The sequence below is a fragment of the Polaromonas sp. genome (assembly GCF_010365105.1).
GTDB lineage: Bacteria > Pseudomonadota > Gammaproteobacteria > Burkholderiales > Burkholderiaceae_C > Polaromonas.
Genome location: NZ_JAAFGZ010000010.1, coordinates 115,344 through 170,714 on the forward strand (window position 1 = coordinate 115,344; position 55,371 = coordinate 170,714).

Below are 55,371 nucleotides of genomic sequence, written 5' to 3' on the forward strand. Positions count from 1 at the left end.
GCCGTGAATCTCGACGCTGCCGCCGCTGTAGCTTTCCAGCCCGTTGATGCAGCGCAGGATGGTTGATTTGCCCGAGCCTGAAGGCCCGATGATGCACACCACCTCGCCTTTGGAAACGCTGGCATTGATGCCCTTGAGAACCTGGTGCGTTCCATAGAATTTTTGCAGCTCGCGTATTTCAATCATTTCCTGTTCTTCTTTTCAAGATGGCGCACCAGCAGGATCAGTGGGACGCACATGACCAGGTAAATCAGCGCGACCAGCGTGAACACGGTCGCGTTCTGGAAAGTGGAGGTGGCGATCAGTTTGCCCTGCAGCGCCAGTTCAGCCACGGTAATCGTCGAGGCTTGCGACGAGTCCTTGAGCATCATGATCATGATGTTGCCGTAGGGCGGGAGCACGATCTTGACGGCCTGGGGCAATACCACCCGCCGCATCATCAGCCCCCAGCCCATGCCCATGGCCCTGGCCGCTTCCAGCTGGCCGGGATCCACTGCTTCAATGCCTGCGCGGAAGTTCTCGGCCTGGTAAGCCGAGTAGGCGATGCCCAGTCCAAGAATGCCGGCCTGCAGCGCCGAGAGCGAGATGCCTACGTCAGGCATGACGAAGTACAGGAAAAACAAAATCACGATGATCGGAATACCGCGCAGCAGATTGATGATGGCGGCGCTCAGATTGGCCAGCAAAGGAATACCGGACACCCGCATGATGGCCCACACCAGGCCCAGGACGGTCGACAGCAGCAGGGAGCCCAGCGTTACCAAAATGGTAAGCCAGGCACCCTGTAGCAAGATGGGCATGAACTCCAGGGCATGGTGCAGGAACTGAAGCATAGGTAGTCTTTTTCGGTAAGTAGCGCTTTAGGGTTCAGCCGGGACTCACAGGCCCCACTTTTTCAGGATGCCGTCGATCACGCCATTGGCCTTGAGTTTGGTCAGCGCTGCATTGATCTTGCCCATCAGTTCGGTGTCACCTTTGCGGGTGGCCATGCCGATGCTGTTCACCATGGTCGGCTTGAAGGTCGTGACCATGCGCAGGTTGGGAAACTGGCCCTTGGCGACGGCAAAGGCAGCGATGGGGTAGTCCAGAACGCCCGCGTCGATACGGCCTGCATTGGCATCGCGCATCAGGTCAGAGGTTGTTTCGTAGAGCTTGACCTCGGAAAACAGGCCGCTTTTTTGCAGCGGATCGACGAAAGCGGTCCCAACCTGCACCCCCACCCGTTTGCCCTTGAGATCGGCCATGTTCTGATAGGCGACTGTGTCCTGCTTCAGCACGACGACACCCTCGCCGTAGCTGTAGATGGGCAAGGAAAAGTCCACCACCTCCTGGCGTGTGGGCGTGATGAACATCGCTGCGGAGATCATGTCGATGCGCTTGGACGTCAGCGAGGAGATCAAGGCTGAAAACTGCATGGGCTCGATCTGCACCCCGAAGCCGGCTTCCTTGCCTACCGCATTGACGATGTCAACCATCACACCGTCAATGGTGTTGGTCTTGGTGTCCAGGAAGGTGAACGGCGTGCCTGTTGGCGTGGAGCCGACCTTCAAAACCGTCTGAGCCGAGGCGGTGCCGGCCATGGACAGCGTAAAGGTCACAAAAAGAGCCGATGCAAGCGTTGCGAGTTTCATGGTGCGTTTCCTTTTTTCAGTCAGATAAAAAATCATGCCGCTGTTGCAAGGGGGCCAGACCTGGCGGCGTTTCATGGGGTGGCCGTAAGAGTTGTCGGCTACTTCAGCGCGCGGGAAATAGCCCAGAGCACTGTGGTGACCGAGGGACCTGGGTTGCGCCACCGGCGCGGTGTTACGCCGTCATAGCAAAAGCTGTCGCCGCCCCGCAGACGGTAAAGGTGGTCCTGGATGAACAGTTCAAGCTGGCCTTCGACCACATAGCCGACCTGCTCGCCTTTGTGGGTGAAAAACAGCGCATCGCCTGTTGAGCCGCCCGGTTCAATCACGGCCCGGTAGAGTTCAACGCCACCGGTCGAACCCGGCGGCGTCAGCTTTTCCTTGTGGATGCCCTTGTCGCCCAAATCAATGCGCTGGTGCTTGCCGGCGCGTACCACTGCACGCTCCGATGCGCCTTCGTTCTGGTCGTGCTGGGTGTTTCGGATGAGTGTTTCCAGCGGCAATTGCAACTCGTTGGACAGCGCTTCAAGCGTTCGCAGCGAAATCGAGCGCAATCCGCGTTCAATCTGGCTGAGCAGGCTGACTGAAATGCCGCAACCCTGGGCGACCTGTTGCAGGGGCCGTCCCAGCGCTTTTCTGCGGTGGCGCACCTGCTCTCCCAGCCAGAGGTCAATCACGGAATTGATCCGCTGCGCAGGAAACGCAGGAGATACAGGCGTAGCTTTCCATGGCTCGATTTGTTCGGCTGGGGCTTCGGCAGTGGGGGAAGGGGGCTGACTCATGTCTATGGGCGTAGCGTGTTAAATTTTCACTTATGTGTAATTTTTACATAGCAATTGTTGCGCCAGTCTAGACAGGAGTGACTCGACTTCCATTAGGGCGAACCCTTGCCATGCATTGGGATGGCCTTGTCTTGTCGAAATTTCCCAAGTAAAGGGAAGATTTTTTCCAGCTACCTGCCCGGAAGGAAGTGCATGCAGTTGCGGATGAGTTTTTTTGGGCGGAACCTCAGTGAAACGATCAGGCTTGTTGCTATGCACACTGATGGTGCAGGCTGAACGGGATGTGCCCCTTTTTTGCCACAGGTATCTTGTGATGGACTTCCAAGCCCTTATGGTCGGGCTGCACGTTTTCTGTTGTACACGACCGGCCAGCGCCAGTTCATTCCAGCGGTCATGATGCAGAAAGAGATCCGGATTTTTGTTCCATGAGACGGCAAGGCAAGGCAATGCACGGCGTTGCGCCCATGTGCGGATCGGATCACCAGTTCTGCCGGACATATGCCGGCCGAATCCGCATTTTTTTCACGATCCCGGACGGTGCGAACAGAATGACGAATTCGGCATTCTTCGGCTCGCTCCTCAGTGGATTGCTTCGGTAAACCCAGACCTCATAGGCGCTGTCGAACCGGACCACTGTGGCCGGGCCAAGCGCCGCCACCACATCTGCTTTGCGGGACTGGCCAATCACGACTGCCCCGCTCGCGGCCTGCATCGACAGGCCGGAATCACGAAACGGGCCGGTCGTGCCCGCAGGGCCGAACGGCCCGGCGCAACCGGCCAGCCACAGGCACACGGTCAACAGCCAAGGCAGCACGGAGCCAACCCTCATTCATCCTCCATGTACTCAAATTCGACCCGCGTGTCGTCAGGCCAGCTGCGGTCGCCCAGCGGAAGCACATAGGTACGGTCCACCAGCACCTCGCAATCGCAATAGGGCAGTTCGTCCTTTAGCTTCGGATCGTCGCTGGCGGCCGCGTAGAGCATGTCGATAGGCAGGATTTCGCGCCGCTGGCCGGCGACCAGCGTGACGCTGAACAGCGGCCGGTCGGCAAAGAACAGGTAGAGCGGCGCCTGCCGGTCGCAGTAGGCCGGCGTGTCCAGCAAGGCCTTGACCATCCGGCCCACGATGTTGCTCCGGTTGGAAATCAGGCCGGCTTCCATGCCCACCCGGCATTCCATCCGCAGGTCGCCCAGGCGCCGCGTGTAGGGCGGCAGACCGGGCGTTTTGATCTCGCTGCGCCAGGTCATGCTTTGCGCCCTGCGGTTGGGCGACACCTGGGCATTTTCGTCGTAGGCCTGCTGGCTGCGCGCCAGCGTGAAGGTCTGGTCCGGCGCAATCGGCACCACAAAATCCACCGTGGTGCCAACCACTTCCATTTCGATGCGCTGCATGTCGGTGTCCGGCCGGCGCGGCAGCAGTTTGAAGCGCAGCGATGCGTCGGGGGAGTGCAGGCCGCGCTCCTGCTCGAACAGGTCCATTCCCCTGATCATTTTTCGATATGATTTTTCGACAGGGTCTGGGTTCGCCTTGGCGGAGATCGTGACCGTTGGGAGATTCCCGCCGGTTTTATCCTGCGCCGCCGCGTTCAGACAAGCGGATGCGGCAAGGCATGTCCAGGCCATCGGCTTGAACAAGCGCAGAAAAAACAAGCCGTTGGCGGGCACTTCAACAGTCGGCATGGCATTTTTCGTGACGGAAGATGACATGCTCCGCTGCGCTTATTGGTGCGACGCCAGATACTCGCGCACGGCCGTGACGTGTTCGCCGACCTGGGTCACCGCTTGTGCCAGTTCGGGCTCGGTGCAGTGCAATTCCTTGCTCCAGTACGCAAGTTCCTCCCGGTCGATGATGTCGATGCGACCGGGGTCCAGGGGTTTGAAGGGGATTGGATGGTCGGGCATGTCGGGCTCCTCTGAGTTGGTTGCACCCTCAACGATACTGGCGTCCCTGTCGCGAGGCAATACCTTCAAGCCGCCCGACCGCCGGTTCAGCCCCTGTCTGCCCGGCGCGGACGCACCTCGGTTCCGCCCCTGCCTGCGGTCCGGCCAGTAACGGTGTCCGACACGCCGGCCAGCGTGCCCACTCCTGGGCAGCCCTGGTCATCGTTGACGTACACCAGCGTCGCGCCCCGGCCAAAGCGCTGAGGCACGGTCCGGTGGTATTCATACCGTGTGTCCACCGGTGCGTCGCTGGACTGGTGGATCAGGCTGCCGGCAGGGTTGTACACGCTGTAGCAGCCGGCATGGGCCGACATCGTCAGGCAGCAGGCCGCAAGCATGGCAAAAACGTTTTTCAAGATCAGTCTCCAGTCATTGGGTTTGATCATACGCAGTCCCCCGGCCCTGCACTGTAGGACGTGCGAGCATTTCGCACGCTTCGGCAAGCCTGAGATTTCGACGCACCGGCGCCTGTCTTACATGCTGGAGGAAGGCGTAAATTCAGTATGAAGTCGTTGCAATGGCTGAACGTCTCCCGCCTGACCGTCCGGGGTCTGCATCCGGAATGCATCCAGATGGCTGACTGCGTGGCCTTTTCCTGGCGGGGGGATTTGACGGCGCTTTGCAATCCGCATGAAAAACGATCACGGCCTTGTTTCACCTTGCCGTGATGCCGTAATAAGTGGCATTTACTATTTATTTGATAGCTGCTTGCGACCGGCCGCATTGCGTAAAAGCCACTTTTTACTTGAATTTCAGGTCATCGCCCCGCGCGCATCCACCCGGATGATGCGTTCGACGGTGCCGCTTTTCAGCCCGCCGCTGACACCGATCATCGCGTCGTGCAGGTTCACCGTCGGGTCGCAATGGCCGGGAATCAGCCAGAGCGGCTGGCCCAGGTCGGGCAGGCGGTCGTGGCCGGCCGAGGGCCGCAAGATGCCGTGTTCGTCGCCGCCGTTGAAGTAGTCCAGCCCGCCCTGGCCATCGAAATCATGCACCCGGGGCAGGCCCGAATCAATGGCGTGGCTTTTGTGGCCGGCGTCGCATACCGCGTGGCTGGCGTTGCGGCTGATGACCTGCGTCCGGACGAACAGCGAATGCTCGAAATAGGGCTGCACCGGGTCGCGCTGGTTCTGCGCATAGTCGGCATCCATGAAGATGAAGGAGCCGGCCTGTAGCTCGCCGTAAATGCCGCTGGCGGCCTCCAGCGCGAAGCTGCCGGTTCCGGCGCCTGTCACCAGCCCGGGCGCAATGCCCTGGGCCTTGAGCAACTGGCAGGTCAGCTCGACCGCCTTCATGGCACTGGCCGAGGCCATGCGCCGCTCCTGCACATTGCGCAGATGCTGGGCCTTGCCGTGGTAGGCCTGCAGTCCGGCAAAACGCAATGCCGGATGCTTGCGGATTTCCAGAGCCAGCATGACCGCGTCCGGTCCGGGCTGGACGCCGCAGCGGCCCTGGCCGACGTCGATCTCGACAAACACGTCAATTACCGTGGCCGCGCTGGGCGTGCCGTTGTGCGCGCCCGTCCGGGCGTCGGTCATCGCCTGAGCCAGCCGGACCACGCCTTCCCGGCTGTCCACGGCAATGGCGATCTGTCCGCCATGCGCGGCGACTGCCTGCGTCAGGGCCGCCACCCGCGCGAGCTTGGCCGGCGCGATCACCTCGTTGCTGATGTACACGTCGTGTACCCCGCCGGCAACCATGATCTCGGCTTCGGCGGTCTTCTGCACGCACACGCCGACGGCGCCGGCCTTGACCTGCATCTTCGCCAGCAGCACGCTTTTGTGCAGCTTGGCATGCGGGCGCCAGCGGACCTGGTGCTTTCGCGCAAATTCTGCCATTCGGCCCAGGTTGCGTTTCATGGCGTCCAGGTCTATCACCAGCGCCGGGGTGTCGATGTCCTGGACGGATTTGCCGATCAATCCGGACAGGTGCACAGTGAGTTTGCCCATCAGGTGCCTGCGCCCGCAACAGCCGGTCCGGCGGCGAACAGACCATCGTCCAGCGATTCGTCGTCCAGGTGCTGGGTGTCTGCCCAGCCGACCAGGCTGAAGCCCTGCGGCGTCCACAGCAGGCGGTTGATGGCCGCGTTGCCCAGCGTCCAGGTGCGCGGCGCCTGGATGTGCAGGCGCGTGGCCGCTCGGTAGAGCACATCCATCACGCCGCCGTGGCCGACCACCGCGATCAGCTCGCCCGGATGCCTGGCGGCCAGCCGCTCGACGGCCTCGACCACCCGGCGGTTCAGGTCCACCAGCGACTCGCCGCCGGCGGGGGCGAATTCCGGATCGCGCTTGCGCCAGCGCATCGACTGGTCGGGCAGCAGGGCTTCGATCTCGGCAAAGGTCTTGCCTTCAAAGTCGCCAAAACCGCGTTCGCGCAGGCCGGTTTCAGCGTTGACCGGCAGCCCGTGTGCGCGCCCCAGGTACTCCGCCGTCTCCCAGGCGCGCACCAGGTCGCTGGCGTACACCGCCGCGATCGGCTCATGCCTGAGCGCCCGCGCCATGCGGGCTGCCTGCACCCGGCCGGTGGCGTTCAGGGGAATGTCAAGGCGGCCCTGGATGCGGGTGTCCACATTCCAGGTGGTTTCGCCATGGCGGATGGCAATGATGCGGGTCGGTTCAATCATGGGGTGAGGGTACGTTCACAAAACATGCGAAGAAAAAAAGTGCAGTGCGCAAAGCGTGGGCGCTCCAACCCAGCCAGGGCCGCGGAACCGGCTTCGCCGGGCCGCAGGCGCAACGGCCCCCTCGGGGGGCAGCGAACCACACGAAGTGGGGAGCGTGGGGGCCACATTCATCTGGGTATTTGGACGCTGATGCGGCGTGGCCCCGGCGGCGGTTGCGGAAAGCCCTGCAGCGCCGCGTCCAGCATGGCCGACAGCACCGCAGGCGACTCGTTCTGAATGCCGTCGTTGGTGACACGGGTTTCAAAAACAACCTGGCTGTTGCCCAGGTCGCGCACCAGCAGCGTCAGGTCGCGGTGAAAGTAGGGGCTGGGCGCTGAATAACCCAGCGGGAAGGAGAGGCCGAAGGCCGCGCCCCGGTTGCCGCCGCCCAGAAAAACGCCGGGCATGCCAAATCCGAAGCCGTCATAACCGGGGCCATAGGGCAGGGCTTCGATCACCTGGGTGCTGACGCGCACCTGCACGCTGAAGCGCGCCGCTGCCGGGTTCAGTTCCATCCCGACCCTGGCCAGCGCGACGCGTGCGGTTTCCTCGACGCGGTCCTGGTAGGCGGCGCTCACCTGCTGCGACGGCAGGCGCTCGAAGCGGTAGGGCGTGCCGGGCCCGGGCGGCGGCGCGTTCCAGCTGTGGAATGCGGTGACATTGTTTTCAACCAGCTGCAGTCCGGAACAGCCGACCATGAAAAACCCCAGCATGGCAATTGAAAAAATGGCGGCAATTGCTCGTTTCATAAGGCCTCCTGTAGGAATCAGTGAAAAAAACGGTCAGCTGGACGTTCGCGGGCTGATGCCGATCACGGCCCGGCCCGGAGGGACGACTTCCGTGAACTCCTCGGCGTCGAAGGCCTTGTCGCCTTCGGGGTCGGCCACGCCGGTCGTCCTGATGCCCTTGAAATCGTGGCGCTTGCTGTCCATCAGGTGCGACGGCACGATGTTCTGCAGCGCGGAAAACATGTTCTCGATGCGACCGGGATACTGCTTTTGCCAGTCGCGCAGCATATTGCCGACCTGCTTGCGTTGCAGGTTTTCCTGGCTGCCGCACAGCGTGCACGGAATGATCGGGAAGTCCTGCACTTCGGCCCAGCGCGTCAGGTCTTTCTCGGTCACGTAGGCCATCGGCCGGATGACGATATTCTTGCCGTCGTCGCTGACCAATTTTGGCGGCATGCCCTTGAGCTTGGCGGCAAAGAACATGTTCAAAAAGAAGGTCTGCAGCATGTCGTCCCGGTGGTGGCCGAGCGCTATTTTTGTGCAACCGAGTTCGCCCGCCACCCGGTACAAAATGCCGCGCCGCAGCCGCGAGCACAGCGAGCACAGCGTCTTGCCCTCGGGAATCACGCGCGTGACGATGCTGTAGGTGTCCTGGTTTTCGATGTGGTACGGCACGCCCAGCCTGGCCAGGTACTCGGGCAGCACATGCTCGGGAAAGCCGGGCTGCTTCTGGTCGAGGTTGACGGCGACCAGCTCAAAGTTGATGGGCGCGCGCTTTTGCAATTTCAGCAAAATGTCCAGCATGGCGTAGCTGTCCTTGCCGCCCGACACGCAGACCATGACCTTGTCGCCTTCCTCGATCATGTTGAAATCGACAATCGCCCGCCCGACCTCGCGGCACAGGCGCTTTTCCAGCTTGTGGTCCTCGCGCTCGATCTTCATCGAGTTCTGCACGCGGGCTGAAGTCTCAAGTTGTTCGTCTATCCAGAGTGCATTCATGCCGTTCACCACTGTCCTGTCTCGACGCGAATGGCCACTTCGCAGTCGTCAAAGATTTCAAGTTTTGCAATTTTCACGCGCACGCCCAGCACGCCGGGCAGTTGCATCAGCCGGTGCGCCAGCTTGCCGATCAGGCTTTCCAGCAGGTTGGCATGCTCGGCGGTGCATTCGGTGATGATGATCTGGCGTACCTTGCGGTAGTCGAGCACATGGTGAATGTCATCGTCGTGGGGCAGCAGCGGCTGCGTGCCCAGGTTGAGTTCGGCATCGACCTGGATCGGTTGTGGCGCGTTTTTTTCGTGCTCCAGGATGCCCAGGTTGGCGTCAAAGCGCAAGCCGGTGAGGTTCAGGATCTGGGTGCCCCGGGTGGTGAACATGTTGACAGTCTGTAATAGGTAATGAAAGGGGTCTGTCAGCCATTGCCGACGCTTGTGACGTGGCAAGGCTCACATCAGCGAAAAATCGCGTTCGAAGCGCATCAGGTGCTGGCCGCCATCGACCAGCAGCGTGGTGCCGGTGATTGAAGAATTCTCCAGCGCAAATTTCACCGCATTGGCCACATCGGCCGGCGTGGACGAGCGGCCCAGCGGCGAAAGCTTGTGGCGCGCGGCGAACTCCGCGTCGCTCAAAAGATGGCTGGTCAGCGTCAGGCCGGGCGCGACGCCGACCACCCGCACCTGCGGCGCCAGCGCCATCGCCAGCATGGTTCCGGCCGCTTCCAGTGCGGCCTTTGACAGCGTGTAGCTGAAGAAATCGGGATTCTGGTTCCACAGCTTCTGGTCCAGCAGGTTGACGACCGCGCACTGGCCGGCATGGTCGGGTGTGGCGCGCGACACGACATGCGCATGCAGCGCCTGGGCCAGCAAAATGGGCGCGCCGGCGTTGCTGTGCAGGTGCTTGTCCAGCGCGGCAAAGCCAAAGCTTGCGGCGCTGTCGTGCTCGAAGGTCGAGGCGCTGTTGACCACCGCATCGATGCGGCCAAAATGCCGGACGACGCGGGGCAGCAGGCCGCGCACGGCGGCTTCGTTTGACAAATCAGCATCAAAAGCGGCCGATCCGCTCGTCAGGCGGTCACAGTCAGCTACGGTTTTAAGAGCGTCTTCTGCAGAGCTGCGGTAATGCACCCCCACCTGCCAGCCAGCGGCTGCCAGTGTCAGCGCGATTTCGCGGCCCAGCCGCAAGGCAGCGCCGGTCACAAGGACCACGGGTCGGGGCAGAGAAGGTGTCATCGGATGGCGCAAAAGGTGAGGTCAGGAGGGCGGCCAAAGGGCAGGGGGAATCGCAGACAATCAGGTTTGGTGACAAACATGACGAACCCCTCTATTTTAACGACCACCCTGCAAACCCTGATAGCCAAGGCGATTGACGAGGCTGGCGGCTGGCTGGGTTTTGATGTCTTCATGGCGCTGGCGCTCTACCAGCCGGGCCTGGGCTACTACGCCAACGACTCGCAGAAATTCGGACGGATGCCTGCGGAAACCCGTGCGATCGATGGCGCGCAGGCCGGCGGTAGCGATTTCGTGACTGCGCCCGAGCTGTCGCCGCATTTCGGCCGCACGCTGGCGCGGCAGCTGGCCGAGGCGCTGCAAGCGTCAGGAACCCACGAAATCTGGGAATTCGGCGCCGGTTCGGGTGCGCTGGCGCAGCAGCTGCTCGACACGCTGGGCGACCAGGTCGCGCGTTACACGATTGTCGATCTCTCCAGCGCCTTGCGCGAACGCCAGCGCACGCGGCTGGCGGCGCACGCCGGCAAGGTGGCGTGGGCAACCGGGTTGCCTGCCCGGATGCGCGGCGTGGTGCTGGGCAACGAAGTGCTCGATGCCATGCCGGTCAAGCTGCTGGCGCGCCTGAACGGTGTCTGGCACGAGCGCGGGGTGGCGCTGCACCAGGGCCGTTTCACCCCCGCCGACATGCCAACCGAATTGCGCCCGCCGCTGGAAATTCCCGGCACGCACGACTACCTCACCGAGATCCATCCGCAGGGCGAAGGTTTCATGGGCACGCTGGCCGACCGGCTGGAGGCGGGCGCCGTGTTTTTGCTCGACTACGGCTTCCCCGAACACGAGTATTACCACCCGCAGCGCAGCATGGGCACGGTGATGTGCCACCGTGCGCATTTGGCTGACGGCGACGCGCTGGCCGATGTTGGCGAAAAGGACATCACCGCCCACGTCAACTTCACCGGCATTGCGCTGGCCGGGCAGGACGCCGGGCTCGAAGTGCTGGGCTACACCAGCCAGGGGCGGTTCTTGCTGAACTGCGGTTTGCTGGACGGACTGCAGGACGCTTCGCTGGCCGAGCGCGCCATGGCGCAAAAGCTGGTCAACGAGCACGAGATGGGCGAGTTGTTCAAGGTGATAGCCTTTGGCGCCAAGGGCCAGCCGGTCTGGACGCCACTGGGTTTCGCGGCGGGCGACCGGCTGCATACGCTGTAAGCTGTACCGATGATCCGCTGGTTCATCGTCATCTTTCTCGCGCTGATGCTCATCAGCTGGGTTTCACCGCTGCTGCAAAAACTCGGCTTTGGCAAGCTGCCGGGCGATTTGCGCTTTCGCCTGTTTGGCCGCGAATGGTTCATTCCGGTCACCACCACCATTTTGCTGAGCTTTGTCGCCAGCCTGGTCAGCCAGCTGATCTGATCTGATCTGATCTGACACCAAGGACCCGCCTGCCATGAATGCTCCGTCACTTTCCCTGGCCATGCCACCCGAACTTCGCCTGCCTGACGGCGCGGCGCCCGTGGCCTGCGTCGATATCGGCGGCACCAAGGTCGCGGTCAACGTGGTTGATGTGCGCGGGGCGCTGGGCCGGCGCGTCGAGCCGACGGTCAAGGAAGGCGCGCCCGATTCGCTGGCGCGGCAGGTGCTGCGCATGATTGGCGCGAGCTGCGATGACGCACACATCAGCCCGCGCGACATCGCGGCGGTCGGCGTGGCGTCTTGCGGGCCGTTCGTGATGCGCCAGGGCCTGGTCGAGTTGGCCACGCCCAATATCTGCGGCGGCCTGGCAGGCAGCGGGCGCGGGCTGCCCAACGACTGGACCACGGCGCTGCTCGAAGCGCCGTTGCGCGAGGTTTTTGCCAATGTGGTGGTCGAGAACGACGGCGTGGCCGCGCTGCAGGCCGAACGCCGCTGGGGCGCGCTGCAGGGCATCGCCAACTGCGCCTACGTGACCTGGAGCACCGGCATCGGCACCGGCCTGTGCGTCGATGGCCGGGTGCTGCGCGGCAAGAACGGCAACGCCGGCCACGCGGGCCACATCTTTGTCAGCGACAACGATGACGCGCTGTGCGGCTGCGGCAATGTCGGCGATGTCGAGGCGCTGGTGGCCGGCAACGCCTTGCCGCGCCGGTTTTCGGCTTATCCCGATGCTGCTAGTATTTTGATAGCTGCCAAGGCAGGCGATACAAGCGCAAACACCATTATTGATGAGATATGCCGGGTCATGGGCCGGGCGCTGTACAACCTCATCGTGCTGCTCGACCTGGAGCGCATCAGCCTGGGCGGCAGCGTGTTCTGGCACCACCGCGACTTCCTGTTGCCACGCCTGCAGGCGAACATCCAGGGCAAGCTGCCCGCGCTGACCGACGGCTGCACGCTGGTGCCTGCGGGCCTGGGCGACAAGGTGGGCGACTACGCCGCGCTGGCACTGGTGGCCTGAAGCGGTGTGAGCTGCGCCGGCGCTAATCCGGCTCGCAGGCGGCCAGCGCGTCCAGATAGGTCTTTCGCCACCAGTGCACGTCCTGGTTGCGCACCCGCTCCAGCAACTGCTGGTGTCGCCGCTGGCGTTCAATCAGCGGCATCTGCAGCGCCAGCTGGATGCTTTCGGCCGTGCCGTGCACGTCGTAGGGGTTGACCAGGATGGCTTCCTTGAGCTGCTCGGCCGCGCCGGCAAAGCGCGACAGCACCAGCACGCCGGGGTCGGCCGGGTCCTGCGCGACGATGAATTCCTTGGCCACCAGGTTCATGCCGTCGCGCAGCGGCGTGACCAGCGCCACGTCGGCGACGCGGTACAGCCCCGGCAACCGCTTTCGGGCGACGTTGCGGTGGATGTAGCGCACCGGCATCCAGTCCAGCTCGCCGTAGTCGCCGTTGATGGCACCGCACAGGCTTTCCAGTTCCTGGCGCAGGTCGGCATAGGTGTCCAGCGCTTCGCGGCTGGGCGAAGCGATCTGGATCAGGGTGGCGCTGTTGATGTTTTCCGGATAGTTTTTCAGCAGTTCTCGAAACGCCTTCACGCGCTGCGGCAGGCCTTTGGAATAGTCCAGCCGCTCGACGCCCAGCAAAATGCGGCGGCGCGAATATTCGTTTTTCATGCGCTCGTACATGTCGCGGCCTTCCTTGGCATGCGTCAGCGCGGCGAATTCGTCCACGTCGATGCCGATGGGAAAGGCCTGCGCCTGCACCTTGCGGCCGAAGGCGCGGAACTGGTGCTCGTCAAGCGTCTCGGCGCCGACTTCCTTGCCGACGTAGCGGGAGAAATGCTCGACATCCGCCTGGGCCTGGAAGCCGACCAGGTCATAGGCAAACAGCGAGCGGATCAGCCATTCATGCTGCGGCACGGCGGCCAGGATCAGCGGCGGCGGCAGCGGAATATGCAGGAAAAAACCGATGCGGTTCTTGCAGCCCATGGCGCGCAGCTCGGCCGCCATCGGGATCAGGTGGTAGTCGTGCACCCAGATGAGGTCGTCGGGCTTGAGCAGCGGCATCAGCTTGCGCGCCAGCAGCTTGTTCACGCGCCGGTAGCCGCCGATGTAGCCGGCGTCAAAGTCGGCCAGGTCCAGCCGGTAATGGAACACCGGCCACAGCACGCCGTTGCTGTAGCCCAGGTAGTAGCTGTCGTGGTCTTCCTTGCACAGGTCCACCGTGGTCAGCGTGACATTGCCCGAATGGTGGGTATGCACCTCGCCTTCGCCCGGCGTGCCGTTTTCGACCACCGTGCCGCTCCAGCCAAACCACAGCCCGCCATTGGCCGACAGCGCATCACCCAGCGCCACCGCCAGGCCACCGGCACCCGCCGACTTGCGCGGGTCGGCGATGCGGTTGGAAACAACAACCAAACGGCTCATGGGGCTTCTCCTGTGCAGTTGTCAGCGGACTGTGCAATCGCTATGGGCCGGGGAAAGCCCTCATCCCAGCCTTCTCCCAAAGGGAGAAGGAGCCATGCGGGGATGGAAAAGGCGAACCTTTCATGGCGCGCACGGGCAGCCGCCCCAACCCGGCAGGGGCCGCAGAACTGGCTCGGCCGTGCCGCAGGCGCAGCAGGCTCCACGGGCGTCAACGAACCACACGCAGTGGGAAGCGTGGGGGCACCATTCCCCAACCCGGCAGGGGCCGCGGAACCGGCTTTGCCGGGCCGCAGGCGCAGCAGCCCCCTCGGGGGGCAGCGACCCGCGCAGCGGCGGAGCGTGGGGGTCATACCTGGCTGTCCCAGGGCGCCGACAGGCGCATCGCGGCATTGATGATGCCGACCATGGAATAGGTTTGCGGAAAGTTGCCCCACATCTCGCCGGTGACCGGGTGCGTGTCCTCGGACAGCAGGCCGACATGGTTGCGGGCGGCCAGCATGGTTTCAAAAATCGCCCGGGCCTGGTCCTTGCGGCCGATGCGCGCCAGCGCGTCGATGCGCCAGAAGGTGCAGATGTTGAACGCCGTCTCGGGCTTGCCGAAGTCGTCGGGCGCCTCGTAGCGGCGCATGTAGGGACCGTCGCACAGGTACTTTTCCAGCGCGTCCACGGTGGCCACGAAGCGCGGGTCCTTCGGCTCGATGAAGCCGACCTCGATCATCAGCAGCACGCTGGCGTCCAGGTCGCGTCCGCCAAAGCTTTCGGCAAAGGCCTGGCGTTCCTCGCTCCAGGACTCGCGCAGGATGCGCTCGCGCATGACCTGCGCATGGCCGCTCCAGTACAGCGCGCGCTCGGGTTGCTGCAGGGTGACGGCGATCTTGCCCAGCCGGTCGCAGGCGGCCCAGCACATCAGCGCCGACGAGGTATGCACCCGGGCGCGGGTGCGCAGTTCCCACATGCCGGCGTCGGGCTTGTCGTAACAGCGAATGGCCTGCTCGCCGACCGCTTCAAGGCGGGCAAATTCGGCCGCGCCGGCCCGGTGCAGCAGCCGGTGGTCGTGAAAGGCCTGCGCCGCGCCCAGCACCACGTTGCCGTACACATCGTGCTGGAAATGCTCCTGCGCCTGATTGCCCACGCGCACCGGCCCCATGCCCCGGTAGCCGCCCAGGTGGCCGTACACCGCCTCGGGCAGTTCCAGCTCCATGCCGATGCCGAACAGGGGCTGGATGTGCCCGCCGTCGGCCTGCACCACGACATTGCCCAGCCAGCGCAGGTAGTCCTCCATGGTGCCGACTTCGGACAGGCTGTTGAGCGCCCGAACGACGAAAAAGGCATCGCGCAGCCAGCAAAAGCGGTAGTCCCAGGTGCGTCCGCTGTTGGGCGCCTCGGGAATGCTGGTGGTCATGGCCGCGACAATCGCGCCGGTGTCCTCGAACAGCGACAGCTTGAGCGTGATGGCCGCGCGGATCACCGCTTCCTGCCATTCCAGCGGAACGTGCAGCCGCTGGCTCCACTTGCGCCAGTAGGCCAGCGTTTCCTGCTCGAACAGGCGCGCCGTGTCGGCAATGCCGTCGGACAGCGATTCGTCGGAGCCGAGCAGGAAATTGTGCTCGCGCGTCAGCACGAATGCCCGCTTGGCCAGCAGGTGCGACAGCGGCGCGTCGGTGTTCAGGCGCAGCGTCAGCGCATCGCCGACATAGCGCAGGTGGTTGCTGCCCTGGGTGACCACCGGGCGCGAGCGGCCCCAGTCGAACAGCACGTCGAGCAGCACGCGGATGCGCGGCGCGCCGTGGATCGGCCGCACCCGGCGCACCAGCATCATGGGCTTGAAAAACCGCGAGCGGCTGTAAAAGCGCGGCGCAAAGTCGGTGATCTCGACCGCCTGGCCGCTCTTGTCGAACAGCTGGGTGCGCAGCACAGCGGTGTTCGGGTCATACCACTGCTTGGAGTGGGAAAAGTTCTCGATCTCGATGGAAAAAGCGCTGGCCTGGTCAGTGTCGTCGAGCAGCGCGTTGAACACCGGGTCGCCGTCAAAGCGCGGCAGGCAGCACCAGACGATGCGCCCGCGCGCATCAACCAGCGCGCTGAAGGCGCAGTTGCCGATGACGCCCAGCGACAGCGACGGCGGCGCCGGCGGCGAAAAATTTGGGGTAGAAGATGCCGGGGCGCTCATGCCGCAAATCCCGGTTGACGGGCGGGCGAGCCGTTGCCGGGCAGGGACGCCACGGCCGATTGCAGCCACTCGGCCAGCTGCGACACGCTGTTGCAGCGGTGCCTAGCCAGCGTCGGCCCCGGACCGACCTTGATGGCGTGCCCCCCCATGCGCTGCACGGCTTCGAAGCCGGCCTCGTCGGTCACGTCGTCGCCGGCAAACACCGGGACGCGGCCGGCAAATGGCGTTTCGCTCATGAAAAACGTGATCGCCGTGCCTTTGCTGAAACCCTCGGGTTTCAGGTCGATCACGCATTTGCCCTGCATCAGCTCGATGCCCCGGCTGCGTTCCAGCGCTTCGCGCATCACCTGCAGGCACAGCTCTTCGAGTTCAGGCGCCTGCCGGTAGTGCAGGCTCAGCGCCAGGTTCTTGCGTTCCAGCTTCAGCGCGGGATGGCGGGCAACCAGGCCTTCTGCCGTCTGCAACAGCAACTCCAGGTCCGCCGTGGGCGCGCTGATCATCAGGCCGTCGGCGGTGCGGCGCTGTGCGCCATGTTCGCCAGCCGCCGGCAGCAGCAGCGGCGCCAGGAAAGTATCCAGGTCAAGCAATCGCCGGCCCGACACCAGCGCCAGTGCGCCGTTCAGCCGCCGGTGCAGTTCGGCCAGGGTGCCGGCCAGGCCTTGCGGGACCTGCACCAGATCGGGCTGCGCGGCCAGCGCCACCAGCGTTCCGTCAAAGTCAAGAAAAAGTGCCGTCTCGGGCGTGATGCGGGGAAGGTTTTCAGGGGTCATGGACATCCGAAAACCATAGCAGATGGCGGGCTGTTTACCTGTAGGTCAATGCGCAGTCTGTGAATTCATTGCGCTTTGCCATCCCGAAAAAGGCCGGCGCCAGGCCACGGCGGCGACCCTGCGGCGCTTCAGGGCAGGTCTTTGTAAGGCTCGGGCGTGGCTGCGTCTCGTGGTCCGACCTTGCCCAGGCGGCTTTTCAGCGACTGCGGCTGCCCGGTCAGGAGGGCGGCATAGCTGGTGGTGTTGGAAACGACCTTTTTCACGTAATCGCGGGTTTCGGCAAACGGAATGTTTTCGGCCCAGATGGCGGCGTCCAGTACCGGGCCGTTGCGCCAGGTGCGCGGCCGGCCCGGCCCGGCGTTGTAGGCGGCGGCGGCCATCGGCATCGAGCCGTTCAGGTCGTCCAGCGCCAGCTTGAGGTAGGCCGTGCCGATGGTGATGTTGGTGTCACGGTCATTGATCTGGTCGGGCGTGAAACCTTCCAGGCCGATTTTCCGGGCGGTCCAGCGCGCCGTGGCCGGCATGACCTGCATCAGCCCGGAGGCGCCGACGCCCGAACGGGCGTCCATGATGAAGCGGCTTTCCTGGCGGATCAGGCCATACACATAGGCCGGGTCCAGGCTGATGGCCCGGCTGCGGCTGACGACGGCCTCGCGAAACGGCATCGGAAAACGCTGTTCGAAGTCGGCCATGCTGGTGGTGCGCTCGCTGGTGTTGATGCAGCGGTCCCAGATCTGGCGGTCGCAGGCCAGCTGGGCGGCGGCCAGCAGCTCGCGCTCGTTCATGCCACCCTTGCGATGCAGGTTGGTCGCGTAATTCCATTCGCGCACGCCTTCTGAGCGAAGCCCGGTCTGGATCGCGTAGGCTGCCCGCATCAGGCTTGGGTTGCCCCGCGCAGCTTCTTTTTCCTCGGCGGTAAGGGGCGCGGGCCGGGGCGGCACGGAAATCTTCAGGCCCAGCTCTTCAAGCGCCAGTTGCTCGTAAAAGCCGCGCACCGAGGCGATGGACTGCAGCAGCGCCAGTGCCTCGGCGCGCTGCGGTGCGATGGCCGTGGTGGTCGCCGGGCCTTGCGGCGTGATGGCGGCGCTGGCGATGTCGGGCGGCGACGTGGCCAGCAGCGCACGCGCCTTCCAGTAGGTCCAGGTCGGGTCCTTGCGGCCGTCTTCGCTCATGGCATTGATGGCCTGGAGCACCAGCTGCCAGCTGGGCAGGGTGCCGGCGCGCAGGGCGGCGCGCGCCTTCCAGGCCAGCATGTCGTCGGTCAGGTCAGTGTCCTTGGTGACGCGGGCGTAATAGGCCAGCGCATCGCCGGCCGGTACGGTGCCCATGCGGCTAGCCGTCTGCTTGCCGATCAGGCCCCAGAGCCAGTTGCGTTCCTCGGCGCTGAGCTGCAGCGACCATTTGCCGTCAAGCTGAAAAGCCGCGCCTTCCGAATCGCTGACCGCCAGCTTCACCAGCGCCAGCGTGATGATTTCCTTGCGCACCGTGCGCACCGCCAGGTACTTGCCGGCCAGGAACTTGATGGGGCTGCTGTTCAGCTCGTTGACCATGCCCAGCGCTTCGGGCGCGACGATGGCCACGGCATTGCTGGCGGCGCGCGGCCGGTTGGCCTCCATCGCCAGCCTGGCTTTTTGCCAGACGTCGAGCGGCGTGAGGTTCTGGCTGCCGACCAGCCGCTCGGCGGCGGCGTTGCAGCCGTCGTCGGCATCGCGCTGGGCGTACCAGTTCTTGCGCACCTCGTCGGACAGCCGGGCATCGAGCGCCGGATGCTTCAGGTGCTCGACCAGCAGCGCGTAGCAGCGCACCTCGCGGTCGTCGTTCATGCGGTAGTTCGGGTATTCGGCGGCAAAGGCGGCCCAGTCGCGGCGCTGGCCGAGCAGCAGCAGCCAGTCGTTGCGCAGCCGGTCTTCCTGGTAGCTGCCGGCATGGCGCGACAGGAAACCCTGCACCTCCTGCGGGCTGGCCTCGCCGAGCCGGGCCTTGAGTTCCCAGTAGGCCGCCCAAGGCTCCAGCGCATGGCCCCGGGCCTGCGGCAGCAGTTGCGCCAGCCGGCCCTTGTTGCTGCTGCGAAAGGCTTTGCTCATCTCCACGATGAGGCTGTCGCCCTCGGGATTGGCACCCGGCGTCCAGGCGCTGGAAGGACTTTGCGCCAGGGCTGGCGCGGCCAGTGCGGCTGAAATTGCCGCGCTGCATAGAATTTTGTATAGCATCGGAGGATTATGGACAAATTAAGCACACGAAAAGCACTGGTGCAGTCGCGCCTCGACATGCCCGACCGGCTGGCCCGGGCCGACCTGCTCCAGCGGGTGATGCGCATCTGGCTGGTCGGATCAAAGCACGAGGTGATTGGCGCCTACTGGCCGATCAAGGGCGAGTTCGACCCGCTGCCGGCGCTGTACCGCTGGCAGGAGGATGCCGTTCTGAGCCCTGAATTTCAGGAAAATACGCTTTCTCCGCAAGATGGGCGGGCACAGCTAGCTACAGAAAGCATAGCGGGCCGGTCACCGCGCAAGATCGGCCTGCCGGTGGTCAACAAGCTGCACAAGACGCTGACCTTTCATGCCTGGTACCCCGGCTGCCCGATGGAAGAAGACGCCTATGGCATTCCGAAGCCCAAGGACACCGAAATCATCGTTCCCACGCTGCTGTTCGTGCCCTGCGTGGGTTACGGGCCGGGCGGTTACCGGCTGGGCTATGGCGGCGGTTTCTACGACCGCACACTGGCCACGCTGTCACCGCGCCCGGTCACGGTCGGCCTGGGTTTCAGCCACGGCTGGCTGCCCGACCTGATGCCCGAGCCGCACGACATTGCGCTCGATGTGCTGCTCAATGATCAGGGCGTGGCCTGGCCGCTGTGAAAGCATAGCGTGTCTTGCGGGTTGCTATTGAATAAATAGCTGGTTGCGCCCGCTGAATGTGCGATAACGGCTGATTTGATGCATTTTTTCAAGCTGGCGCTTCTGGCGACACATCGCCAATCGCCTCGCGCGTCTGCGCCGCCTGTGCCGTGATCCAGCTGCAAAACGCCTGCACCTCGGGCCGCGCGGCACTGCGCGGCCCGACAATGAGCCAGTAGGCCATCGGCGAGTCCATGCGCCGGTCCGGCAAGACCTCGACCAGATCGCCGCTGGCCAGGCTCTCGGCGATCAGCGGCATGCGCGCCAGCGCCACGCCCTGGCCGGTCAGCGCCGCCTGGACGATCTGGTGGGCATAGTTGAAATACATCCAGCGCTTGGGCTCGAAACGCATCAATCCCTGTACCTCGAACCAGCGCTGCCAGCTCAGCCACTCCATCTGCCGGCTGCGGTGCGCGTCGCTGGCTTCGATGAGCGCAAACCGGGCCAGGTCCTGTGCATCTTGCAGGCGCGGTCCGCTCTTGAGCAGCCAGGGGCTGATGACCGGCGTGAGCTGCTCGCCAAACAGGCGCCGCGCCTGCGCCGGCAAATTAGCCTGCACCATGCTGTAGCGAAGCGCCAGGTCCACGTCGGTGGTGTCCAGGTCCACCGGTATGTCTGTCGCATCGATGCGGATGTCAATGTCGGGGTGCTCGCGCTGAAAGGCCTCCAGCCGGGGAATCAGCCACATCGAGGCAAACGACGCCCAGGTGCTGATGGCCACGCTTTTGCGGCCGGCGCTTTGCCGGATCATGCGCACCGCGCCGTCGATGCGCTCCAGCGACGGCAGCACGGCGCGCAGCAGCTGCGCGCCCGCGCCGGTGAGTTCCACCGCCCGGGTGTGGCGCAGGAACAGGCTGACCCCCACATCGTCCTCCAGGCCCTGGATTTGCCGGCTCACGGCCGACTGGGTCAGCGACAGCTCTTCGGAGGCGGCGCGGAAATTGAGGTGGCGGGCTACCGCCTCGAAGGCGCGCAACTGTCCGGCGGCAATCGGGCGGGAACGCAAATGAGGGTGTGGGGGCAGCATGGGAATGGATAGAAGAGGTGGGCGGATTGATGCGATGAAAGCATGAATAGCGTACCGCGATTTCATTGGACTGCACATCCTGCCCGCCCGATCATGGTTGCCCTGGGGAAACGAATTCCCGGTATTTTTGGAGCACACCATGACTTCTTTTTCGGCTTCCCATGCGCTGGCCGGGGCCGTCCAGAGCGCCCGCTTTTCCAGCCAGACCCACGCGTGCGGCGGCATCAGGCCGGCCGTCAGCTACACCCTGCCTGCCGGTCAGGCGATGACCGTGCAGGCACGCGAGTCCGGCGTGCTGCGCGTCGGCCAGGGGCGTTTGTGGGTGACGTTCAGCCAAGCGGCGCGCGATCTTCGCGTGCCGGCTGGCGACCACTTCCTGGGCTGGGGCGAAAGCCTGCGGCTGTCAGCCGGGCAAACCGTGGTCATGGAGTCGTGGCCTGAGGCCGCACCCGGCGCAGAATGCGCGCAGGGCGCTGCAACGCCAGCCTGCGTCAGCTGGCAAGCCGACGCCCCGCTTACTCTCCTGGCCCGCCTGCGCCATGCCCTGGGCCTGGCGGCATAGCGTGGCAGTACGCATCCATCCGTTTCATGCGTCCACGTCCAGGCCAGCCAGCAGGCCCACGAAGGCCTCCACGGCCGCCTGGCCCTTCAGTCGCTGCAGCCGCTCCAGCAGTTCAATATCTTCCACCGATGTGTAGCCCAGGCTGAAGCGCGTGAAGCGGCGCTGTTCCAGCGGCCCCTGGTGCAAAACCTCGACATTGCAGTGGCGCGGATCGCCCTGGATGCGCGCCATGGCCGCCGCCACTTCCCGGGCGCAGCCCTCAAGTTGCTGGCAAAAATGCAGGCCGTCGAACACCAGCAGGCCGGTGATGTCCGCCCGCTGGTTGTTGCTGCGCGACTTGATGGCAATGTCGGCAACCACGCGGACCGGCGCGTCATCCGCAAGGGTGCTGACGTAAATGATTTCGTGCAGGTCGGGAAGATGTATGTGCATGGCGGTACGGCAGAATATAGGGCGCCGCGTGTTTCGGGACCATGTCAAAAGACACAATGGTCGGGTTTATTTTTACAGGTGAATCAATGCGCATTTTTCAGCCAGCTCCGGTTTCCTGCCCGCCGCCCTGCGCGGCATGCCGGCTGCGAAAGACCGGCGCCTTCACGGCGGTGTCGGGCGAAGAACTGGCGTTCATCGAATCGTTTCGCAGCAGCACCCTGACCCGTCAGGCCGGCAGCATCCTGATCCATGAGCAAAAGCCCAACGGGCGGCTGTTCACGCTGTACGAAGGCTGGGCGTTTCGCTACAAGACCCTGAGCGACGGGCGCCGGCAGATTCTCAATTTCCTGCTGCCGGGCGACCTGATCGGCCTGCAGCAGGAGTTCAGCGACGGCGCCATGCACGGCATCGAGGCCGTGACCGATGTCAGCCTGTGCATGTTTCCCCGCGAAGGCCTGTGGGAGCTGTTCCGCAGCTTCCCCAGCCTGGGCTACGACACCACCTGGCTGGCCGCGCGCGAGGAAGGCATGGTCGATGACAACCTGCTGACCACCGGCCAGCGCAATGCCGCCGAGCGCGTCGCGATGCTGTTGATGCATTTGTACCGCCGGCTGGAGCGGCTCGGGCTGGCGCATGAGGGCTCGGTGGCGTTCCCCATCAACCAGCAGCACATCGCCGACACCCTGGGGCTGTCGCTGGTGCACACCAACAAGACGCTGCGGCGCCTGAAGCTGCTCGGGCTGCACGACATTCACGGCGGACGGCTGTGGCTGCGCAACCCCAAGGCGCTGGAGCGGCTGGCCGACTACTACGACACGCCGCCACGCAAGGTGCCGCTTTTATAGCGCGGCACGACGTAACCCCTGACCACCGGTCCGTCAGGATTTGCGCTCGTTCAGAATCCTGAAGTCCTGCTCGTAACCCCTGAGGGTTTCCACGGCCTTGCTGCGCTGCGCCGGCGTTGTGCTGTTGTGCAGTTCGGCAAAGCCCTGGCAGTTTTCCTGGCCCAGTTGGTCCAGATAGCGCCGGTAGGCCGGCTCCATCGGGTTCAGCGTGCGTTCGATCAGTCCGCGCAGAGCGGTTTGCGCCTGCGCAGGCGAGGACTGACCTGCCGCCATCGGCTGCAGGGTCTGCAGCGTGTCGCGCTGACGGCGCTGTCTTTCGGCGAACAGTACGCGCAGGTCAAACCGGGACTGCTCCAGGCGCCGGGCAATGACTGCGCGTTGCGGCTCGTCAAGCGTGCCATACAGGCTCTCGGCGCGGCTGAGCAACTGCCGGTAGCGCTTGCCTTGCCGGGTTTTACCGCTGTCGTCCTGCAACTCGTCTTCGGCCTCGGCATTGGTTTTGGCAAACTTTTGCGCCAGGTGGCCAATCTGGGTTGGCTGCAGCATCACGGCCACCCCGGCCGCCAGCGACTCGGCCTGCCGCGCCACCGCGCCAAGATTGTTGCGCACGTCGGCGGCCACCGCGCAGGCCGCAGCAGCGGTGGTGTCCGACGGAAGTTGCTGCTGAAGCTTCTGCAGCGCCGTGATGTAGACCGGCAGCTGCGTCTGGCGGTGCCAGGCCTGAAGCTGATTCAAGCTGGCCTTGACCCGCAGGCTCTGCTCGCCCGTGAGGTCCAGGTAAGTGTCAAGGTACCAGTAAGCCAGGTCGGGCGCCTGGTTGTAGGCCAGCTTCACGACGCTGCAGGCCTGCAGCACGCCGGCCACGGCCAGCAGGCCGAGCACCCCGATAATCCGGGAGTGAAAGCGTCGGCCGGGCCGAGCTTTGTCCCTTTTTAGCAGTCCAAAATTCACAGGAAATTTCATGTCGAACCCTCTTGACGTTGTCATCATGGCCGCAGGCAAAGGCACGCGGATGAAAAGCGCATTGCCCAAAGTGTTGCACCGATTGGGCGGACGCGCCTTGCTGGCGCATGTCATGGACTGCGCCGCGCAGCTGTCGGCGCGCCAGGCGGTCGTCGTCACCGGCCACGGTGCTATGCAAGTTGAAGCAGCCTGCGAAGGCCGGACGGGCGCTTCAGCCGGTTTAAGCTTGAAGTTCGCGCGCCAGGAGCCGCAGCTGGGCACCGGCCACGCGGTGCAGCAAGCCATGCCTTTTCTGCTTGATGACGGCATCACGCTGGTGCTGTCGGGTGACGTGCCGCTGACGCAGGCGGCAACTTTGGAGGCGCTGTTGGCACAATGCGGCGGCCAGCGGCTGGCGCTGCTGACGCTCAGCATGGTGGATCCGACCGGCTACGGCCGCATCGTTCGCGCCGGCACGCAGGCCTCTAGCCAAGTGCGCGCCATCGTCGAGCACAAGGACGCCAGCGAAGCCGAGCGCGCCATCCATGAAATCTACAGCGGCATCATGGCCGTGCCGACGCGACTGCTGCGCCGCTGGCTGGAGCGGCTGGACAACCGCAATGCGCAAAACGAGTACTACCTGACTGACATCGTGAAGTTTGCCGTGGCTGATGGCGTGGCCGTGGTGGCGCACCAGATCACGGACGCCGCGCAGGTTGCCGGCGTCAACAGCCCGGTGCAGCTGGCCGAGCTGGAGCGCGTGTACCAGCAGCGCCTGGCCGTTGGCCTGATGGAGCAGGGTGTGCGTCTGGCGGACCCGGCGCGGCTGGATGTGCGCGGCAGCTTGACCTGCGGCACGGATGTCGAGATCGACGTGAACTGCGTGTTTGACGGCCAGGTCAGCCTGGGGCAGGGCGTGCGCATCGGCGCGAACTGCGTGATTGCCAACGCCGTGATTGCGGCCGGCGCGGTGATTCATCCGTTCACCCACATCGATGGCGAAAAGCTTGGCGTGCAGGTCGGCGAGTGCGCGCTGGTCGGCCCGTTTGCCCGCCTGCGGCCCGGTGCGGTGTTGGGCGCCGAGGTGCATATCGGAAATTTTGTCGAGGTCAAGAATTCCACGTTGGCCCGGGGCGCCAAGGCCAATCACCTGGCGTACTTGGGCGACGCCGTGGTGGGCGAGCGTGTCAACTATGGCGCGGGCAGTATCACCGCCAACTACGACGGTGCCAACAAGCACCGCACGGTGATCGAGGCTGATGTGCATATCGGCAGCAACTGCGTGCTGGTGGCACCGGTAACGATTGGTGCGGGCAGCACGGTGGGTGGCGGCTCGACCATTACCAAGGATGTGCCGGCGGGCAGTTTGAGTGTGGCGCGGGGCAAGCAGGTGAACCTTGCTAACTGGTCGCGGCCTTTGAAGAAATCCAAGGGTTGAGGGGGTTTTGGCTGTTGGCGCAATGCTGTCGTGCGCTGGCTGCTATCGAATTTTTAGCTCTGTTTTCTTTGCATGGCTTTGCTGGCCGGGCAACCCCTGGCCAGCCAAGCCCTGCAACGCCAGCCACCCATCAAACAGCTAGCCAGCAAAAGTAGAACTATGAATTCAATAGCTGAACATGCAAGCAGTCATTGCGCAAACAGCACTTTAGGCCTGAACTTGGCCCGCTTCACGCTGAAAAAAGCCTTCACATTGCGAACATTCGCATCGCTGGTAAAAAGCCGCTGCGCCAGCGCCAGATAACCCGGCATGTCGGCCACATGCACGACCAGCATGAAGTCCGGCCCCGGCGACACCCGGTAACACTGCTGCACCGCGTCATCCGCCACCGCCCGCGCCTCGAACGCCTCCAGCCCCTCGGCACCCTGCCGGTCCAGCGAAATCTCGACCAGCGCGGTCAGCCCGTGGCCCAGCGCGGCCGCCAGCCGGTCGGCGTTGAGCACCGCAATTTCACACTCGATCAGCCCCGCATCGCGCAGCCGCTTGACGCGCCGCAAGCAGGTCGGCGGCGACACATGCACGCGTTCGGCCAGCGTCTGGTTGCTCAGGCTGGCATCGGCTTGCAGGCATTCCAGCAGCTTGATGTCGGTTGCATCGAGGTTTATTTCTTCCATAAAACCATTATCGAAGAAATTAAATTTCATAGCGAATGATTATTGAAATTTAATTCCAAAAATAGCAAAAAATCAAACACCTTGAAAAGAAGTTAATCCGTAGCATCAGCCCATCATTTTTCAGGAGTACTTTTTATGTGCGGCATCGTTGCAGCGGTTTCCAGCCGAAACATTGTTCCCATCCTGGTGCAGGGCCTGCAGCGGCTGGAGTACCGGGGCTACGACTCCTGTGGCGTGGCGGTGTACGCCAATGGCCTGAAACGTGCGCGCAGCACCGCACGCGTGTCCGAGCTGCAGGCGCAGGTGGCCAGCGAGCACATCCAGGGCGGCACCGGCATCGCCCACACGCGCTGGGCTACGCACGGCGTGCCGGCGGTCCACAACGCCCACCCGCATTTCAGCCACGGTATCGGCCCCGGCAGTTCAGCCCGGCCCGGCAAGATTGCGCTGGTGCACAACGGCATCATTGAAAACCACGACGAACTGCGCGCCATGCTGCAGGCCCGGGGCTATGTGTTCGAAAGCCAGACCGACACCGAAGTCATCGTGCATCTGATGGACAGCGTGTACGACGGCGATCTGTTCGACGCACTGAAAGCCACCGTGGCGCAACTCCACGGCGCCTATGCGATTGCCGCTTTTTGCAAGGACGAGCCGCACCGCGTCGTCGGCGCGCGTGCCGGCTCGCCGCTGATTTTGGGCGTGGGCACGGGCGACAACCAGGGCGAAACCTTCCTCGCCAGCGACGCGATGGCGCTGGCCGGCGTCACCGACCAGATCGTCTACCTGGAAGAAGGCGACCTGGTCGATCTGCAACTCGGCAAGTACTGGATTTTTGACCGCCATCACCAGCGCGTCGAGCGGGAGGTCAAGACGGTGCATGCGCACAGCGGTGCGGCCGAACTCGGCCCCTACCGCCACTACATGCAAAAGGAAATCTTTGAGCAGCCGCGCGCCATTGCCGACACGCTCGAAGGCGTCGTCGGCATCGTGCCCGAGCTGTTCGGCGACGAGGCATACCGAACCTTCAAGGACATCGATTCGGTGCTGATCCTGGCCTGCGGCACCAGCTACTACAGCGGCTGCACCGCCAAGTACTGGCTGGAATCCATCGCCGGCATCCCGACACAGGTGGAAGTCGCCAGCGAATACCGCTACCGCACCTCGGTACCGAATCCGCGCACGCTGGTTGTCACCATCACCCAGAGCGGCGAAACCGCTGACACGCTGGCCGCATTGCGCCATGCGCAAAGCCTGGGCATGACGCAAACGCTGACCATCTGCAACGTGGCCACCTCGGCCATGGTGCGCGAATGCAAGCTGGCCTACATCACCCGCGCCGGCGTCGAGATCGGCGTGGCCTCGACCAAGGCCTTCACCGCCCAGCTGGCTGGATTGTTCCTGCTGACGCTGGCGCTGGCCCAGTCCAAGGGACGCCTGAGCGAAGAGCAGGAAGCCGGCCACCTCAAAGCCCTGCGCCACCTGCCCGCCGCGCTGCAGGCCGTGCTGGCGCTCGAACCCCAGGTCATCAGCTGGTCCGAAGACTTTGCGAAAAAGGAAAACGCGCTGTTCCTGGGACGCGGCATGCACTACCCGATTGCGCTCGAAGGTGCGCTCAAGCTCAAGGAAATCAGCTACATCCATGCCGAGGCCTATCCGGCCGGCGAACTCAAGCATGGCCCGCTGGCGCTGGTCACCAGCGCCATGCCCATCGTCACCGTCGCGCCGAACGACGCGCTGCTAGAAAAGCTCAAAAGCAACATGCAGGAAGTGCGCGCCCGGGGCGGCGTGCTGTATGTGCTGGCCGATGCCGACAGCCGCATCGACAGCAGCGAAGGCGTACACGTCATTCGCATGCCCGAGCATTACGGCGCGCTCAGCCCGCTGCTGCACGTCGTGCCGCTGCAGTTGCTGGCATATCACACCGCCTGCGCGCGCGGCACCGATGTGGACAAGCCGCGCAACCTGGCGAAAAGCGTGACGGTGGAGTGAGGCGCCGGACGGCCAGGGCTGTCCGCTCGCCTCAAAGCCGTGCGGGCGCTGCGCTCACTCGGTGTGATGCACTTCCTGCAGGCCATAGACCGGCGTGTCCAGCCCTTCCATGCGCGCCTTGAGCTGCAGCGCCAGGTAGCGCGAATAGTGGCGCGACTGGTGCAGGTTGCCGCCGTGGAACCACAGCGCGTCCTGCTGCGTTGGTTTCCACATGTTGCGCAATTCGCCTTCCCATGGGCCGGGGTCTTTGGTGGTGTCCGAACCCAGGCCCCAGCACTTGCCGACCTTGGCCGCCATCTCGGGCGACACCAGCCGCTCGACCCAGCCGTTCATCGAGCCGTAGCCGGTGGCATAGACGATCAGATCGGCCTCCAATTCGGTGCCATCGCTCAGGATCACCGAGTTTTCGGTAATGCGCGCGATGTCCACGCCGCTCTTGAGCTTCACGTCGCCGTCAGCCACCAGGTCGCAGGCGCCCACGTCGATGTAGTAGCCCGAGCCCCGGCGCAGATATTTCATGAACAGGCCCGAGCCGTCGTCGCCAAAGTCCAGCATGAAGCCAGCCTTGCGCAGCCGGTCGTACAGGTCGGCGTCGCGCTTCTGGATTTCCTCGTACACCGGGATGTGGAAGGTGTGCATGATGCGAAACGGCACCGACGCAAAGATCAGGTCGGCCATGTCGGTGGTGATGCCTTTTTCCAGCGCCTGTTCTGAATACAGCCCGCCCAGCGCCAGGTCCATCAGCGAGTCCGAGCGCACGATATGCGTAGAGCTGCGCTGCAGCATGGTCACGTCGGCGCCGTTTTCCCACAGGTCGGCGCAGATGTCGTGCGCCGAGTTGTTGGCGCCCAGCACGACGGCTTTCTTGCCCTTGAATGCATCGCCGCCCGCATGCTGGCTTGAATGGTGCTGCTTACCCTTGAAGGTGTCAGCGCCCTCGATCTGCGGCACGTTGGCCACGCCTGACATGCCCAGCGCAAACACCACCTGCTTGGGACGCAGCACGATCGTCTGGCCGTCGCGCACCACCGTCACTTCCCATTCCTTGGTGGCTTCGTCGTACTTCGCCTTGATGCATTCGGTCGATGACCAGTAGTTCAGCTCCATCACCTTGGTGTACATCTCCAGCCAGTCGCCGATCTTGTCCTTGGGGCAAAACACCGGCCAGTCGTCCGGAAACGGCAGGTAGGGCATGTGGTCGTACCAGACCGGGTCGTGCAGGCACAGCGACTTGTAGCGGCTGCGCCACTGGTCGCCGGGGCGCGGGTGCTTGTCGATGATGAGCGCTGGCACGCCCAGGCGCTTGAGGCGCGCGCCCAGCCCGATGCCGCCCTGACCACCGCCAATCACCAGCACATAGGGTTGCACGCTGATGCCCAGTTCGGCTTCTTCCTGCTCGCGGCGGTCGGTCCAGTTCTGCCGGCCTTTTTGCACACCGTGCTCGGCGCCCTTGATGCGGGCGCGGCCCTTCTTTTCCTCGAAACCCTTGAGCTCGTAGAGCGTGGTGAGCAGTGTCCAGCACAGGCCGTTTTTGATGCGGGCATAGCCGCGCCCGCGCGCCACGGCGGTCTCGAAGGTGAACCAGCCTTCGGTCACGCCGTTGGCGTTGCTGGCTTCGCCTTCGGTCGCCCAGCCGCCGGGCTGCGTGGTGGCGAGTGTGGCGGTCAGCAAATCCTGCACGCCCTGATGGCCTTCGACGGTCTTGAGGTTCCAGGTGAAACCGATCAGGTCGCGCCAGTGGCAGTCGGCGGTGAACAGTTGAGTGGCGGCCTGCACGTCGCCGCGTGTGAGCGCGGCATCGAACAGTTCGAGCCAGCGGGCAATTTCGTCGCTGGGGCTGAGGGCGCTGGGCTGGGCCGCAGGGGGCGCGCCGGTCACGGTGTCGGTCATGTGTCTTGTCTCCTTGCTGTGGTGTCAATCGCCGGTGGGGTTCCGGTGTATTGCTTATTGCAAAGCATGTGCCAGCTTGAGAAATTTTTTAAACGCTATTTAATTTATAGCTACCAACGCCCGTCGGTATTGCGCAAAAGACATTTTTTATTTAAAAAAGACGGCTTGACGCGCGCCGTGCAGACTGTCACAGCGTGACGGGTGTCACGGATGCCGGGCGTGACACCTGTCACGCGGCGGGCGTCATACCTCGCGCGCAGGACGCCTCAAGCGGCTGGGGCGTCAGGCGTCCTGAAGGCGCTGCGGCTCAGGCGTCAGCGCCGCCGTCGCGCTGGTTCGGCGAGGCAATGCCCCAGCGCTGCATGCGGCGGTACAGCGTCATGCGCGACAGGCCCATGCGGCGGGCCGCTTCGGCCACGTTCCAGCGGGTGGCGGCCAGGTGTTGCCGCAGTTGTGCCGCTTCGCCCGATGCCGGGACAGTCAGCGCTGCTGGCGCCCGAAAAACAGGTGTGGCACCCAGGTTGTCGGGCAGGTCGTGCAGCGCAATGCAGCCGTGGCTGCACAGGCTGCGCGCGTATTCGATCACGTTGTGCAGCTCGCGCAGGTTGCCTGGCCAGCGGTGCGCCAGCAGCCGCGCGCGCGCATCCAGGGACAGCGCCAGCGGGGCCGTTTCGTCGCCCTCGCGCGGGATCGCCAGCAGGCGGTCGATGAGCCAGTCCAGGTCGGTGCGCTCGCGCAGCGATGGCAGCACCAGTTGCGCGCCGTTGAGGCGGTAATACAAATCGGCGCGAAAGTGGCCTTCGCGCACCAGCGCCTCCAGGTCGCAGTGGGTGGCGGCGATCACGCGGATGTTCACCGGCACCGGCCGCGTGGCGCCCACGGGCAGCACCTCGCGCTCGGCCAGCACGCGCAGCAACCGGGCCTGCAGCGCCAGCGGCATGTCGCCGATCTCATCGAGGAACAGTGTGCCGCCGTCGGCCTCTTGCACCAGCCCGCGCTTGCCGCGCGCGCCCGCGCCAGAGAAGCTGCCGGGCAGGTAGCCAAACAGCTCACTCTCGGCCAGTGCTTCGGGAATGGCGGCGCAGTTCACCGCCACAAACGGGCGGTTGCGCCGCTCGCCGCTGGCATGCAGCGCTTTGGCGAAAAATTCCTTGCCGCTGCCGGTTTCTCCCGTCAGCAGCAGCCCGATGGGTGAGTTGACAAAGCGCGCCGCCCGCGCAATCTGCCGCGTCAGCGCCGCGTCGCCGCCGCACAGGGCTGCCAGGGGCGCGGGCGGCGGTTCCACGCGGGCCGATGCAGCTGGACGCTCGGCGGGCGCAGTGGGCGCAGGCGAGGCCAGCAAAAACAGCAACTGACCCGAGCCCGCCACGGTGACGGCGCGGCGGTCTGCCGGGCAGGCGTGCAAAAAGCGCCCCAGCTCGTCCAGGCGCGCGTTGAACAAGCGCTCGAATGCGACGCCGATCAGCGGTCCGGCGACGCAGTCCTGCAGCAGCAACTGCGCCCGGCGGTTGTGGCCGATCACCCGGCCCGCCGCATCCAGCGCCAGCAGATAGTCCGGGTTGACTTCCAGGAACTGCGGTGAGGCCGACAGGCGCAGCACCCAGTCGTGCCTGAACTGGCGCAGGAAACTGGCATTTTCAATGTGCTGGGCATAAATCTGGACCATCTGCAGCGCCATGTGCTGGCTTTCCTTGCTCTGCGGCGAGCGCAGCGCCGAGATGTCCAGCACCGCGTTGAGCCGGCCGCGTCCGTCGAACACCGGCGCGGTGGTGCAGGTCAGTGGAATGTGGGTGGCGTCGAAATGGTCGCCCTGGTGCACCGTTAGCGCCTGACCGGTGCTGATACAGGTGCCGACGCCGCAGGTGCCGGCCAGCGGCTCGCTCCAGTCCGACCCCAGGTAGAGGCCAGCGCGGCGCAGCGAATGGTCGCTGTTCAGGTCGCCGATGAAATCAACGGTCACGCCGCGAGCATCGGTCAGCAGCACCACATAGCCCAGACCGGCCACATGCTGGTAGAGCGCCTGCATGCCGCTGCGCGCGATCTGCAAAAACTCGTCCATCTGCTCCTGGTGCTCGCGCAGGCGCTGGCTGGGCAAAATGATGGCGTCCTGCATGCGCGTCGGGTCAAGCCGGTAGTCGCGCGCGCAGCGGCGCCATGATTCGTGGATGAGGCCTTCGCCGGCTGCGCCGGGCGGGCCGATGTCGCGGCCTGTCACCGTCTGCAGAACCCTGTCGATGTGCTCGCGCTGGTGCGTCTGCATAGCTTGTCTCCTGGTTGCGCGCATGCGGCCAGTGCCCATGGCATGAGGTCTCTTTGGACCACCGTCACTATAGGTTGTGCCATCGGCACGGTCAATCCGGTGACTCCCGCCTGGTGGCTATCGTGGGTTTGGGCAGTGTGTCTGGCACCCCCCAGCCCGAGCTTTGCACGCCCTGCGTGAACAGCTGTGTGAGCGGAACACAAAGTGGAATGGCAAAACTGATGCTCAAGAGGAAGGGCTAACAGAATGTTCATAACATCGGAACCTGGAGCAAGTTTCTGAGTCAGCCTTGATTACTTCGGTAGTTCTCCTGGATCGCATCGCATCGGATCGGATCGGATCAGACCAGTTGCCTGGCTCCTTTTTCAGTCATTCTTGACTGCGGCAACAGGCAGAACCTGGCAACAACCTTCCTTTTATCCAGGGGGTTGATCAGCTGACTGATACAGATTCTTTTCAAACAGTAATTCGAAAAATTTGGTTGACTGTCCATCAAGGTAATCGGCAACAGGGATCAATTCAATGAACTCAAATTCAGAGTACAGCCAACGTATTGTTCTCAATCATCACGATCTTGATAGGGTTGAAAGTCCACAGGCAGGCGTCGTGCGCCGCATGCTTGACCGTGTAGGTGATGAGGTTGCCAAAGCAACTTCTGTCGTGCGCTATCAACCGGGCTCAAAATTCGAATTGCATACGCATGAATTTAGCGAAGAAATACTGGTGCTCCAAGGCGTATTCAATTATGAAAACGGTGAGTATCCAGCGGGCACCTTCATGATGAATCCTCCCGGTTCATCACACGCCCCACGCAGCAATTCTGGTTGTGTTCTCTTTGTAAAGCTTAGGCATCTGGGGGCTGATCAACAACAAAGAGAAGTCATCGATACACGAACTGCGCAGTGGCTTAAAGGAATGGTGCCGGGCCTCGCCGTCATGCCCTTGATGCGGCAGGGTCTGGGGTCCACACTCGTTCGGTGGGCGCCACAAACCTACTTCAACTCGCACAGGCATTTTGGTGGAGAAGAGATTTTTGTCGTGGATGGCGTGTTGAAGATGAGCTTGGGCGCTACCCGGTCGGCTCATAGATCAGGAGTCCGCACATGAGCATGCACAAGCCGTTCAGTAAAGAAGGTTCCACCATCTTTGTGAAAACCGGGCATTTATTGGGCAATTAGTCCTATATCGGCGTGCCACTTCACTAATCTGCCCCCTCAATGGCGTGGCAAGTTGGATGACTGCTATCGCAGCATTGTTGACTGCGGCGATCAATCAAGCAGCACGCGCGATGAACGGAATGGCTGGACACTGCCAGACGCTTATCAGCGCCAGTCCGCGGTCCATGAGCGTTCTCCGGAGGCCACCTTGCGTTCGACGTTTTTAGCAAGGTGATGCAGGCGGCATGCCCACCTCCGAGAACCGAGTTTTTTGGCGATCCTGGTCATCGACTTCGACCAAGCCAAGTTGTAGAGTTCTGACCATTTCATGACACCTGCGCGTTGTTCGTTGGGATTTCATGAACAGTCCGCCGACTAGCCAGACCGGCAAAGCGATACGGAGCCGTTTAGAGTGACGCAGAGCGCTCACGGATCTCAAAATATTGCCTGTAGCACGTCTCGGCAGACCTTATTCCGGCGACCCATCGGTAGAGTTAAATGTGATGACCTGTCTGACAGGAACTTTTGCTTTTTAAGATGATTTTGCCGCCTTCTGGGAGATCCGAAAGACCTTATTTCTACGGTTATCTGTCATGTTTTTTCAAGTGAAGTTGCAAGATCAGATACACTGAAAATTCATGATTAGTCTGGACTCGTTCATGTGAGATCACTGAAATCATGATTGGTGGAGAACCTTAGGATTCTTTGTTTTAACCGGTCATGCATTTTTTGGAGAACCGCATGATGTTCAAGTTCATTAAATCAAAAACTACAGCGATTTCTAGTATCGGCGCATCCCTGGCTTTAGTTACTGGCCAAGCCTGCGCTGCATCAGGATCTGTATTAAAGCCAGACGATTTCGTCGGAATCAGTTTCTGGCTGATTTCCATGGCGCTGATTGCTTCTACCGTGTTTTTCTTTTTAGAGCGCGACAGGGTGTCGGCGAAGTGGAAAACATCACTCACGGTGTCTGGCCTGGTAACGTTGGTCGCAGCGGTCCATTATTTCTACATGCGAGAAGTATGGGTCACCACGGGCTCGACACCCACTGTGTTTCGCTACATCGACTGGTTAATCACCGTGCCGCTGTTGATGATCGAGTTCTACTTGATCTTGTCGGCTATCGCCAAGGTACCCGCTGGCGTTTTCTGGCGCCTGATGGTGGGCACCCTGGTGATGCTGGTTGGGGGCTATGTGGGTGAGGCGGGTTACCTCAATACATGGATCGCCTTCATCATAGGCATGGTCGGTTGGGCATATATTTTGTATGAAATTTTTGCAGGCGAAGCCAGCAAAATTAACGCCCAAAGCGCTCCTCCTTCTGTGCAATCTGCATTCAATACGATGCGCTTGATCGTGACCTTTGGTTGGGCAATTTACCCGGTTGGTTACTTCTTCGGCTATCTAACTGGTAGCAGCCCTGAAAACAGCGCCAATGCCCTGAATATCATTTATAACTTGGCAGACGTGCTTAACAAAATCGCGTTCGGCTTGATTATTTGGCAGGTTGCAGTGAGCGAAACTGAAAATTCGAAGAAATAAATTGTGCGCAGTTCTTAAAGCATAGGCTTATCGAGAACATGAAAAGTCTATGCACAAGACTGGGTTCATGCACACATGCAGCCTTTTAATCTCGTTTAACCATGCAAACTTGCATCGCAGCCCAGCAACCATCGGTGCTGGACCCTCTATTACCTTTACTGCACGCAGTAGAGAAAAAAATGCTTGGATCCATCCGATCCAACGCACCTAAGTTTTCAAGAGAAACAATGGGGGGCGTCAACGCTGCTGCATACCATTTGAGTACAGGTGGGCAACGCGTCCGAGCCAAGATGGCTCTTCACGCAGGGCTTGCCATTGGTTTGAGCACGACTAACGCAGTCACTATCGCGGCAACTGTAGAACTGCTGCATAACGCGTCGTTGGTTCATGATGACATCCAAGATCGGGATGAGGTTCGACGTGGCCAGCAAGCGGTATGGGTCCGTTTTGGTGTGAATACGGCCATTTGCGCCGGAGATTTATTGTTGTCTGCAGCCTACGCTACGCTTTGCAATCTTGAAGATTCGCGGGCATTGGCCAACATGATTTTATTGGTACACGAACGTGTAGCTACAGCCATAGACGGTCAAAGCGCTGACCTGGCTGCTGGCGCGTCAACATTGAGTGATGACGTAACAGCGCTCGTGCGATACCAGCAAATTGCAATGGCAAAGTCTGGCGCCTTGCTCAGCTTACCTATTGAATTGGTGCTTCTGGCGGCAGGCCAGCAAGTATATTTACCGCACGCATGGCGCGCCGCCGAGGCCTTTGCGGTCGGTTATCAAATCGTCGATGATTTGCATGACTTTCGAAGCAATGTGTCTAATTGCGCTGCGGTAAGTGGCTACAACATCGTTTCCGTTTTTGAAGCAACGGGCTCCGTAAACGATTCAATAGAAAAAGCGAAGTTGCTCGGGCTTGAAAAAATTGATCTTGCTATCGTCTTGGCGAAGCGTTTACCTTACAACATTGGAGAACGTCTGAGAGACTACGCTCAGCAGCTTCGCCATGTCTTGGTTGGGCATAAATCAGAGGCATTGACAGGTGGCAGTTGATAGCTTGAGAACTGATTTTCTTTCTGACGCTAACCGTGAAAATAGCGTCCCGGCTGCAACCCACACGGCTGTTGTCGTCGGGGCAGGTTTTGGTGGTCTGGCTGCAGCGCTGCGTCTTGCCGCACGCGGCGTGCACACAACGGTGGTTGACCGTTTGGGCATGCCCGGTGGACGGGCAGCTGAGTTTGTTCGTCATGCTGAAGGCCAAACTTTTCGATACGACGCGGGCCCCACGGTACTCACCGCACCCGTCCTGTTTGAGGAGTTGTTTTCATTGCTGGGTGAGCGGCTTGAAGACCATGTCGAACTCATGCCCGTCAAGCCTTGGTACCAGATGCAATTCGCCGATGGTTCGCACCTGGACTACGGCGGCACTACTGAGCAAATTCAGTCAGAAATTGCCAAGTTCTCCCAAGCCGATGCTGCGGCTTACCCGGCCTATTTGGCGCACTCGAAGAAGCTTTTTGAAAAAGGCTATGAAGAACTGGGCACGCAGCCGTTTTTGGACTGGCGCGCCATGATCACGGCGCTGCCCGCCATGGCGCGGCTGCGTGCAGACCGCTCGGTTTACGCGCTGACGGCACGGTACTTCAAGCATGAGCACATTCGCAAAGCCTTCAGTATCCAGCCGCTCTTGGTTGGCGGCAACCCGTTTGATACCACCAGCATTTACAGCCTGATTCACTACCTTGAACGCAAATGGGGGGTATGGTTTGTGCGTGGCGGCATGGCGAGGTTGGTAGACGCACTGGTAGCGCTTGCCACTCGCCATGGTGTGCATTTTTTATGGAATGCCGAAGTGGCGGCCATCGAGGTGAGCAACGGCTTGGCGAGTTGCATACGCTTGCGTGATGGCCGCACGGTTCAGGCCGACACTGTGGTTTGCAATGCAGACCCGGGCTATGTGCTGACCCACTTGCTCGCCGGCCCGCACCGCAAAATCGATGCAATAGACCGCAAACAATATTCCATGAGTTTGTTTGTTTGGTACTTCAGCACCAACATCACCTACCCCGGCGTTGCGCACCACACAATTTTGTTTGGTCAAACCTACCGCGAGGTACTCCACAAAATTTTCAACACGCTCGAATTGCCTGAAGATTTGAGCATTTACCTGCACCGCCCCAGTGCAACAGACCCCACTTGCGCACCTGCGGGCCATGACAGCTTTTATGCACTGGTGCCTGTACCCAACTTGCGAGGCGGTATCGCTTGGGAGGGGGTGGCCGAGACATTCAAGGCAGCGCTGCAAGCAACCTTGGCGCAGCGTGCACTACCCCATCTCGAGCAGCACATCGTTGATGATTTTTACGTTACGCCCGAGTACTTTTCAAAAGAGCTGCTGTCACCGTGGGGTGCGGGGTTTTCCATCACACCGACGCTGCTGCAATCTGCGGGATTTCGCTTTCCCAACCGGTCAAAAACCATCCCGAATCTTTATTTCGTCGGCGCAGGCACTCATCCGGGTGCGGGCGTTCCCGGCGTGATGACTTCTGCCAAGGTGGTAGAGCGGTTGATGTTTGGATCTGTGCAATGACACCGCAACACGTGATGGATTTGCATGCCAAGTCTTTCTCATGGGCTGCGCGGTTTTTATTGCCCGAAGCTCGGCGCGATGCCGCGCAACTCTATGCGTTTGCCCGATTGGCAGATGACTTGGCCGATGAAGATGCACTTGGTGAATGGGCCGAACGCATGGCGCAATTGCAAGCGTTGGAAAGCAATGTGCTGAATCCCGGTGCGGGTAGCGAACTGGGGCATCAAGTGGGCAAGATGCTGCGTTCAAAGAGCGTTAACACCGAGGTGGTTCGCAATTTTATGGACTGTTTGATTCAAGACGCCAGCCCGCGATGCATCCAGACCACAGAAGAACTTCTACAGTTTGCGTATGGCGCTGCAGGCACGGTCGGGCAAATGATGTGTCCCATTCTGGGCGCTTCCAACAAAGGGCAACCTTACGCTACGGCTTTGGGCGTGGCGATGCAGCTCACAAATATTGCGCGAGACGTGGTTGAAGACGCAGTGCGCGGGCGCTGCTACATCCCCGCGCAGTGGGGCGTGAGCGCACAAGCGTTACGCGCACCAAAAACCCCAGCACAAGCCGTGCAGAGCTTTGCGACCATCCAAAAGCTGCTGCACTTGGCAGATGACTTTTACGCCTATTCGCAAAAAGGCTTGGTGTACATACCTGCTGGCAATCGCCGGGCCATACGCGTTGCAGCGGCCCTGTATCGCGGCATAGGACAAAAGATTTTGGGTGGAGGCGCAGACCGTTATTGGCGCGGCAGAACATCGCTTGGATGGTTTGAGAAAATAAAATTGATCCTCGCTTGCTACGCGGACGCAGACCAATTTCCCAGCACTGCTGTTAGAGATGTGATGGGCAACGACTTGAAACACCTAGCGCTGGTTCCGGGTTTTCCGGCCAACGTCTGATGCCCTACCCATGGCGTTCGACATCGTCATTGTGGGTGGTGGACTGAGCGGTTTGGCGCTAGCGGCTGAACTGGCGCAAGCCGAGTTTTCAAAGCTGCGGGTGCTGGTGCTGGAGCAGCGTAAAAGCTATGTACGTGACCGTACGTGGAGTTACTGGAAAACGCCGAACAACGTGGCACATCGCTACAGCCACTTAGAGCGGCACCAGTGGAGCCAATGGTGCGTGCGGCAAGGCGTGCGCATCCACCAGCAAGCGTCACCCACTGTCACAAAAGACGGTAAGGACGCTAAAGGGGCATGTTATTGCACGCTTGATGCCGACGCCTTTTATTCAGCGGCACAATGCGCCATCTCGCAAAGCGCTCATGTTGAGTTGCGTTTGGGCACATCGGTGCGGCAAATAACGGGTGGAGACACGCCGAGCGTAGAGACCAGCGAAGGCGAAGTGATACATGCCGCATGGGTATTTGACGCCCGCCCGCCTGCACAAACCACCGCAAACAGCTTGGTGCAGCAGTTTGTCGGATACGAGATAAAAACTGGCAGTGATGTGTTCGACCCCACAACGGTTGAACTCATGCATTTTCAGCCCAGTACTGCTGGCTTGCACTTTTTTTATGTGCTGCCCTACAGCCCGCGCAACGCCCTGATTGAGACAACCTGGATTTCCCCGGCATCATTCAAGCCGAACTTCGGCGCTGAATTGCAGCAATTTACAGCAAGCTTTTTCGGATCGGCCGCCTATGAAGTGGTGTATGAAGAAAAAGGCGCTCTGAACCTAAGCTTGCGCGCCACCACGCCCAACAATGCGTTGCACGTAGCACCTTTGGGGCGCGGGGCCGGAACCTTGCGCGCTTCAACCGGGTACGCATTTTTAGAGACGCTGGCGCACGCAGCGCAAATAGCTGCCTCCCTTAAAAGCCATGCCAGCATGGAAAAACTGAACCATTGGGTACCCGTGGCATTTAAGCGACGGGCGCTGGATGAGTGGATGGATACGGTTTTTTTACAAGTGCTGGAGCGCGACTGGAGTAAAAGCTCGTGGTACTTCATGCAACTGTTTGAGCGGCTCGATGCCGACACGATGGTTGCGTTTTTAAGCGGCAGGGCAAGCTGGCGGCAACGTCTGTTGGTGGCTGGTGCGCTGCCAACCTTACCTTTCGCGGCGCAGGCGTTGTCAATAGGGATTGACCGAGCGCCGAGATTCTCGGGAGACCGTCGCTGATGCCCTCCCGACTATTTTTTAAGCAGCCACTTGTGATGCTTTCGCTGACGGTGCTGGCCATACTGGCTTTAGCCACGTTGCGTTACCTAGACCAAAACTTTGCGCGAGCTGGGCTATGGTTCTTTGTAAGTCTGACTTTAACGACTGGTTTTTTCCACGGTGCTCTTGATATCGTGTTGATGCAGCACGAGTTTGTCGGCGCACGCCGGTTGGCAAGCGCTTTGGTTCTGTATGTTGGGGCGGTCGTGCTGCTCGCGATGTTATGCGCGCACAGCGGCTGGTTGATGGTGCTGGTGTTGCTAGCCATGTCGATCTGGCATTTCGGCGAACCGTATGGGCGCTGGGGGCTCAGCACGTGGAAACAGGGCGCATGGACGCAGCGCGTCATTGCCGGTGGCGCACCTGTTCTGTTGCCCGCACTGCTGTCAGCCCAAGCGCTGCAAGCTGTTATGCCAATGGCTGTTGGCCTGGACGCAGCGTGGGCGTGGACGATCTGGCAAACCCTTGCCTGGCTGTGGATAGGCCTGTGCGTATTAAGTCTCGCCGTGTTGCGCCAACGGCTGTTCAATAAACCGCTTTGGGCAGAGGTCGCCGTGGTTTTCGTACTCAATCTGGTGCTATCGCCGCTCATGGCGTTTTCAGTTTACTTTGGCGCTCTTCATTCCGCTGCACATATTTTCAGGATTGCTGCAAGGCACCATCACGGCGCAGCAATCGAGAAGGCAAACGGGACAAATAGCAAGATCAATCAGCCGATCGGCATGGCTATCGTCGTCACCAGCCTGACCACTTTACTGCTACTGCTTACATTGGCGTGGTACCTGCAAAGTGCGTCTATCGCCGCCAGTGAGCACCATAGTCTGCTTAACGGGCTGCTGGTTGCTCTGACCGCTGTCACGCTGCCTCATCTGGTCCTGGTGAGCCGCAACGCCCATTGGCTGACGGCCCAATCGTCTACCTAGCCAATCAAGGAGTGACCGATAAAGGGTGGGATGTAATCAAAGCCGGTTCTAATTCCGTTTCTATATCCAATAGGCAATCCCTCGGCTTTGCCGGGAGATGATGACTTGCATGCCATTGCACACAAGTCACCCATCGTTGAACTGCCGGGCATGGCATGCGCAAACGCTGGCGTGACCACACGAATCATTTTGCAGACGGTTGCTGGCCATGACAATCCAGAAAATTGGCTGGTTGTTATGAGATCGGCATAGTGGGCAGATTATTATCGGCACCAACAACCGTGACGATTTGGTGGCAAGCGGCTGCACGCCTGCCAAACCTCAACGTCAAGGCGCTACGAATGTCGCCTCACTGCAGGCGTTGCAGAAGGTCTTGTGTCGGATAGCCGTCCGCCGGCAGGTCCAGGCTGCGCTGGTATCTGCGAATGCCGTCCCGCGTGGCCGGGCCCATCATTCCGTCGGGCGTGCCGCTGTCGAAGCCACGTGCATTCAGCGTCGTCTGCAATGCCAGCAACTGGCTGCGCGTCAGTGCCGGCAAATTGCGCGGCCAGGATGCCTGCACCGCAGGGCCGCCGACCAGCTGTTGTGCCAGCAGGCCGACGGCGAGCGCATAGCTGGTCGAGTTGTTGTAGCGCAGGATCGTGCGAAAGTTGGCGCCGACCAGGAAGGCCGGCCCGCGCGCACCGGCCGGAAGCAGGATGGAGCCGTCGGCCAGCGCAGGCAGCGGCGTGCGGTCCATCGATTGCACACCTTCGTTCGTCCATGCTGAAGCGGGCTGTCGCACACCGTCGTCGGCGCGCGCATAGTCGAAGCCGGGCGGCAATGTCACCTCCAGTCCCCACGGCTGGCCGGCTTGCCAGCCCGAGTTGGCCAGGAAGTTGGCGGTTGACGCCATCACATCGGCGACGCTGCCCCAGATGTCGCGACGGCCATCGCCATCGGCATCGACCGCATAGGCCAGAAAGTTTGAAGGCAGGAACTGGGTCTGGCCCATCGCGCCGGCCCACGAACCGATCATTTGCGCGCGTTCAATGTCACGGTTCTGCAGGATTTTCAATGCGGAAAGCAACTGGTCACGCGCCCATGCCTCGCGTCTTCCCTCGAAACCGAGCGTTGCCAGGGCGTCAATGGTCGGGATGTCGCCGACGTAGCCACCGTAATTGCTCTCCATCCCCCAGATCGCGACGAGAATCTCTGTCGGGACGCCGAAGCGCCCTGCAAGGGCATCGGTTTGGGGACGCAGCTGCAGCAGCTTGTCCTGGCCGCGCATTATTCGCTGCGGTGACACCGCGTTGTCGAGGTAGTCCCATACCGTGCGGGTGAACTCGGGCTGGGCCCGATCCAGCTCAATGACACGTGGTACCAGACGGACGTTGTCAAAGGCGATGTGGAGCGTGGCTTCGTCGATGCCGGCTGCCCGTGCGAAGGTGCTGAATTCAGCCACCCATCGGGCAAATTTCTGGCTGTGCGCTACCTCGTCGGATTCGGCGCGCGTCGGATTGACGCCGGCCGTCGATGGGGCTGTCAGCGCGGGGGCGACTGAGGGGGCCGAAGCGCAACCCGCAACCGCGAAGATTGCCAGCAATGTGGAAACAAGCCTGCTGTGGCCTGACACGGAAAAGCGATAGGGTCTTTGCATTGCTGCCATTCTCGCTGTTCAATGCAAGCAGACTGATTTGAAGGCAGCAGCGTTCATGACGTTGCACTGCGCGCGCTCGTCCTGCACGGGCCGACGTGCCGGCAGCAAACTGCCATTGCGCAGCAATGGCCAGTGCGGCTGCTGCGCTTTCGTGATGATCTGCTGCATGCGCGTCGCGTCCAGCCGGTCATCGCGCGCATGCGTGCCGGGATTCATGAATGATGCTGTCACCGACGTCTGTACGTTACGCCGCCGGGGCGGTCAATTCGGCCCCTCCCGACCGGTTGCGCGCGGTGTGGTTTCAGGCGGTCCTGAAGGGCGTTGCCCGCTTGAGGCACACTGGCCGCCCTTTGAAAGTTATTCCCCGGTTTTTACACATGCTCCGTTCACTGGTTTTCTCGCTGTCCGTCCTGGTCAGCGCATCCGTTTTAGCGGGCACTGCCTGCCCCCAGCACTTCGCCGCCGGCCAGCCCCCGGTCCTCATCAACCCTAAACTCCAGCCGCGCACCCAAGAACTCTGTTTCCGGGCGTTTGCCGTATTGCATTCAGGCCTGACCCGCACGCCGCTGTATGCGGCCGAGCACCTGACGCGCCAGAACGTGAAGAATGCGGCCAAGCTGTCGCGCAAGGATTCCTTTCATGCCGAGGATGCTCTGCCCGAGAGCGACCGGGCCGAACTCAGCGATTACGAACGCTCGGGCTACGACCGGGGCGACATGGCGCCGAACGCCAACTTTGCCACTCGCAAGGCCCAGGCCGAGTCGTTTTCTCTGGCCAACATGGTGCCCCAGGCGCATGAGAGCAATGCCGGCGTGTGGGCCGGCATCGAGAGCGCGACGCGCCAGCTGGCAAGCGCCGAAGGCGACATTTATGTCGTCTCGGGCCCGGCCTTCATCGGCGGCAACCTGAAGAAAATCGGCAATGTGCTGGTGCCCACGCACGTCTGGAAGGTGATCTACAGCCCGGCGCAGCAGCGCGCCGGCGCCTACCTGATCACCAACGACGACACCCGCGACTATGCGGTGGTCTCCGTCTCGAAGCTGGAAAAGATGGTCGGCCTCAGCCTGCTGCCCGGTCTGCCGCAACAGGTGCGTGATGCCGGCATGGCGCTGCCCAAGCCCGAGCCCCGGCAGGACCGGCGAAAGAAAATCAAGCCGCAAGATGAATTCACCCTGCGCGATTTCACCAGCCTGTTGATGGATGCCCTTAACCGCGCGATGAAACATTAAGGAAAAATGCCATGAACCACTTCAAACCCTATGCCAACGAAAGTGATGTCATCCGCATCGGCGCGCTGGAGATCGAGAACCGCACCGACCGCGTTTCGCTCACCGGCGACGTGGTGCTGACCCGGGACCAGGCCGGCCTGGCACTGGCCAGGGAACTGCAGGCGCTGATCGGCCAGGTGGTCCAGGCGCTGCAGGCCGAAGAAAAGCTCCCCGAGACCGTCGAGGTCAAGCCTGCGCAGGTCGTCAAGAACCCTTTTTGAGCTTCTGGGCCAAGGGCTTTTCCAGCGCTGGCAGCCACACCGGCGCGGCGCTTTGCAAACCGTGCACCGCCGCCGCGATTGGCGCAGGCGACACCGACGCCGGCGGCTGGAAGGGGTTGCCCTGTATCAGCACAATCGCCGCCGTGGGCGCGGCGGCCAGTGCAAACAGGACCATCGCCACCAGAGCCGCGCGCGCGTTGTCCGCATGCACCACGGCCAGCGACACCAGCGTGAGCCAGCCGAGGAAGGCCATGCCCAGCCACTTGAGCGGATTGACATGGGTTTGCGACAGGCCGATGCGCTGGTCGCGCTCGCCCTGAATGTCGCTGACCTTGCGCAGCATCAGCGCATGCACCGTGTCCGGCAGGGCGCTGGCGATGTCCTGGCTGGCCAGCAGCCTGAGCAGGGCATCGGCCCGCTCGGGCACCTGCGCGCCGGACTGGCGCCGCGCCAGCAGCGGCCACTCGCTAGCGCTGGCCTGGCCGTAGCCGGCAACGGCCGCGCGCACCCGGCCCTGCAGCGGCTCGGGCAGCGATGCCGACAGCGTGACCAGGCTGCGCAGCGCATCGGCTTCGCGGAATACGGCATTGGTGGCGCGGTCATGCGCGCTCCAGGTGTCGTTGGCCAGGAAAGCCAGCGTCAGCCCGAACAGCACGCCGATGATGTTGATGAAGGGCGGCGCCACGCCGGCCAGCGACCGCGCCCAGGCCGCCCAGCGCGACCGGCACAGCAGCCACTGCAGGCCCGCCACACCCAGGCCGGTCCCGACCACGGCGACCAGCGCATACAGGTAGTGGTCATAGGTTTGCAGCAGTTCAGGGTTCATGGCGGGTCAACAGGCGGGGAAGGGCAAAGAAGAGCGCAGGGCGGCGCAAGGGTACCGGTGAGTGTCTCCGGCTTCGGGGATACTTTTATGCATGGCCGGCCGCCGCTGGCTTGGGCGGCGGCTCGAAGCGTTGCAGCACATGGCAGGCCATGCCCCGGGCCAGTTCTTCCTCGCCCAGAAAAACCGTTCCAATGCCGTCCCGGCGCAGCAGTTGCAACTCGTCCTCGCTGTGGGTGCGCAGCACGATTTCGATGGACGGGTTCAGCGTGCGGGCGGTGTCCACCATCTGGCGGACGTTGAGGGTGTCGGGTGTGGCCACCACCAGCATGGCGGCGTTGGCAATGTGCGCCTGGACCAGCACCGCCGGGTCGGTCGCATTGCCTGACACGGCGGCCATGCCCTGGTTGCGCAGGTCCTCGACCAGTTCGCGGTTCTGCTCGGCCACCACGAAGGGAATGCCGCGCTCCTGCAGCGCGCCCGCAATGCGCCGCCCCACCCGGCCATAGCCCACCAGCACGACCTGTCCGTGCAGGAATTGGTTGTCGGTGCTGACCGGCAGCTCGGCGTAAGGGTCGCCGCGCTGCTCCAGGCGACGCGCCAGACCGGAGTGTTCGAGCAGCCAGCGCTGCAACGGGACAATGCCGGCGAACAGCAGCGGGTTGAGCGCCATCGAAATCAGCGCGCCGGCCAGCACCAGGCTCATGCCCTCGGTTGGCAGCAGTGCCAGCGACAGTCCCAGTCCGGCCAGGATGAACGAGAACTCGCCAATCTGCGCCAGGCTGGCGGCGACGGTCAGCGCGGTGTTGAGCGGATAGCGCAACGCCACCACCAGCACCAGCGCGGCCATGGCTTTGCCAACGATGATGATGGCCACCACGCCGAGCACATGGGCCGGCGCCTGCACCAGGATGGCCGGCTCGAACAGCATGCCAACCGACACGAAAAACAGCACCGAGAACGCATCGCGCAAGGGCAGCGACTCATGCGCCGCGCGGTGGCTGAACTCGGACTCGCGCATCACCATGCCGGCAAAGAAGGCGCCCAGCGCAAACGACACATTGAACAAGGCCGACGCGCCGTAGGCAATGCCGATGGCCGACGCCACGACGGCCAGGGTGAACAACTCGCGCGAGCCGGTGCGCGCCACCTGCCAGAGCATCCACGGCAGCGCGCGGCGGCCGACGATCAGCATCAGCGCGATGAACGCCGACACGCCGAGCAGCGTCTGTCCGATGGTGCGCCACAGCGGCGCGGCGCCTTCCATGGCCGGCGCTCCACCGAGCACGCCAGCCAGCGGCGGCAGCAGCACCAGCACCAGCACCGTGGCCAGGTCTTCGACCACCAGCCAGCCCACGGCAATGCGGCCGTTCATGGTGTCGAGCACGCCACGCGCTTCCAGCGCCTTGAGCAGCACGACGGTGCTGGCGCACGACAGCGACAGCCCGAAGATCAGGCCGGCGCTCCAACTCCAGTCCCACCACCATGACAGTGCCATGCCGAGCAGCGTGGCCAGCGTCATCTGCACCACCGCGCCTGGAATGGCAATGCGCTTGACCGCCATCAGGTCGGCGAGCGAAAAATGCAGCCCGACGCCGAACATCAGCAGCATGACGCCGATTTCCGAGAGCTGCGAGGCGATGTGCACGTCGGCGACAAAACCCGGTGTCGCCGGGCCGATCAGGATGCCTGCAACCAGGTAGCCGACCAGCGCCGGCACCTTCAGTCGCTCGGCGATGAAGCCCAGGATCAGCGCCATGCCGAAGCCGGCAGCGATGGTCGTGATGAGGGGGATGTTGTGTTCCATGCCGCAGGCTGGTTTCAGGAGCTGGATGCCGGGAGGACGTGCCGCAGTTCGTCGCCGGTGAGCGGCTCGGCGGACAGGCGCAGCGGGTCAAGCAATTCGACGGTGGCTTCCGACGCATCGCCGCGACGCGCCTGCAGGCGTTCACGCAGCTCCTGCGGCGGCGCCTGGCAGTCGATGATTGAAAACGGCACGCCCAGGTCGCCGGCCAGCGCCCGTGCCTGCGCACGCTCGTCGCGGTGCAGGAAAGCGGCATCGAGAATGACCGGCCAGCCCGCCTCCAGCGACCCCCTTGCCAGCCTGAACAGCTGCGCATAGGTGCGGGCCGTCGCCTCCGGCGTGTACACGTCCAGCCCGCTGGCACGCGAATCGGCCAGCATGCTGAGCCCGAACAGGCGCTTGCGCTCCACGTCCGAGCGCAGCCGAATGGCGCCTTCGCGCTCCAGCACCCTTTGCGACGCAAACGTCTTGCCCGAGCCCGGCAGGCCGTGGGTGATGAACAGGCGGGGCTGGCCGGGCTGCGCCAGCGCCAGCGCGGTGTCCAGGTAGCGGCGCGCATCGGCTTCATGGCCAGCGCCGTTGAGGTGTTCGACGTGCGCCCGCACCAGGGCGCGGTACAGCAGAGAAAAGCGCAGCGCCGGCAGGCCGGCATGGTCGCCGGTGCCATCCAGCCAGTGGTTGAGCAGCCGCCAGGCAAAGTCGGCCCGGCCGCGGGCCATGAAGTCCATCACCGGAAAGGCGATGTCGTCCAGCACATCGATCCAGCGCAGTGCCGGGTCGAACTCGATGCCGTCGAACGCCGCCACGCCGCCCGCCAGGCTGACCACATTGTTCAGGTGCAAATCGCCGTGGCATTCGCGAACCCGGCCTGCATGGCGGCGCTGCGTCCACAGCGATTGCAGGGCGGCCGCTTGGGCTTCGATCCAGTCGTGCAACTGCACCTGTTCGGCCGGGCTGGCCACCGCCAGCGCGCCCTGGAGCGCGGCCCGCGCCGCCGTGTGCCGGGCTTCGGCTCTGGCGAATCCCGCTGCCGGTTCGGCCGGCGCCTGGCTGTTGTGAAAATCGGCCAGCAGCGCGGCCAGCCTGTCAACGTCGAGGCTGGACAGCGTTCCGGCCGCGAGCTGTTCGGCAAACAGCGCACCTTTTGGAAAACGGCGCATATGCACCGCGTATTCCAGTGCCGCCCCGCTGCCGTCCAGTTGCGGCGCCTGCCGGGTGCCGGTAATGCGTGCCAGGCCCAGGTAGAGCGAAGGCGCCAGCCGGCTGTTGAGCCGCAGTTCCTCCTCGCAAAAATGCCGGCGCGCCTGCAGCGCGGTGTAGTCGACAAACGGCAGCCGCACCGGTTTCTTGATCTTGTAGGCGCTGTCTCCCGCCAGCAAAACCCAGGAGATGTGGGTTTCGATCAGGTCGGCCCCCAGCCTGCTGGCAAGGGCGCCGACCAGGGTTCGGGCCTGGTCAAGCGAATGGATGTTGGGCATGGCCTGCAAGTTAGCACATGCCGTGGGCCGATGCCTTTTCCGGTTGTGCATCAATTGCCGAACAGCGGCGGGCGCGCGGATTGTGCCTGCTCCTACGCTGGTTTGCGCGTTTTCCGACAGGGTCTGCAAGTGCTGTCGTGGGAATCTCTGTCTGTCCGGCATGTGTCGGCCCATGACTTAAGCAACCACGAGGAAACCACCATGGCAACTACAGCCGCCGCCAAAAAGCCATCAACGGCCAGCGCCAGGAAATCACCGGCCCGGGCACCTGCCAGGGCCAAACGGGAAAAGGACGCCTGCGACCTGCTCGATGCGGATCACAAGGCCGTCAAGGCCCTGTTCAAGGAATACGAAAGCCTCACCGAAAGCCGCAGCCGTTCCACCGCCAGGAAGCGCCAGCTGGCTGACCAGATTTGCAAGGAACTGACCGTTCACGCCACCATCGAGGAAGAAATCTTCTACCCGGCAGTGCGCAAGGCCATCAAGGACAACGGCCTGATGAACGAAGCCACGGTGGAGCATGCCAGCGCCAAGGACCTGATCGCGCAGATTAAGGGCATGGACACGGGCGACGACCTGTTCGATGCCAAGGTAACGGTCCTGGGCGAATACATCGACCACCATGTCAAGGAAGAGCGTGCCGAGATGTTCACCAAGGCGCGCGCCAGCAAGCTGGACCTGGTCGGCATGGCCGGGCAGCTCAAGCAGCGCAAGGACGAACTGATGGCGCAGGAAGAACACAAAGCGGCCACGCCGGCTGCCAAACTGTCCGTAGCCGCCTGACCCTGCAACGTCCCGAGTTTTTTAACCATCCTGAAAGAAAAAAATGAGCATTATCTGGACCATCATCATTGGCTTGATTGTCGGCATCGTTGCCAAGTTCCTGATGCCAGGCCGCGACCCGGGCGGTTTTGTCATCACGGCAATCATCGGTATCGTCGGCTCCGTCATTGCCACCTATCTGGGTCAGGCACTCGGGTTTTACCGGCCCGGGGAGTCCGCCGGATTCATTGCCGCTGTCCTGGGTTCGATCATTTTGCTGTTCCTCTACCGCATGGTGACCGGCCGGAAAGCCTGAGCATTCCGCATGGTCCTGAACCGCCGGAACGGCTGTTCAGGCCCAGGCCTTGAATTCAACAGCGCGGAGGGCAGGCGACAATAAGGAAAATTTCCCTTCGCCTTTGTCATGAACCTTCCTGCCTCCACTTCCCGCGCCCACACTTCTGCCCTGGTCCTTTTTTCAGGCGGGCAGGATTCCACCACCTGCCTGGCGCAGGCACTCAGCAAATACCAGCGCGTCGAGACCATTGCCTTTGACTACGGACAGCGCCACCGGGTGGAACTCGATGCCCGGCTGAACGTGCTGCGTGAGCTCAAAAGCCAGTTTCCGGCATGGGCTGAAAAACTCGGCGACGACCACCTGCTCGACCTGGCGGTGCTGGGCCAGGTCAGCGACTGCTCGCTGACGCGTGACGTGGCTTTCAAGATGGAAAGCTCCGGTTTGCCCAATACCTTTGTGCCGGGGCGCAACCTTCTGTTCCTGACGCTGGCAGCGGCGCTGGCCTACCGGCGCGACCTGCAGGTGCTTGTCACAGGCGTTTGCGAAACCGATTTTTCGGGCTATCCCGACTGCCGCGACGACACCATGAAGGCCATGCAGCTGGCGCTGTCGCTCGGGATGGACAAGCGCTTTCTCGTTGAAACCCCGCTGATGTGGATCGACAAGGCCGACACCTGGGCGCTGGCCGAGTCGCTGGGCGGCCAGCCGCTGGTGGACCTGATCATCGAGCACACCCACACCTGCTACCTGGGCGACCGTGTCCATCGCCATGCGTGGGGCTACGGCTGCGGCGAGTGCCCGGCTTGCGAGTTGCGGGCGCGCGGCTTTGAGCGGTTTGTCCTGGGCCCGCCCTGAGATTCACTGGAAAAATCAACTTGGCTCTGCCTCAAGGTAGTCAAGATGCGCGGCAGTTTTGCTCCTAAATTTATAGCTTCTTGCGCAATACAGGCGTGCGCAATGGGCCTATTTGGCTTGCAAGATACGTTTTTCAGGGAGAAGGTTGAGCCTGGTTCCTGTAGCCGGTCAGGTCCGTGCCAGCGCTTCCACCACGCAGCGCGTCACCACCGGCGGCCCGTCGCCAATGTGAAAGGCCAGCTTGCGCTCGCGCAGTGCCACGTCGCTTGCGGTGACGCGGTCAAAACGCCGCAGGTGTTCTGTCCACGATTCATCAACGATCTGCTCAATGAAGCGCCCCGGCTGGTTCATGTCGCGCAGCAGTTCCCATTCCAGCGCGCCCTGGCGCAGGCGGCTGCGGCGGCTCATCCGCATGATTTTGTGAAAATCGTCGGCCCGCGCCGGATCGATCAGGTATTCAATCGTCATCACCATCCGGCCGACGCCCGGCGGCGCATCGGTTACCGGCATCTTGAATTTGCGCGAGGGCGTCAGGTCTTCCTCGATGCTGAGGTCGCGCACCCAGTATTGCGCCAGCAGCATGGTGACGGTGCCGCTCACGGCCGCCACGAGCAGAGCGGTCGGCACATCGGTCACCGTGGCCACCTGGCCCCACAGCGCTGCGCCCAGCGCGCTGGAGCCCATGATGGCCATCTGGTACATCGACATGCCGCGCGCCCGCACCCAGTCGGGCAGCGCCAGTTGCGCCGAAACGCTGAGCGAATTGGCACAGGTGATCCAGGCCATGCCATTGAGCATCATGGCCGGCACGGCCACCCAGGAATTCGGCGCCAGGGCCATGATGGCAGTGGACACCGACTGCAGCATGACCGAGCGCAGCACCAGCGTGTCTCGGGTCATCATCTGGCGCAGGCGCGGCAGGAACAGGGCAGCCGCGATGGCGCCTGATCCCATCGACGCCAGCAGCAGCGTGAAGGTGCCCGCGTTCCCGCCGTGCAGGCCGCGCGCCACCAGCGGCAGCAGCGCCAGCAAGGCGGTCGAATGCAGGAAAAACAGCGCCACCCGCAGCAGCACCGCGCGCAGCCGGGTGGACTGGCTGACGAACTGCAGCCCGACCCGCATGGCGCTGACAAGGCGCTCGCGGCCCAGCGGGCTGGGCACATGCTCGCGCCGCCAGCGCATGATCACAAAGCCCGAAATGATGGACAGCACGGCGTTCAGCACGAACACATATTCGGTGCCGGCGCTGGCAATCAGCGCGCCGGCCACCAGTGGCCCGACGATGCGCGACGCATTCATCGAAATGCCGTTCAGCGCCAGAGCCGCCGGCAGCTGGCTGCGTGGCACCAGCTCGGGCACGATGGCCGAAAACACCGGCCAGCGCATCGCCAGGCCAATGCCGTTGGCAAAGGTCAGCGCCAGCAGCAGCGCCGGCGTCATGACGCCTGAAATGACGGCAATGCACAGCAGCGTGGCCACGCCGGCCACCCAGAACTGCGTCATGATGAAGTAACGCCGCCGGTCCAGGATGTCGGCCAGTGCGCCGCTGGGCAGGCCGAGCAAAAACACCGGCAAGGTGGAGGCCGACTGCACCAGCGCCACCCAGAGCGGCGTGCTGGTCATCGACGTCATCATCCAGGCGGCCGCCACGTCGTTCATCCACATGCAGATGTTGGCTGTCAGCCAGACCGTCCAGAGCATGCGGAACGCCGGCCGCTTGATCGGTCCCCAGGGCGAAAGGGACGGTGCTTCGGCGGGCGATGAGGGGGAAGTGGCTTCTTCAGGCATGGCCTGACATTCTCAAACCTTTTCGGCCAACCCGCTGTGAGGGGTTTCATGCACCCGGTACAGGGCGGGCGCGCCTTCGGGCAGTTTCTCCAGTTCCCAGAGTTTGTCGTGAAAGGCTGCCACAGTGGGGCGGTGGGCAATCGACACCAGGCTGCCGTGGGCCGACCTGACGCTGGCCAGCAGCTTCTGGTAGATGGTTTTCTCTGCGGCTTCGTCGAGCGCGCTGGTGGCTTCGTCGGCAAAGATCCAGCGCGGTTTTTTCAGCAGCACCCGGGCAATCGCCAGCCGCTGCTGCTCGCCGCCGGACAGCTTCTGGCTCCAGGCGTCTTCGTCGTCGAGCCGGCCAGTGAGTTGCGGCAACATTGCGTCAATCAGCGCCTGCTTGAGGGCCGCGTCGTCGTATTGCGCGGCGGGCTGCGGATAGGCCAGCGCATTGCGCAGGCTGCCATCGGGAAAGTAGGGGCGCTGCGGAATGAACATGGCGTCTGCGGGCAGTTGCGTCTGGCCGGTGAAAAAAGGCCAGATGCCCGCCAGCGCCCGGAACAGCGTCGATTTGCCGCTGCCCGACGGACCCTTGAGCAGGATGCTTTCGCCCGGCCCGGCCTGCAGCGACACGCTGCTGAGCAGGGTCGCGCCGGTCGGCAGCCTGAGCGACAAATCGTTGACGGCCAGCGTGCCCGCTGCCAGCGGCTTGGCAGAATTTGCTACTGAATTGCTAGCTGCCTGCATCCGTCCCTGTTGCGCTACGGCACTGATATTGTCTTCAAAGCTGGTCAGCCGGTCGGTCGTGGCGCGCCAGGCCGCCAGACTGCTGTAGTTGTCAACCAGCCAGCTCAGCGAGTCCTGCACGCGGCCAAAGGCGGATGAAATCTGGATCAGCTCGCCGAGCTGGATGGCGCCGCTGAAAAAGCGCGGCGCCGCCACGATGAAGGGAAACACCACCGCCGCCTGGCCGAAAAAGTTGGTGAACCAGACCAGGTTTTTCTGCTTCTTGATCAGCTTGAGGTAGTTGGCCAGCACGGCGGCAAAGCGCGTGTCGAGCTGCGCCCGTTCCACCGCTTCGCCCTTGTCCAGCGCGATGGATTCGCTGTATTCGCGCACCCGCACCATGTGGTGCCGGAAGTCGGCCTCGACCTGCTGCTGCTGGAAATTGAGCTTGATCTGCGGCCGGCCGATGTAGTGGGTGATGACGCTGCCAATGACGCAGTACAGCACCGCCATCCACACCATGAAGCCGGGAATCGAATAGCTGGCACCGTTGAAATTGAACGCAAATGCGCCCGACAGCGTCCATAAAATGCCGACAAAACTCACCAGCGTGACCACCGCGTTCAGCAGCCCCATGCTCAGCGAGATGCTGTAGGTGGTGAACAGGTTGATGTCTTCCTGAATGCGCTGGTCCGGGTTGTCCGGCGGGCCCGCGCTGGCATGGCCCTCACCGGTGAAGCGTGCCAGTTCCATCTTGTAGAACGCATGGTCGCTCAGCCAGCGCTTCAAATAATGCGCCGTCATCCAGGCGCGCCAGCGAACTTCCAGCAGTTGCGTCAGGTAGAAGCGGTAGACAGCGATGATGATGAAGGCAAACGCCAGGTAGGTGAAACGTCCAAGCTGCGTCCAGAACACCGCCGCATCCTTGTTTTGCAGCGCGTCGTAGAACACCCGGTTCCACTCGTTGAGCAGCACCAGCATGTAGACCGCGCCCAGGTTCAGCAGCACGATGGCGGCCAGCAGGCCGCGCGCCTTCCATTTGTCCTCGGAGCGGAAGTAGGGCGCCGACAGCGCCCAGACGCGGCTTTTGAAATGGTTGAAGTCGCGGAGCTTTTGGGCAATGCGTGAAAGCAGGTTCATTCAGGATTCTCTGGAAAAAGTCACAACAGCGGATTCGACACGCCGCTGACCACATGGCCCGAAGGCACATGCAGGGCGGCCGAGTTGACATGGCCGGTCTGGTCGTCAAAGAAAAAATCGGGCTCGAACTCGCGCAGGAATTCGCCCTTGGCCAGGCCGCCGAGGAACATCGCTTCATCGACCTCGATGTTCCAGTCCATCAACGTGCGAATCGCCCGTTCATGCGCCGGCGCGCTGCGCGCCGTGACCAGTGCGGTGCGGATGCTCATGCGCGAGGTGCCGGCCTGCTGCAGCCGCTGCAGGGCTTCGAGCAGCGGCTTGAATGGACCGGCCAGAAGCGGCTGCGCGGCCTTGTCGCGTTCGTGCGCCTGGAAAGCACTCAGGCCCTGGGCCTGAAACACCAGTTCGGCCTCGTCCGAAAACAGCACCGCATCGCCGTCAAAGGCAATCCGCACCTGGTTCGGATGCGCGTCGCTGGCCCGGGCCGATTGTGGATAGACCTGCGCCGCCGGCACGCCCGCCTGCAGGGCGGCGCGCACGTCGCTGAGATGCGTGGACAAAAACAGGTTGGCGTGCAGCGGCTTGAGGTAGCGCCACGGCGGCGCGCCGCGGTTGAAGGTGCCGCGCTGGATGTTCAGGCCGTAATGCTGCGCCGAGCGGAACACCCGCATGCCCGAGACCGGGTCGTTGCGCGACAGCACCACCACTTCGACACGCTGGCGGGGCGCGCCTGGACTTGCGCTTTCCCCGATGCTTTCGGGCGCATCGTTGAAGGCCAGCAGCTTCTGGACCAGCGAAAACGCCACGCCGGGTTTGGCCGGTACATCTAGCCGCTCCAGTTGCAGCTTCATGTAGGCCGCGTCTTTCTTCACGCCCGGCGGCATGGTCGGGTCAATGCCTGGGTCAATGGCTGGGTTACTGGCTGGGTCAAGGCCGGTTTCAAACACCTGGTTTTCTTCCTCGAAATCAAACAGCGCGCGCGAGGAAATCGCCACCACGAGCTGGCCTTCAAGACTTGCCGACATGGGTTTGCCCCTTATTGCGTTGTTTTTTATGAACTCTGGCGCGCCGCCGTCACGGGCCGGCGTGCCGCTTGACCAGCCGCCATTGTCCATATTTCGGCGCGTCCAGCGGCCACTGGTCAGCGCGCTCGACATGGCGCTGGCCTTGGGCCAGCAGTTCGACCGCCCGGATCACACCGGCATGGGTGATCCACAGCACGCCGCCTGTTTCTTGCTCCCTCGCCCTTTGGGAGAGTGCTGGGGTGAGGGTCTGCGACGGCGGCGTCAAGTCATCGAACGCTGCGCCGACGCGCGCCATGAACGCCGTCACGCTTTCGCCGTCATGCCCCACTTTGTAATGCGCAAAGTCGCCTGTCCAGGCCTCAAGTTCAGAGCGGGCAATGGCCTGCCAGGCGCGGCCTTCCCACTGGCCAAAATCCATTTCCTGCAGCCGGGTATCGGTTTTATAAGCCAAATCAGGCCTTAGCGCATGCAGGGCTTGCGCCAGCTGCTCACATCTTTGTAGCGGCGAGCTGATGACGCGGCTACCGACGGGAAGCCGCTCGGCCAGCGCTTGAGCGCATTCGGCGGTGGCATCGGCATCCGCCGCCATATCCAGCCGGCCGTAGCAGGTGCCGGCATCGATCAGCGGTTGCGCATGGCGGACCAGCCAGAGGTTCATGCGGTCAAAGGCTAACGGCCAGCCCCAGGTAAAACGCGATTTCGCAGACCTGCTGCGTGGTGCCCAGGCAATCACCAGTGAAGCCCTGCAGCCGGCGCCTGAAAAAGCGCAGCAGCCACAGCAGCGCCAGCACGGACAGGCCGCAGGCAAACGTTAAATTGATAGCATCAAACACAGGACTGGCAAGCGCAAGGGTACAAAAACACCATAAAAATGCAATTCCCAGCCCGGCCCCCGAGATCTGGTCGGCCAGCGGCTTGGATTTGGACGTGGCGGTGTCGCCCACATGCGGCAGCAATCGGATCATCACCAGCGGCAGGGTGCGCGACACCACATGACCCAGCCACAGTGCGGCGCACACATACCAGCCGCCAAAAGCCGGTGTGTCCCCGGCATCGCCAATCATCTCGACCGAGCCGAGCAGCGCCAGCAGCGCCACCTTGCACAGCAGCGCCAGCACCAGCGCCATGGCGCCGAATGCGCCGACGCGCGAGTCCTTCATGATTTCCAGCGCGCGCTCGCGGTCGTAGCTGCCGCCCAGGCCGTCGGCCACGTCGGCCAGGCCGTCTTCATGAAAGCCGCCGGTGAGCCAGACCGTGGCGACGGTGGACAGCGCTGCAGCCACCAGCGGCGTGAAGGCGGTGTCGGGCAGGAACAGCACCAGCAGCGCAAAGACCCCAGCCCCCGCACCGCCAATCACCACGCCGATGCCTGGAAAATGCGCGGCGCTGGCGCGCAGCATCTCGGGGCTGTAGCCCACCCATTCAGCCAGCCGGCCGGTGACCGGGATGCGCGTGAAAAACTGCAGGGCCAGCAGGTA

At 62.7% G+C, this 55,371-nt stretch carries 55 protein-coding genes (2 of these 55 running past the window's edge); 20 read left to right on the forward strand and 35 right to left on the reverse strand.

Annotated features, from left to right (window positions below):
* The 15 genes from GZ092_RS09140 to GZ092_RS09210 form a co-directional block, all read right to left on the reverse strand.
* Positions 1–186, reverse strand: the 5' end (the start) of a protein-coding gene (locus tag GZ092_RS09140; protein WP_293636082.1) for an amino acid ABC transporter ATP-binding protein. The gene continues 546 nt to the left of window position 1, outside the view; 186 of the gene's 732 nt are visible here — the first part of the coding sequence; the start codon lies at positions 184–186; its stop codon lies off the left edge, out of view.
* Complete coding sequence (locus tag GZ092_RS09145; RefSeq protein ID WP_293636083.1) at positions 183–833, reverse strand: amino acid ABC transporter permease; 651 nt, start codon at positions 831–833, stop codon at positions 183–185. Before GZ092_RS09145 ends, GZ092_RS09140 begins: the two co-directional genes overlap by 4 nt.
* 45 nt (positions 834–878) lie before the next feature.
* Positions 879–1,631: an ABC transporter substrate-binding protein gene (locus GZ092_RS09150; RefSeq protein WP_293636084.1), complete on the reverse strand. Its 753-nt coding sequence runs from the start codon at positions 1,629–1,631 to the stop codon at positions 879–881.
* Between the two features lie 98 nt (positions 1,632–1,729).
* The gene (locus GZ092_RS09155) at positions 1,730–2,410 is read right to left on the reverse strand and encodes a helix-turn-helix domain-containing protein (RefSeq protein ID WP_293636085.1); all 681 of its coding nucleotides are present in this window, start codon (positions 2,408–2,410) and stop codon (positions 1,730–1,732) included.
* Positions 2,411–2,440: 30 nt separating this feature from the next.
* Positions 2,441–2,908: a hypothetical protein gene (locus tag GZ092_RS09160; protein ID WP_293636086.1), complete on the reverse strand. Its 468-nt coding sequence runs from the start codon at positions 2,906–2,908 to the stop codon at positions 2,441–2,443.
* A complete protein-coding gene (locus GZ092_RS09165) occupies positions 2,889–3,224 on the reverse strand; it encodes a hypothetical protein (protein WP_293636087.1) in 336 nt (111 codons plus the stop codon). The genes GZ092_RS09160 and GZ092_RS09165 overlap by 20 nt, the downstream gene beginning before the upstream one ends.
* 11 nt (positions 3,225–3,235) lie before the next feature.
* Positions 3,236–4,090 carry a hypothetical protein gene (locus GZ092_RS09170; protein WP_293636088.1) on the reverse strand — a complete coding sequence of 285 codons (855 nt, stop codon included), beginning with the start codon at positions 4,088–4,090 and terminating at the stop codon, positions 3,236–3,238.
* 39 nt (positions 4,091–4,129) lie between these two features.
* Positions 4,130–4,312 (reverse strand): DUF3606 domain-containing protein, encoded by a 183-nt coding sequence (locus tag GZ092_RS09175; RefSeq protein ID WP_293636089.1) that lies wholly within the window; start codon positions 4,310–4,312, stop codon positions 4,130–4,132.
* 86 nt (positions 4,313–4,398) lie between these two features.
* Complete coding sequence (locus tag GZ092_RS09180) at positions 4,399–4,707, reverse strand: hypothetical protein (protein ID WP_293636090.1); 309 nt, start codon at positions 4,705–4,707, stop codon at positions 4,399–4,401.
* A gap of 396 nt (positions 4,708–5,103) precedes the next feature.
* Positions 5,104–6,300, reverse strand: coding sequence for a DSD1 family PLP-dependent enzyme (locus GZ092_RS09185; RefSeq protein WP_293636091.1), 1,197 nt, complete (start codon positions 6,298–6,300; stop codon positions 5,104–5,106).
* Positions 6,300–6,974 (reverse strand): histidine phosphatase family protein, encoded by a 675-nt coding sequence (locus GZ092_RS09190; protein ID WP_293636092.1) that lies wholly within the window; start codon positions 6,972–6,974, stop codon positions 6,300–6,302. Before GZ092_RS09190 ends, GZ092_RS09185 begins: the two co-directional genes overlap by 1 nt.
* 167 nt (positions 6,975–7,141) lie before the next feature.
* On the reverse strand, positions 7,142–7,762 hold the full coding sequence (locus tag GZ092_RS09195; protein ID WP_293636093.1) for a DUF4136 domain-containing protein: 621 nt from the start codon (positions 7,760–7,762) through the stop codon (positions 7,142–7,144).
* Between the two features lie 33 nt (positions 7,763–7,795).
* On the reverse strand, positions 7,796–8,740 hold the full coding sequence (gene ttcA, locus GZ092_RS09200; RefSeq protein WP_293636094.1) for a tRNA 2-thiocytidine(32) synthetase TtcA: 945 nt from the start codon (positions 8,738–8,740) through the stop codon (positions 7,796–7,798).
* Between the two features lie 5 nt (positions 8,741–8,745).
* Entirely contained in the window at positions 8,746–9,117 is a 372-nt protein-coding gene (locus tag GZ092_RS09205; RefSeq protein WP_293636095.1) for a dihydroneopterin aldolase, read from the reverse strand.
* A gap of 69 nt (positions 9,118–9,186) precedes the next feature.
* Positions 9,187–9,969, reverse strand: coding sequence for an SDR family oxidoreductase (locus tag GZ092_RS09210; protein WP_293636096.1), 783 nt, complete (start codon positions 9,967–9,969; stop codon positions 9,187–9,189).
* Between the two features lie 78 nt (positions 9,970–10,047).
* Here GZ092_RS09210 and GZ092_RS09215 point away from each other — a divergent pair, with 78 nt between their 5' ends.
* The 3 genes from GZ092_RS09215 to GZ092_RS09225 all read left to right on the forward strand — a co-directional run bounded on the left by GZ092_RS09215 (position 10,048) and on the right by GZ092_RS09225 (position 12,400).
* Positions 10,048–11,175, forward strand: a complete 1,128-nt coding sequence (locus GZ092_RS09215; RefSeq protein ID WP_293636097.1) for an SAM-dependent methyltransferase — start codon at positions 10,048–10,050, stop codon at positions 11,173–11,175.
* A gap of 9 nt (positions 11,176–11,184) precedes the next feature.
* The gene (locus GZ092_RS09220) at positions 11,185–11,379 is read left to right on the forward strand and encodes a DUF2905 domain-containing protein (protein ID WP_293636098.1); all 195 of its coding nucleotides are present in this window, start codon (positions 11,185–11,187) and stop codon (positions 11,377–11,379) included.
* A gap of 61 nt (positions 11,380–11,440) precedes the next feature.
* On the forward strand, positions 11,441–12,400 hold the full coding sequence (locus tag GZ092_RS09225) for an ROK family protein (protein ID WP_293636153.1): 960 nt from the start codon (positions 11,441–11,443) through the stop codon (positions 12,398–12,400).
* Between the two features lie 22 nt (positions 12,401–12,422).
* Here GZ092_RS09225 and otsA read toward each other — a convergent pair whose 3' ends face one another.
* The 4 genes from otsA to GZ092_RS09245 all read right to left on the reverse strand — a co-directional run bounded on the left by otsA (position 12,423) and on the right by GZ092_RS09245 (position 18,958).
* A complete protein-coding gene (gene otsA, locus GZ092_RS09230; RefSeq protein ID WP_293636099.1) occupies positions 12,423–13,808 on the reverse strand; it encodes an alpha,alpha-trehalose-phosphate synthase (UDP-forming) in 1,386 nt (461 codons plus the stop codon).
* A 346-nt stretch (positions 13,809–14,154) separates the two neighbouring features.
* Positions 14,155–15,978, reverse strand: coding sequence for a glycoside hydrolase family 15 protein (locus GZ092_RS09235; RefSeq protein WP_293636100.1), 1,824 nt, complete (start codon positions 15,976–15,978; stop codon positions 14,155–14,157).
* Positions 15,975–16,748 carry a trehalose-phosphatase gene (gene otsB / locus GZ092_RS09240; protein WP_293636101.1) on the reverse strand — a complete coding sequence of 258 codons (774 nt, stop codon included), beginning with the start codon at positions 16,746–16,748 and terminating at the stop codon, positions 15,975–15,977. Before otsB ends, GZ092_RS09235 begins: the two co-directional genes overlap by 4 nt.
* Positions 16,749–16,876: 128 nt before the next feature.
* Positions 16,877–18,958 (reverse strand): lytic transglycosylase domain-containing protein, encoded by a 2,082-nt coding sequence (locus GZ092_RS09245; protein ID WP_293636102.1) that lies wholly within the window; start codon positions 18,956–18,958, stop codon positions 16,877–16,879.
* A gap of 9 nt (positions 18,959–18,967) precedes the next feature.
* Between GZ092_RS09245 and GZ092_RS09250 the strand changes: the two genes are divergently transcribed.
* Complete coding sequence (locus GZ092_RS09250) at positions 18,968–19,606, forward strand: 5-formyltetrahydrofolate cyclo-ligase (RefSeq protein WP_293636103.1); 639 nt, start codon at positions 18,968–18,970, stop codon at positions 19,604–19,606.
* 88 nt (positions 19,607–19,694) lie between these two features.
* Here the strand turns inward: GZ092_RS09250 and GZ092_RS09255 are convergent, their stop codons facing one another.
* Positions 19,695–20,672 carry a LysR substrate-binding domain-containing protein gene (locus GZ092_RS09255; RefSeq protein WP_293636104.1) on the reverse strand — a complete coding sequence of 326 codons (978 nt, stop codon included), beginning with the start codon at positions 20,670–20,672 and terminating at the stop codon, positions 19,695–19,697.
* A gap of 139 nt (positions 20,673–20,811) precedes the next feature.
* Here GZ092_RS09255 and GZ092_RS09260 point away from each other — a divergent pair, with 139 nt between their 5' ends.
* On the forward strand, positions 20,812–21,234 hold the full coding sequence (locus tag GZ092_RS09260) for a DUF2917 domain-containing protein (protein ID WP_293636105.1): 423 nt from the start codon (positions 20,812–20,814) through the stop codon (positions 21,232–21,234).
* A 24-nt stretch (positions 21,235–21,258) separates the two neighbouring features.
* Here the strand turns inward: GZ092_RS09260 and GZ092_RS09265 are convergent, their stop codons facing one another.
* The gene (locus GZ092_RS09265) at positions 21,259–21,666 is read right to left on the reverse strand and encodes a BLUF domain-containing protein (protein WP_293636106.1); all 408 of its coding nucleotides are present in this window, start codon (positions 21,664–21,666) and stop codon (positions 21,259–21,261) included.
* A gap of 86 nt (positions 21,667–21,752) precedes the next feature.
* Between GZ092_RS09265 and GZ092_RS09270 the strand changes: the two genes are divergently transcribed.
* Positions 21,753–22,511, forward strand: coding sequence for a Crp/Fnr family transcriptional regulator (locus tag GZ092_RS09270; protein WP_293636107.1), 759 nt, complete (start codon positions 21,753–21,755; stop codon positions 22,509–22,511).
* 33 nt (positions 22,512–22,544) lie between these two features.
* On the opposite strand, the gene GZ092_RS09275 is transcribed toward GZ092_RS09270, so the two are convergent.
* Positions 22,545–23,474, reverse strand: coding sequence for a DUF6279 family lipoprotein (locus GZ092_RS09275; protein WP_293636108.1), 930 nt, complete (start codon positions 23,472–23,474; stop codon positions 22,545–22,547).
* Here GZ092_RS09275 and glmU point away from each other — a divergent pair.
* Positions 23,473–24,891 (forward strand): bifunctional UDP-N-acetylglucosamine diphosphorylase/glucosamine-1-phosphate N-acetyltransferase GlmU, encoded by a 1,419-nt coding sequence (gene glmU / locus GZ092_RS09280; RefSeq protein WP_293636109.1) that lies wholly within the window; start codon positions 23,473–23,475, stop codon positions 24,889–24,891. The genes GZ092_RS09275 and glmU overlap by 2 nt on opposite strands.
* Before the next feature lie 188 nt (positions 24,892–25,079).
* Here the strand turns inward: glmU and GZ092_RS09285 are convergent, their stop codons facing one another.
* Positions 25,080–25,565, reverse strand: coding sequence for an Lrp/AsnC family transcriptional regulator (locus tag GZ092_RS09285; protein ID WP_293636110.1), 486 nt, complete (start codon positions 25,563–25,565; stop codon positions 25,080–25,082).
* A 135-nt stretch (positions 25,566–25,700) separates the two neighbouring features.
* Between GZ092_RS09285 and glmS the strand changes: the two genes are divergently transcribed.
* The gene (gene glmS / locus GZ092_RS09290; protein WP_293636111.1) at positions 25,701–27,557 is read left to right on the forward strand and encodes a glutamine--fructose-6-phosphate transaminase (isomerizing); all 1,857 of its coding nucleotides are present in this window, start codon (positions 25,701–25,703) and stop codon (positions 27,555–27,557) included.
* Between the two features lie 54 nt (positions 27,558–27,611).
* Here the strand turns inward: glmS and GZ092_RS09295 are convergent, their stop codons facing one another.
* A complete protein-coding gene (locus GZ092_RS09295) occupies positions 27,612–29,447 on the reverse strand; it encodes an NAD(P)/FAD-dependent oxidoreductase (RefSeq protein ID WP_293636112.1) in 1,836 nt (611 codons plus the stop codon).
* Between the two features lie 307 nt (positions 29,448–29,754).
* Positions 29,755–31,707, reverse strand: a complete 1,953-nt coding sequence (locus tag GZ092_RS09300) for a sigma-54-dependent Fis family transcriptional regulator (protein ID WP_293636113.1) — start codon at positions 31,705–31,707, stop codon at positions 29,755–29,757.
* 522 nt (positions 31,708–32,229) lie between these two features.
* Between GZ092_RS09300 and GZ092_RS09305 the strand changes: the two genes are divergently transcribed.
* The 7 genes from GZ092_RS09305 (at position 32,230) to GZ092_RS09335 (ending at position 40,084) form a co-directional block, all read left to right on the forward strand.
* Entirely contained in the window at positions 32,230–32,814 is a 585-nt protein-coding gene (locus GZ092_RS09305) for a cupin domain-containing protein (RefSeq protein ID WP_363254407.1), read from the forward strand.
* Between the two features lie 791 nt (positions 32,815–33,605).
* Positions 33,606–34,406, forward strand: coding sequence for a bacteriorhodopsin-like (locus GZ092_RS09310; RefSeq protein WP_293636114.1), 801 nt, complete (start codon positions 33,606–33,608; stop codon positions 34,404–34,406).
* 101 nt (positions 34,407–34,507) lie between these two features.
* A complete protein-coding gene (locus GZ092_RS09315; RefSeq protein ID WP_293636115.1) occupies positions 34,508–35,461 on the forward strand; it encodes a polyprenyl synthetase family protein in 954 nt (317 codons plus the stop codon).
* Positions 35,462–35,465: 4 nt separating this feature from the next.
* Complete coding sequence (crtI, locus tag GZ092_RS09320) at positions 35,466–36,998, forward strand: phytoene desaturase family protein (RefSeq protein WP_293636116.1); 1,533 nt, start codon at positions 35,466–35,468, stop codon at positions 36,996–36,998.
* Positions 36,995–37,897: a phytoene/squalene synthase family protein gene (locus GZ092_RS09325; protein WP_293636117.1), complete on the forward strand. Its 903-nt coding sequence runs from the start codon at positions 36,995–36,997 to the stop codon at positions 37,895–37,897. Before crtI ends, GZ092_RS09325 begins: the two co-directional genes overlap by 4 nt.
* 10 nt (positions 37,898–37,907) lie before the next feature.
* Entirely contained in the window at positions 37,908–39,122 is a 1,215-nt protein-coding gene (locus GZ092_RS09330) for a lycopene cyclase family protein (protein ID WP_293636118.1), read from the forward strand.
* The gene (locus tag GZ092_RS09335) at positions 39,122–40,084 is read left to right on the forward strand and encodes a beta-carotene 15,15'-dioxygenase, Brp/Blh family (RefSeq protein WP_293636119.1); all 963 of its coding nucleotides are present in this window, start codon (positions 39,122–39,124) and stop codon (positions 40,082–40,084) included. The genes GZ092_RS09330 and GZ092_RS09335 overlap by 1 nt, the downstream gene beginning before the upstream one ends.
* 349 nt (positions 40,085–40,433) lie before the next feature.
* Here the strand turns inward: GZ092_RS09335 and GZ092_RS09340 are convergent, their stop codons facing one another.
* The gene (locus GZ092_RS09340) at positions 40,434–41,732 is read right to left on the reverse strand and encodes a lytic murein transglycosylase (protein ID WP_293636120.1); all 1,299 of its coding nucleotides are present in this window, start codon (positions 41,730–41,732) and stop codon (positions 40,434–40,436) included.
* A gap of 9 nt (positions 41,733–41,741) precedes the next feature.
* Positions 41,742–41,939 (reverse strand): hypothetical protein, encoded by a 198-nt coding sequence (locus GZ092_RS09345; protein ID WP_293636121.1) that lies wholly within the window; start codon positions 41,937–41,939, stop codon positions 41,742–41,744.
* A 161-nt stretch (positions 41,940–42,100) separates the two neighbouring features.
* On the opposite strand from GZ092_RS09345, the gene GZ092_RS09350 reads away from it, so the two are divergent.
* Positions 42,101–42,952, forward strand: coding sequence for a DNA/RNA non-specific endonuclease (locus GZ092_RS09350; RefSeq protein WP_293636122.1), 852 nt, complete (start codon positions 42,101–42,103; stop codon positions 42,950–42,952).
* Between the two features lie 11 nt (positions 42,953–42,963).
* Positions 42,964–43,212, forward strand: a complete 249-nt coding sequence (locus GZ092_RS09355; RefSeq protein WP_293636123.1) for a hypothetical protein — start codon at positions 42,964–42,966, stop codon at positions 43,210–43,212.
* On the opposite strand, the gene GZ092_RS09360 is transcribed toward GZ092_RS09355, so the two are convergent.
* From GZ092_RS09360 to GZ092_RS09370, 3 genes are all read right to left on the reverse strand, one after another.
* Positions 43,196–44,038, reverse strand: a complete 843-nt coding sequence (locus GZ092_RS09360) for a DUF4239 domain-containing protein (protein WP_293636124.1) — start codon at positions 44,036–44,038, stop codon at positions 43,196–43,198. The two genes, GZ092_RS09355 and GZ092_RS09360, sit on opposite strands and share 17 nt — an antisense overlap.
* A gap of 85 nt (positions 44,039–44,123) precedes the next feature.
* Positions 44,124–45,842: a YbaL family putative K(+) efflux transporter gene (gene ybaL, locus GZ092_RS09365; protein WP_293636125.1), complete on the reverse strand. Its 1,719-nt coding sequence runs from the start codon at positions 45,840–45,842 to the stop codon at positions 44,124–44,126.
* Between the two features lie 14 nt (positions 45,843–45,856).
* The gene (locus GZ092_RS09370) at positions 45,857–47,317 is read right to left on the reverse strand and encodes a bifunctional aminoglycoside phosphotransferase/ATP-binding protein (RefSeq protein WP_293636126.1); all 1,461 of its coding nucleotides are present in this window, start codon (positions 47,315–47,317) and stop codon (positions 45,857–45,859) included.
* Between the two features lie 201 nt (positions 47,318–47,518).
* Here GZ092_RS09370 and GZ092_RS09375 point away from each other — a divergent pair, with 201 nt between their 5' ends.
* From GZ092_RS09375 to queC, 3 genes are all read left to right on the forward strand, one after another.
* Positions 47,519–48,100, forward strand: a complete 582-nt coding sequence (locus tag GZ092_RS09375; protein ID WP_293636127.1) for a hemerythrin domain-containing protein — start codon at positions 47,519–47,521, stop codon at positions 48,098–48,100.
* A gap of 43 nt (positions 48,101–48,143) precedes the next feature.
* Positions 48,144–48,395, forward strand: coding sequence for a GlsB/YeaQ/YmgE family stress response membrane protein (locus GZ092_RS09380; RefSeq protein WP_293636128.1), 252 nt, complete (start codon positions 48,144–48,146; stop codon positions 48,393–48,395).
* A 108-nt stretch (positions 48,396–48,503) separates the two neighbouring features.
* Positions 48,504–49,232, forward strand: coding sequence for a 7-cyano-7-deazaguanine synthase QueC (queC, locus tag GZ092_RS09385; RefSeq protein WP_293636129.1), 729 nt, complete (start codon positions 48,504–48,506; stop codon positions 49,230–49,232).
* Between the two features lie 168 nt (positions 49,233–49,400).
* On the opposite strand, the gene GZ092_RS09390 is transcribed toward queC, so the two are convergent.
* The 5 genes in view from GZ092_RS09390 to GZ092_RS09410 are tightly spaced (at most 49 nt apart) and all read right to left on the reverse strand, a layout consistent with a single transcriptional unit that may run on beyond the window.
* Positions 49,401–51,020 (reverse strand): MFS transporter, encoded by a 1,620-nt coding sequence (locus tag GZ092_RS09390; RefSeq protein WP_293636130.1) that lies wholly within the window; start codon positions 51,018–51,020, stop codon positions 49,401–49,403.
* Positions 51,021–51,032: 12 nt separating this feature from the next.
* A complete protein-coding gene (locus GZ092_RS09395; RefSeq protein ID WP_293636131.1) occupies positions 51,033–52,868 on the reverse strand; it encodes an ABC transporter ATP-binding protein/permease in 1,836 nt (611 codons plus the stop codon).
* Positions 52,869–52,888: 20 nt separating this feature from the next.
* Positions 52,889–53,893: a 5'-nucleotidase gene (locus tag GZ092_RS09400; RefSeq protein ID WP_293636154.1), complete on the reverse strand. Its 1,005-nt coding sequence runs from the start codon at positions 53,891–53,893 to the stop codon at positions 52,889–52,891.
* Positions 53,894–53,942: 49 nt separating this feature from the next.
* Entirely contained in the window at positions 53,943–54,551 is a 609-nt protein-coding gene (locus tag GZ092_RS09405) for a histidine phosphatase family protein (RefSeq protein ID WP_293636132.1), read from the reverse strand.
* Between the two features lie 4 nt (positions 54,552–54,555).
* Positions 54,556–55,371, reverse strand: partial view of an adenosylcobinamide-GDP ribazoletransferase gene (locus GZ092_RS09410; RefSeq protein WP_293636133.1) — the 3' portion only. It continues 21 nt past the right edge of the window; 816 of the gene's 837 nt are visible here — the last part of the coding sequence; its start codon lies beyond the right edge, outside the window; it ends in the stop codon at positions 54,556–54,558.

Coding starts and splice junctions, on each gene's coding strand:
- GZ092_RS09145 (WP_293636083.1), bottom strand. CDS start 833: ATGCTTCAGTTCCTGCACCATGCCCTGGAGTTCATGCCCATCTTGCTA.
- GZ092_RS09150 (WP_293636084.1), bottom strand. CDS start 1,631: ATGAAACTCGCAACGCTTGCATCGGCTCTTTTTGTGACCTTTACGCTG.
- GZ092_RS09155 (WP_293636085.1), bottom strand. CDS start 2,410: ATGAGTCAGCCCCCTTCCCCCACTGCCGAAGCCCCAGCCGAACAAATC.
- GZ092_RS09160 (WP_293636086.1), bottom strand. CDS start 2,908: ATGTCCGGCAGAACTGGTGATCCGATCCGCACATGGGCGCAACGCCGT.
- GZ092_RS09170 (WP_293636088.1), bottom strand. CDS start 4,090: ATGCCGACTGTTGAAGTGCCCGCCAACGGCTTGTTTTTTCTGCGCTTG.
- GZ092_RS09175 (WP_293636089.1), bottom strand. CDS start 4,312: ATGCCCGACCATCCAATCCCCTTCAAACCCCTGGACCCCGGTCGCATC.
- GZ092_RS09185 (WP_293636091.1), bottom strand. CDS start 6,300: ATGGGCAAACTCACTGTGCACCTGTCCGGATTGATCGGCAAATCCGTC.
- GZ092_RS09190 (WP_293636092.1), bottom strand. CDS start 6,974: ATGATTGAACCGACCCGCATCATTGCCATCCGCCATGGCGAAACCACC.
- GZ092_RS09195 (WP_293636093.1), bottom strand. CDS start 7,762: ATGAAACGAGCAATTGCCGCCATTTTTTCAATTGCCATGCTGGGGTTT.
- ttcA (WP_293636094.1), bottom strand. CDS start 8,740: ATGAATGCACTCTGGATAGACGAACAACTTGAGACTTCAGCCCGCGTG.
- GZ092_RS09205 (WP_293636095.1), bottom strand. CDS start 9,117: ATGTTCACCACCCGGGGCACCCAGATCCTGAACCTCACCGGCTTGCGC.
- GZ092_RS09210 (WP_293636096.1), bottom strand. CDS start 9,969: ATGACACCTTCTCTGCCCCGACCCGTGGTCCTTGTGACCGGCGCTGCC.
- GZ092_RS09215 (WP_293636097.1), top strand. CDS start 10,048: ATGACGAACCCCTCTATTTTAACGACCACCCTGCAAACCCTGATAGCC.
- GZ092_RS09220 (WP_293636098.1), top strand. CDS start 11,185: ATGATCCGCTGGTTCATCGTCATCTTTCTCGCGCTGATGCTCATCAGC.
- GZ092_RS09225 (WP_293636153.1), top strand. CDS start 11,441: ATGCCACCCGAACTTCGCCTGCCTGACGGCGCGGCGCCCGTGGCCTGC.
- otsA (WP_293636099.1), bottom strand. CDS start 13,808: ATGAGCCGTTTGGTTGTTGTTTCCAACCGCATCGCCGACCCGCGCAAG.
- GZ092_RS09235 (WP_293636100.1), bottom strand. CDS start 15,978: ATGAGCGCCCCGGCATCTTCTACCCCAAATTTTTCGCCGCCGGCGCCG.
- otsB (WP_293636101.1), bottom strand. CDS start 16,748: ATGACCCCTGAAAACCTTCCCCGCATCACGCCCGAGACGGCACTTTTT.
- GZ092_RS09245 (WP_293636102.1), bottom strand. CDS start 18,958: ATGCTATACAAAATTCTATGCAGCGCGGCAATTTCAGCCGCACTGGCC.
- GZ092_RS09250 (WP_293636103.1), top strand. CDS start 18,968: ATGGACAAATTAAGCACACGAAAAGCACTGGTGCAGTCGCGCCTCGAC.
- GZ092_RS09255 (WP_293636104.1), bottom strand. CDS start 20,672: ATGCTGCCCCCACACCCTCATTTGCGTTCCCGCCCGATTGCCGCCGGA.
- GZ092_RS09260 (WP_293636105.1), top strand. CDS start 20,812: ATGACTTCTTTTTCGGCTTCCCATGCGCTGGCCGGGGCCGTCCAGAGC.
- GZ092_RS09265 (WP_293636106.1), bottom strand. CDS start 21,666: ATGCACATACATCTTCCCGACCTGCACGAAATCATTTACGTCAGCACC.
- GZ092_RS09270 (WP_293636107.1), top strand. CDS start 21,753: ATGCGCATTTTTCAGCCAGCTCCGGTTTCCTGCCCGCCGCCCTGCGCG.
- glmU (WP_293636109.1), top strand. CDS start 23,473: ATGTCGAACCCTCTTGACGTTGTCATCATGGCCGCAGGCAAAGGCACG.
- GZ092_RS09275 (WP_293636108.1), bottom strand. CDS start 23,474: ATGAAATTTCCTGTGAATTTTGGACTGCTAAAAAGGGACAAAGCTCGG.
- GZ092_RS09285 (WP_293636110.1), bottom strand. CDS start 25,565: ATGGAAGAAATAAACCTCGATGCAACCGACATCAAGCTGCTGGAATGC.
- glmS (WP_293636111.1), top strand. CDS start 25,701: ATGTGCGGCATCGTTGCAGCGGTTTCCAGCCGAAACATTGTTCCCATC.
- GZ092_RS09295 (WP_293636112.1), bottom strand. CDS start 29,447: ATGACCGACACCGTGACCGGCGCGCCCCCTGCGGCCCAGCCCAGCGCC.
- GZ092_RS09300 (WP_293636113.1), bottom strand. CDS start 31,707: ATGCAGACGCACCAGCGCGAGCACATCGACAGGGTTCTGCAGACGGTG.
- GZ092_RS09305 (WP_363254407.1), top strand. CDS start 32,230: ATGAACTCAAATTCAGAGTACAGCCAACGTATTGTTCTCAATCATCAC.
- GZ092_RS09310 (WP_293636114.1), top strand. CDS start 33,606: ATGATGTTCAAGTTCATTAAATCAAAAACTACAGCGATTTCTAGTATC.
- GZ092_RS09315 (WP_293636115.1), top strand. CDS start 34,508: ATGCAAACTTGCATCGCAGCCCAGCAACCATCGGTGCTGGACCCTCTA.
- GZ092_RS09325 (WP_293636117.1), top strand. CDS start 36,995: ATGACACCGCAACACGTGATGGATTTGCATGCCAAGTCTTTCTCATGG.
- GZ092_RS09330 (WP_293636118.1), top strand. CDS start 37,908: ATGGCGTTCGACATCGTCATTGTGGGTGGTGGACTGAGCGGTTTGGCG.
- GZ092_RS09335 (WP_293636119.1), top strand. CDS start 39,122: ATGCCCTCCCGACTATTTTTTAAGCAGCCACTTGTGATGCTTTCGCTG.
- GZ092_RS09340 (WP_293636120.1), bottom strand. CDS start 41,732: ATGGCAGCAATGCAAAGACCCTATCGCTTTTCCGTGTCAGGCCACAGC.
- GZ092_RS09345 (WP_293636121.1), bottom strand. CDS start 41,939: ATGAATCCCGGCACGCATGCGCGCGATGACCGGCTGGACGCGACGCGC.
- GZ092_RS09350 (WP_293636122.1), top strand. CDS start 42,101: ATGCTCCGTTCACTGGTTTTCTCGCTGTCCGTCCTGGTCAGCGCATCC.
- GZ092_RS09355 (WP_293636123.1), top strand. CDS start 42,964: ATGAACCACTTCAAACCCTATGCCAACGAAAGTGATGTCATCCGCATC.
- GZ092_RS09360 (WP_293636124.1), bottom strand. CDS start 44,038: ATGAACCCTGAACTGCTGCAAACCTATGACCACTACCTGTATGCGCTG.
- ybaL (WP_293636125.1), bottom strand. CDS start 45,842: ATGGAACACAACATCCCCCTCATCACGACCATCGCTGCCGGCTTCGGC.
- GZ092_RS09370 (WP_293636126.1), bottom strand. CDS start 47,317: ATGCCCAACATCCATTCGCTTGACCAGGCCCGAACCCTGGTCGGCGCC.
- GZ092_RS09375 (WP_293636127.1), top strand. CDS start 47,519: ATGGCAACTACAGCCGCCGCCAAAAAGCCATCAACGGCCAGCGCCAGG.
- GZ092_RS09380 (WP_293636128.1), top strand. CDS start 48,144: ATGAGCATTATCTGGACCATCATCATTGGCTTGATTGTCGGCATCGTT.
- queC (WP_293636129.1), top strand. CDS start 48,504: ATGAACCTTCCTGCCTCCACTTCCCGCGCCCACACTTCTGCCCTGGTC.
- GZ092_RS09390 (WP_293636130.1), bottom strand. CDS start 51,020: ATGCCTGAAGAAGCCACTTCCCCCTCATCGCCCGCCGAAGCACCGTCC.
- GZ092_RS09395 (WP_293636131.1), bottom strand. CDS start 52,868: ATGAACCTGCTTTCACGCATTGCCCAAAAGCTCCGCGACTTCAACCAT.
- GZ092_RS09400 (WP_293636154.1), bottom strand. CDS start 53,893: ATGTCGGCAAGTCTTGAAGGCCAGCTCGTGGTGGCGATTTCCTCGCGC.
- GZ092_RS09405 (WP_293636132.1), bottom strand. CDS start 54,551: ATGAACCTCTGGCTGGTCCGCCATGCGCAACCGCTGATCGATGCCGGC.